The 47,998-nt window shown below is 68.4% G+C and carries 53 protein-coding genes; 14 read left to right on the top strand and 39 right to left on the bottom strand.

Annotated features, from left to right (window positions below; genetic code table 11):
* From E0L93_RS15380 to E0L93_RS15370, 3 genes are all read right to left on the bottom strand, one after another.
* On the bottom strand, positions 1 to 580 hold a 580-nt coding region (locus E0L93_RS15380; RefSeq protein WP_243638270.1), incomplete at its 3' end, for an extracellular solute-binding protein.
* A 64-nt stretch (positions 581 to 644) separates the two neighbouring features.
* Positions 645 to 1,871, bottom strand: coding sequence for an ABC transporter ATP-binding protein (locus tag E0L93_RS15375; protein WP_132692966.1), 1,227 nt, complete (start codon positions 1,869 to 1,871; stop codon positions 645 to 647).
* A 132-nt stretch (positions 1,872 to 2,003) separates the two neighbouring features.
* The gene (locus tag E0L93_RS15370; protein WP_132692965.1) at positions 2,004 to 3,152 is read right to left on the bottom strand and encodes a glycoside hydrolase family 3 protein; all 1,149 of its coding nucleotides are present in this window, start codon (positions 3,150 to 3,152) and stop codon (positions 2,004 to 2,006) included.
* Between the two features lie 92 nt (positions 3,153 to 3,244).
* On the opposite strand from E0L93_RS15370, the gene E0L93_RS15365 reads away from it, so the two are divergent.
* Entirely contained in the window at positions 3,245 to 4,600 is a 1,356-nt protein-coding gene (locus tag E0L93_RS15365; protein WP_165874420.1) for a DEAD/DEAH box helicase, read from the top strand.
* Positions 4,600 to 5,832 carry a DUF790 family protein gene (locus E0L93_RS15360; protein WP_132692963.1) on the top strand — a complete coding sequence of 411 codons (1,233 nt, stop codon included), beginning with the start codon at positions 4,600 to 4,602 and terminating at the stop codon, positions 5,830 to 5,832. Before E0L93_RS15365 ends, E0L93_RS15360 begins: the two co-directional genes overlap by 1 nt.
* Before the next feature lie 13 nt (positions 5,833 to 5,845).
* Here the strand turns inward: E0L93_RS15360 and E0L93_RS15355 are convergent, their stop codons facing one another.
* The 6 genes from E0L93_RS15355 to E0L93_RS15975 all read right to left on the bottom strand — a co-directional run bounded on the left by E0L93_RS15355 (position 5,846) and on the right by E0L93_RS15975 (position 11,002).
* On the bottom strand, positions 5,846 to 6,841 hold the full coding sequence (locus E0L93_RS15355; RefSeq protein WP_132692962.1) for a zinc-dependent alcohol dehydrogenase family protein: 996 nt from the start codon (positions 6,839 to 6,841) through the stop codon (positions 5,846 to 5,848).
* Between the two features lie 106 nt (positions 6,842 to 6,947).
* Positions 6,948 to 8,045 (bottom strand): ABC transporter permease, encoded by a 1,098-nt coding sequence (locus E0L93_RS15350; protein WP_132692961.1) that lies wholly within the window; start codon positions 8,043 to 8,045, stop codon positions 6,948 to 6,950.
* 29 nt (positions 8,046 to 8,074) lie between these two features.
* On the bottom strand, positions 8,075 to 8,923 hold the full coding sequence (locus E0L93_RS15345) for an ABC transporter ATP-binding protein (RefSeq protein WP_207890548.1): 849 nt from the start codon (positions 8,921 to 8,923) through the stop codon (positions 8,075 to 8,077).
* Positions 8,920 to 9,855, bottom strand: a complete 936-nt coding sequence (locus E0L93_RS15340) for an ABC transporter ATP-binding protein (RefSeq protein WP_132692960.1) — start codon at positions 9,853 to 9,855, stop codon at positions 8,920 to 8,922. Before E0L93_RS15340 ends, E0L93_RS15345 begins: the two co-directional genes overlap by 4 nt.
* Positions 9,855 to 10,271, bottom strand: a complete 417-nt coding sequence (locus E0L93_RS15335; RefSeq protein WP_243638269.1) for a GntR family transcriptional regulator — start codon at positions 10,269 to 10,271, stop codon at positions 9,855 to 9,857. Before E0L93_RS15335 ends, E0L93_RS15340 begins: the two co-directional genes overlap by 1 nt.
* Positions 10,268 to 11,002: a hypothetical protein gene (locus E0L93_RS15975; RefSeq protein WP_165874419.1), complete on the bottom strand. Its 735-nt coding sequence runs from the start codon at positions 11,000 to 11,002 to the stop codon at positions 10,268 to 10,270. Before E0L93_RS15975 ends, E0L93_RS15335 begins: the two co-directional genes overlap by 4 nt.
* A 91-nt stretch (positions 11,003 to 11,093) precedes the next feature.
* On the opposite strand from E0L93_RS15975, the gene E0L93_RS15325 reads away from it, so the two are divergent.
* Together E0L93_RS15325 and E0L93_RS15320 are read left to right on the top strand one after the other, a co-directional pair.
* A complete protein-coding gene (locus E0L93_RS15325; RefSeq protein WP_165874418.1) occupies positions 11,094 to 12,200 on the top strand; it encodes an NAD(P)/FAD-dependent oxidoreductase in 1,107 nt (368 codons plus the stop codon).
* Positions 12,197 to 13,324, top strand: a complete 1,128-nt coding sequence (locus tag E0L93_RS15320) for a M20 family metallopeptidase (protein ID WP_132692957.1) — start codon at positions 12,197 to 12,199, stop codon at positions 13,322 to 13,324. Before E0L93_RS15325 ends, E0L93_RS15320 begins: the two co-directional genes overlap by 4 nt.
* Before the next feature lie 24 nt (positions 13,325 to 13,348).
* Here the strand turns inward: E0L93_RS15320 and E0L93_RS15315 are convergent, their stop codons facing one another.
* Entirely contained in the window at positions 13,349 to 14,188 is an 840-nt protein-coding gene (locus E0L93_RS15315) for an IucA/IucC family C-terminal-domain containing protein (protein WP_132692956.1), read from the bottom strand.
* 93 nt (positions 14,189 to 14,281) lie between these two features.
* Complete coding sequence (locus E0L93_RS15310; protein WP_132692955.1) at positions 14,282 to 15,346, bottom strand: iron-siderophore ABC transporter substrate-binding protein; 1,065 nt, start codon at positions 15,344 to 15,346, stop codon at positions 14,282 to 14,284.
* A gap of 91 nt (positions 15,347 to 15,437) precedes the next feature.
* Between E0L93_RS15310 and E0L93_RS15305 the strand changes: the two genes are divergently transcribed.
* Positions 15,438 to 15,998 (top strand): Uma2 family endonuclease, encoded by a 561-nt coding sequence (locus E0L93_RS15305; protein ID WP_132692954.1) that lies wholly within the window; start codon positions 15,438 to 15,440, stop codon positions 15,996 to 15,998.
* A gap of 11 nt (positions 15,999 to 16,009) precedes the next feature.
* On the opposite strand, the gene E0L93_RS16500 is transcribed toward E0L93_RS15305, so the two are convergent.
* The gene (locus E0L93_RS16500; protein ID WP_279387510.1) at positions 16,010 to 16,444 is read right to left on the bottom strand and encodes an ABC transporter substrate-binding protein; all 435 of its coding nucleotides are present in this window, start codon (positions 16,442 to 16,444) and stop codon (positions 16,010 to 16,012) included.
* A complete protein-coding gene (locus tag E0L93_RS15295) occupies positions 16,350 to 17,057 on the bottom strand; it encodes an ABC transporter substrate-binding protein (RefSeq protein WP_132692952.1) in 708 nt (235 codons plus the stop codon). Before E0L93_RS15295 ends, E0L93_RS16500 begins: the two co-directional genes overlap by 95 nt.
* Before the next feature lie 91 nt (positions 17,058 to 17,148).
* Here E0L93_RS15295 and E0L93_RS15970 point away from each other — a divergent pair, with 91 nt between their 5' ends.
* Complete coding sequence (locus E0L93_RS15970; RefSeq protein ID WP_165874416.1) at positions 17,149 to 17,721, top strand: Uma2 family endonuclease; 573 nt, start codon at positions 17,149 to 17,151, stop codon at positions 17,719 to 17,721.
* Between the two features lie 421 nt (positions 17,722 to 18,142).
* Here E0L93_RS15970 and E0L93_RS15285 read toward each other — a convergent pair whose 3' ends face one another.
* The 7 genes from E0L93_RS15285 to E0L93_RS15255 all read right to left on the bottom strand — a co-directional run bounded on the left by E0L93_RS15285 (position 18,143) and on the right by E0L93_RS15255 (position 26,221).
* A complete protein-coding gene (locus E0L93_RS15285) occupies positions 18,143 to 20,053 on the bottom strand; it encodes an IucA/IucC family protein (RefSeq protein WP_132692950.1) in 1,911 nt (636 codons plus the stop codon).
* Complete coding sequence (locus tag E0L93_RS15280; protein WP_132692949.1) at positions 20,050 to 21,981, bottom strand: IucA/IucC family protein; 1,932 nt, start codon at positions 21,979 to 21,981, stop codon at positions 20,050 to 20,052. The genes E0L93_RS15285 and E0L93_RS15280 overlap by 4 nt, the downstream gene beginning before the upstream one ends.
* Positions 21,982 to 21,999: 18 nt before the next feature.
* Positions 22,000 to 22,248, bottom strand: coding sequence for a hypothetical protein (locus tag E0L93_RS15275; RefSeq protein ID WP_132692948.1), 249 nt, complete (start codon positions 22,246 to 22,248; stop codon positions 22,000 to 22,002).
* A gap of 129 nt (positions 22,249 to 22,377) precedes the next feature.
* Positions 22,378 to 23,343, bottom strand: coding sequence for a sucrase ferredoxin (locus tag E0L93_RS15270; protein ID WP_132692947.1), 966 nt, complete (start codon positions 23,341 to 23,343; stop codon positions 22,378 to 22,380).
* A 1-nt stretch (position 23,344) separates the two neighbouring features.
* The gene (locus E0L93_RS15265; RefSeq protein ID WP_132692946.1) at positions 23,345 to 24,151 is read right to left on the bottom strand and encodes an ABC transporter ATP-binding protein; all 807 of its coding nucleotides are present in this window, start codon (positions 24,149 to 24,151) and stop codon (positions 23,345 to 23,347) included.
* A gap of 13 nt (positions 24,152 to 24,164) precedes the next feature.
* Entirely contained in the window at positions 24,165 to 25,211 is a 1,047-nt protein-coding gene (locus E0L93_RS15260; protein ID WP_132692945.1) for a FecCD family ABC transporter permease, read from the bottom strand.
* The gene (locus tag E0L93_RS15255; RefSeq protein WP_165874415.1) at positions 25,208 to 26,221 is read right to left on the bottom strand and encodes a FecCD family ABC transporter permease; all 1,014 of its coding nucleotides are present in this window, start codon (positions 26,219 to 26,221) and stop codon (positions 25,208 to 25,210) included. Before E0L93_RS15255 ends, E0L93_RS15260 begins: the two co-directional genes overlap by 4 nt.
* Positions 26,222 to 26,364: 143 nt before the next feature.
* On the opposite strand from E0L93_RS15255, the gene E0L93_RS15250 reads away from it, so the two are divergent.
* Both E0L93_RS15250 and E0L93_RS15245 read left to right on the top strand, forming a co-directional pair.
* Entirely contained in the window at positions 26,365 to 27,288 is a 924-nt protein-coding gene (locus E0L93_RS15250) for an ABC transporter substrate-binding protein (protein ID WP_132692944.1), read from the top strand.
* Positions 27,278 to 28,345: an iron-siderophore ABC transporter substrate-binding protein gene (locus E0L93_RS15245; protein ID WP_132692943.1), complete on the top strand. Its 1,068-nt coding sequence runs from the start codon at positions 27,278 to 27,280 to the stop codon at positions 28,343 to 28,345. Before E0L93_RS15250 ends, E0L93_RS15245 begins: the two co-directional genes overlap by 11 nt.
* 14 nt (positions 28,346 to 28,359) lie before the next feature.
* On the opposite strand, the gene E0L93_RS15240 is transcribed toward E0L93_RS15245, so the two are convergent.
* From E0L93_RS15240 to E0L93_RS15160, 17 genes are all read right to left on the bottom strand, one after another.
* Positions 28,360 to 29,175, bottom strand: coding sequence for an ABC transporter permease (locus E0L93_RS15240; protein ID WP_243638268.1), 816 nt, complete (start codon positions 29,173 to 29,175; stop codon positions 28,360 to 28,362).
* Between the two features lie 34 nt (positions 29,176 to 29,209).
* Entirely contained in the window at positions 29,210 to 29,995 is a 786-nt protein-coding gene (locus tag E0L93_RS15235) for an ABC transporter ATP-binding protein (RefSeq protein WP_132692941.1), read from the bottom strand.
* Between the two features lie 103 nt (positions 29,996 to 30,098).
* A complete protein-coding gene (locus tag E0L93_RS15230; RefSeq protein WP_132692940.1) occupies positions 30,099 to 30,323 on the bottom strand; it encodes a hypothetical protein in 225 nt (74 codons plus the stop codon).
* A gap of 344 nt (positions 30,324 to 30,667) precedes the next feature.
* On the bottom strand, positions 30,668 to 30,922 hold the full coding sequence (locus E0L93_RS15225; protein ID WP_132692939.1) for an OsmC family protein: 255 nt from the start codon (positions 30,920 to 30,922) through the stop codon (positions 30,668 to 30,670).
* Positions 30,923 to 31,123, bottom strand: coding sequence for a hypothetical protein (locus E0L93_RS15220; RefSeq protein WP_132692938.1), 201 nt, complete (start codon positions 31,121 to 31,123; stop codon positions 30,923 to 30,925).
* A 58-nt stretch (positions 31,124 to 31,181) separates the two neighbouring features.
* Positions 31,182 to 32,306 (bottom strand): N-acetylglucosamine-6-phosphate deacetylase, encoded by a 1,125-nt coding sequence (nagA, locus tag E0L93_RS15215; protein WP_132692937.1) that lies wholly within the window; start codon positions 32,304 to 32,306, stop codon positions 31,182 to 31,184.
* A 111-nt stretch (positions 32,307 to 32,417) separates the two neighbouring features.
* A complete protein-coding gene (locus tag E0L93_RS15210) occupies positions 32,418 to 33,227 on the bottom strand; it encodes a DUF7916 family protein (RefSeq protein ID WP_132692936.1) in 810 nt (269 codons plus the stop codon).
* Positions 33,224 to 33,673, bottom strand: a complete 450-nt coding sequence (locus tag E0L93_RS15205; RefSeq protein ID WP_132692935.1) for a PTS sugar transporter subunit IIA — start codon at positions 33,671 to 33,673, stop codon at positions 33,224 to 33,226. Before E0L93_RS15205 ends, E0L93_RS15210 begins: the two co-directional genes overlap by 4 nt.
* Entirely contained in the window at positions 33,674 to 35,179 is a 1,506-nt protein-coding gene (gene nagE, locus E0L93_RS15200; protein ID WP_207890547.1) for an N-acetylglucosamine-specific PTS transporter subunit IIBC, read from the bottom strand.
* A 91-nt stretch (positions 35,180 to 35,270) separates the two neighbouring features.
* On the bottom strand, positions 35,271 to 35,744 hold the full coding sequence (locus E0L93_RS15195) for a DUF192 domain-containing protein (protein WP_132692934.1): 474 nt from the start codon (positions 35,742 to 35,744) through the stop codon (positions 35,271 to 35,273).
* A complete protein-coding gene (locus E0L93_RS15190; RefSeq protein WP_132692933.1) occupies positions 35,741 to 36,451 on the bottom strand; it encodes an alanyl-tRNA editing protein in 711 nt (236 codons plus the stop codon). Before E0L93_RS15190 ends, E0L93_RS15195 begins: the two co-directional genes overlap by 4 nt.
* Complete coding sequence (locus E0L93_RS15185) at positions 36,448 to 37,206, bottom strand: histidinol-phosphatase HisJ family protein (protein ID WP_132692932.1); 759 nt, start codon at positions 37,204 to 37,206, stop codon at positions 36,448 to 36,450. Before E0L93_RS15185 ends, E0L93_RS15190 begins: the two co-directional genes overlap by 4 nt.
* A gap of 83 nt (positions 37,207 to 37,289) precedes the next feature.
* On the bottom strand, positions 37,290 to 37,604 hold the full coding sequence (locus E0L93_RS15180; RefSeq protein WP_132692931.1) for a hypothetical protein: 315 nt from the start codon (positions 37,602 to 37,604) through the stop codon (positions 37,290 to 37,292).
* A 112-nt stretch (positions 37,605 to 37,716) separates the two neighbouring features.
* Entirely contained in the window at positions 37,717 to 38,877 is a 1,161-nt protein-coding gene (locus E0L93_RS15175; RefSeq protein WP_132692930.1) for a glycosyltransferase family 39 protein, read from the bottom strand.
* Between the two features lie 4 nt (positions 38,878 to 38,881).
* Positions 38,882 to 39,649 (bottom strand): ABC transporter permease, encoded by a 768-nt coding sequence (locus E0L93_RS15170; RefSeq protein WP_132692929.1) that lies wholly within the window; start codon positions 39,647 to 39,649, stop codon positions 38,882 to 38,884.
* Positions 39,633 to 40,394, bottom strand: a complete 762-nt coding sequence (locus E0L93_RS15165; RefSeq protein ID WP_243638266.1) for an ABC transporter ATP-binding protein — start codon at positions 40,392 to 40,394, stop codon at positions 39,633 to 39,635. Before E0L93_RS15165 ends, E0L93_RS15170 begins: the two co-directional genes overlap by 17 nt.
* A complete protein-coding gene (locus E0L93_RS15160) occupies positions 40,391 to 41,638 on the bottom strand; it encodes an NAD(P)/FAD-dependent oxidoreductase (RefSeq protein ID WP_132692928.1) in 1,248 nt (415 codons plus the stop codon). The genes E0L93_RS15165 and E0L93_RS15160 overlap by 4 nt, the downstream gene beginning before the upstream one ends.
* Positions 41,639 to 41,813: 175 nt before the next feature.
* On the opposite strand from E0L93_RS15160, the gene E0L93_RS15155 reads away from it, so the two are divergent.
* Both E0L93_RS15155 and chrA read left to right on the top strand, forming a co-directional pair.
* The gene (locus tag E0L93_RS15155; RefSeq protein WP_132692927.1) at positions 41,814 to 42,158 is read left to right on the top strand and encodes a PadR family transcriptional regulator; all 345 of its coding nucleotides are present in this window, start codon (positions 41,814 to 41,816) and stop codon (positions 42,156 to 42,158) included.
* Entirely contained in the window at positions 42,136 to 43,281 is a 1,146-nt protein-coding gene (chrA, locus tag E0L93_RS15150; protein ID WP_132692926.1) for a chromate efflux transporter, read from the top strand. The genes E0L93_RS15155 and chrA overlap by 23 nt, the downstream gene beginning before the upstream one ends.
* Here chrA and E0L93_RS15145 read toward each other — a convergent pair.
* The gene (locus E0L93_RS15145) at positions 43,271 to 45,382 is read right to left on the bottom strand and encodes a DNA topoisomerase III (RefSeq protein WP_132692925.1); all 2,112 of its coding nucleotides are present in this window, start codon (positions 45,380 to 45,382) and stop codon (positions 43,271 to 43,273) included. The two genes, chrA and E0L93_RS15145, sit on opposite strands and share 11 nt — an antisense overlap.
* A 196-nt stretch (positions 45,383 to 45,578) precedes the next feature.
* On the opposite strand from E0L93_RS15145, the gene E0L93_RS15140 reads away from it, so the two are divergent.
* The 3 genes from E0L93_RS15140 to E0L93_RS15130 all read left to right on the top strand — a co-directional run bounded on the left by E0L93_RS15140 (position 45,579) and on the right by E0L93_RS15130 (position 46,936).
* A complete protein-coding gene (locus E0L93_RS15140; protein WP_165874413.1) occupies positions 45,579 to 46,187 on the top strand; it encodes a class I SAM-dependent methyltransferase in 609 nt (202 codons plus the stop codon).
* 8 nt (positions 46,188 to 46,195) lie between these two features.
* Positions 46,196 to 46,639, top strand: coding sequence for a VOC family protein (locus tag E0L93_RS15135; protein WP_132692923.1), 444 nt, complete (start codon positions 46,196 to 46,198; stop codon positions 46,637 to 46,639).
* Between the two features lie 81 nt (positions 46,640 to 46,720).
* A complete protein-coding gene (locus E0L93_RS15130; RefSeq protein ID WP_132692922.1) occupies positions 46,721 to 46,936 on the top strand; it encodes a dodecin family protein in 216 nt (71 codons plus the stop codon).
* 149 nt (positions 46,937 to 47,085) lie between these two features.
* Here the strand turns inward: E0L93_RS15130 and E0L93_RS15965 are convergent, their stop codons facing one another.
* Entirely contained in the window at positions 47,086 to 47,343 is a 258-nt protein-coding gene (locus E0L93_RS15965) for a hypothetical protein (protein WP_207890545.1), read from the bottom strand.
* Positions 47,344 to 47,403: 60 nt separating this feature from the next.
* Here E0L93_RS15965 and E0L93_RS15960 point away from each other — a divergent pair, with 60 nt between their 5' ends.
* Positions 47,404 to 47,886 carry a M15 family metallopeptidase gene (locus tag E0L93_RS15960; RefSeq protein WP_165874411.1) on the top strand — a complete coding sequence of 161 codons (483 nt, stop codon included), beginning with the start codon at positions 47,404 to 47,406 and terminating at the stop codon, positions 47,884 to 47,886.
* Positions 47,887 to 47,998: the final 112 nt, after the last annotated feature.

Here is a 47,998-nt window from a genome sequence, read left to right as displayed (position 1 = left end):
CGTCCCAGGTTGTGGGCGGCTCCACCCCCGCCTCTTCGAGCAGGTCGGCCCTGTAGTAGAGCATGCCGGCGTCGGTGAACCAGGGCACCCCGTAGATGGCCCCCTCGTAGGTGTTGGACTGGATGGTGCCTTCGAGGAACTCGGCCTGCATCTCCTCGGTGAAGTACTGGGAGAGGTCCAGGATCCAGCCGTTGGCGGCGAACTGCGCGGGCCAGATCACGTCTCCCCCGATCACGTCTATATCGCCGCCGCCGGCCTGGAACTCGGTGCGCAGCTGGTCGAAGTACTGGCCGGTGGCCGCGGACATGGTCCGGAGGTTGACCTGAATCTCACCTTCATACTGCTGGTTGAAGCGGTCGATCAGCTCCTGCATCGTCCCGGACTCGTCCGGACCGAACGAGAAGGTGAGGGTGACGGGCCCCTCGCCGCCGTTACCGCCGCCGTTGCCCGCAGGCGTGCAGGCTGCGCTCCCCACCAGCGCGGCTCCGGCGAGCCCGGCGCCGCCGAGCTTCAGGAAGTCCCGGCGGCTGACTCGCCGGCCGACGGGGGTCATGTGCCTCCTTGCGACCTTTCGCCTCATTCCGCGACTCGCCTCCTTCCAGATAGAGTGTCCCTCACCTTCCGCCCCCGGACCGCTAAAAAACCTAGAATATGGCCTCCTCCGTCTCGGGATCGAAGAGATGAATCTTGGTCGTGTCTATGGCGAGCTGGATCTCCTCGCCCCTGCGGGCCCGGCTCTCGGGCGCCACCCGGGCCACCATCAGCTCCCCGGTATCGGTGGCCGAAGCCTCGTAGGCCGTGCCCTCGCCGTCCTCGCCCGCGGCAGCCCCTTCCTCTTCATGCATCTCATCGATGCTCCGGGTGTGAGCGGCCAGCTCGTGCGGTACCTCGAAGTAGATGTACTTCTCAGATCCCATGCTCTCGATCACCTGCGGCTTGACGGTGATGATGCTGGCGTGTCTCATACCCTCGGTAACCTTCGGGTCCTCTATGTGCTCGGGCCTTATCCCGAGGATCACCGCCCGATCTACGTACTTGTTCAGCTCGTCCCCGGCCTTGCGCCGGAGCTCGTCGGAGATCGGGATCTCCGTAGAGCCGAAGACCGCGACCACATCCCCATCCTTCTTCTTGAGGTTGACGCTGAGGAAGTTCATCGCGGGACTGCCGATGAAGCCGGCGACGAAGATGTTCTGCGGATGATCGTACATCTCCTGCGGGCTTCCCACCTGCTGGACCACCCCGTCCTTCAACACCACGATCCGGTCGGCCATCGTCATCGCCTCGGTCTGGTCGTGGGTGACGTAGATGGTCGTCGTCCCAATGCGGCTGTGCAGCTTGCCGATCTCCGTCCTCATCTGCACCCTGAGCTTGGCGTCCAGATTGGAGAGAGGCTCGTCCATCAGAAACGCCTTGGGCTCCCGCACTATCGCCCGGCCCAGAGCTACGCGCTGCCGCTGCCCGCCCGAAAGGGCCTTGGGCTTCCTGTCCAGAAACTGCTCGATGGAGAGTATCCGGGCCGCCTCCCGGACCCGGCGCTCTATCTCGTCCTTGGGCACCTTCCTGAGCTTGAGCGCGAAACCCATGTTCTCCCGCACGTTCATGTGCGGGTAGAGAGCGTAGTTCTGGAAGACCATGGCTATGTCCCTGTCCCGCGGCGGCAGGTCGTTTACTACCTGATCGCCGATGTAGATCTTGCCGGTCGTGATGTCCTCAAGCCCGGCTATCATGCGCAGCGCCGTGGACTTCCCACATCCAGAAGGTCCGACGAAGACGATGAACTCCCCGTCCTTTATATCCAGATTCATGTCCTTTACGGCATGGACGTCCTCGCCGTAGACCTTGTTGACCTCCTCCAGGACCACACTAGCCATCGATGAACCTCCTTATCCCTCTTGCGCCTGCAGGCTTCCCCCCGGCCCCGCAGCTACTCCAAATGTTAGCATGAGCACAAGATCACCGCTCTTTCCGCTAATGATACTCTAGTTTTTCTGCTTCAAGCAATTTCAGTCGTCGTAGAGCTCGTATCTCTCCTTGAGCCGCATCACGCGCTCCACGGCCTCATCTATGCGCTCGCGCGGGATCTCGCCGGACTCCACCGCCGACACCACGGCCCGGTAGGCTGCGGCCTGCTCTTCGGGGGTAGCGCCCACGATCAGGAGGTCAGCCCCGGCGGAGACGGCTTCGACGGCCGCATCGGCGACCGTTCCGCCGCGCCGGGCGCCGGCCATGTTCAGATCGTCGGTCACGACGACGCCATCGAAGCCGAGCTCGTCGCGCAGCAGTCTGATGGCCTCGGGAGACATGCTGGCCGGAAGGTCCGGGTCTATCGCCGGGTAGAGGAGGTGGCCCACCATCACCATCGGCACCCCGGCCCGGACGGCGGCTCTGAAGGGTGGCAGGTCATGCGCCAGGACCGTCTCCAGGTCGTGGTCGACCACCGGCAGCCCGACGTGCGAGTCCTCGGTAGCCGGGCCGTGGTTGGGGAAGTGCTTGGCAGAGGAGACGATCCCGGCGGCCTCAAAACCCCGCACGGCCGCCGCTCCCATGCGCGCCACCAGCTGCGGATCGGTGCCGAAGGAGCGCTCGCCGATCGCCGCGCCGAACCCCGTGTCCACGACGGGTGCGAGGTTGGTGTTCACACCGGCCTCCCGGAGCTGGCGCCCTATACTCTCCGCAGTGCTGCGGACCCGCTGCGGATCTCCGGACTGCCCGAGGCGCATGGCGGACGGCGCCTCGGAGACCCACGGCGCGTGGGAGACGATGCCGCCCTCGTGGTCCACGGCGACCAGGAGCGGGATTCCGGGCTCGGTACTCACCGAGAGCTCCTGCAGCGAGGAGACGAGAGCGCGCGTCTGCTCCTCGCCGACCATGTTGTGGCCGAAGAGGATCACACCCCCGATATTCCGCTCCCGGACCATCTTCTCTATGTAGTAGTCCGGCTCGGTTCCCCCGATCCCGACCATGAACATCTGCCCGACGGCGTCCCGCAGGCTCATCTTATCTGCGGCCTCCGGCTCCGCAGGGCGGGCCGGCGGGGGTTCGCTCTGCCGCTGCTCCTGCCGGCCGGACTCTCCGGCACACCCGGCGAGGAGCAGCGCCAGCAGCAGAGCGGAAACCAGAATCCGTCCCGCAGAGAATCCGTCCGGGATCATGATCTCTCAACACCCCTCCGTACGCGCCGCGTGCAACTCCCGTAGTTTAACCGCTGAGACGCGGTGTGTTTTCGGGTATCCTCTTCCGTAGCGTGATCCGGCTAGCCTACGAGTCAGGGACGCTGGTCGCCACCGGTCCGGAGAGGCCGCCGGAGCCCTTCGTGTGGGACGAACGCACCGAGCAGTGGCGGGCTCCGGCGAGCGCCTACCGGGAGACGGTCCTGCGCCTGCGCCGCGAGAATATTCCCCACCGGGACGCCGCTGCGGCTTTCGGGAGGCTCCGCCTGGAGTCCCGGATCGCCCTGGAGCCCCGCCCGTACCAGGTGGAGGCTCTGCGGGCCTGGCGGGCGGCGGGGCTGCGAGGCGTGATCGTGCTCCCCACCGGAGCCGGGAAGACGGCCGTCGCGGTGGAGGCGATCGGGCGCGTGGGGCGCAGCGCGCTCGTGGTCGTGCCCACGCTAGCGCTCCTGAAGCAGTGGTACTCGGTGCTGCACGACGCCTTCGGGGAGTCGGTGGAGGTCGGGCTGCTGGGCGGCGGCTACCATCAGGTCACGCCGCTCACCGTGACCACCTACGACTCCGCGTACATCCACGCCGAACGCTACGGCGACCGCTTCGCCTTCGTCGTCTACGACGAGGTGCATCACCTGCCGGCCCCGAAGAACCGCGTGATCTCCCAGATGCTCCTGGCCCCCTACGCGCTGGGCCTCACGGCCACCCCCGAGCGCCCGGACGGCGAGCACCGTCTGCTCCCGGAGCTGGTCGGAGAGGTGGTCTACCGGCGCTCGCCGGAGGAGCTGGCCGGCCGGTATCTGGCCCCTTACGAGCTCGTTCGCATACCCGTGGAGCTCACTGCTGCCGAGCGGGTGGAGTACGCGCAGGCCGACGCCGTCTACCGGGACTTCCTCGCCAAGCACCGCCTCTCCGTCCGCTCCCCGGAGGACTGGCAGCGGTTCATCCTGGTGGCGGCGACCAGCCACTCCGGCGGGCGCGAAGCGCTGCTCGCGGCGCGGCGGCGGCGCGAGATCGTGCAGTCCGCCTACCGCAAGGGGGCCACGCTGGAGACGCTGCTCAAGCGCCACTGGTCCGATCGCACCATCGTCTTCACCAAGAGCGTAGACGAAGTGTACGCGCTCTCGCAGCGCTTCCTCATCCCCGGAATTACCTACGAGACGCTCGCCCGAGAGCGGAAAGACATCCTGGACCGCTTTCGCGAGGGAAGATACCGGGCGATAATAGCCTCCGACGTGCTGAACGAGGGCGTGGACGTGCCGGAGGCCAACGTCGGGATCCTGCTGGCCGGGAGCGCCTCGCCGCGGGAGTACGTGCAGCGGTTGGGCAGGATACTCCGGCCGCGCGAGGGGAAGCGCGCGATCCTGTACGAGCTCGTGACCACCGCGACCGGCGAGGAGTTCACCGCCCGCCGGCGGCGTGAGGTGCGCTTCTAGTGCTGCGCAACGAGCACATCCTCGCCCACGTGAACCGCGGGCGGGTGGTGCCGCACCGCCTCTCTGCGGACGACGGGCGCGTGACGGAGGTGGCCGAACGGCTTATCGCCTGTTACGAGTCCCACCGCGAGGGCCCGCGCTCCCGGCTGGAGCGCGAGCTGGCGCTGCTGGAGGAGGAACTGGGACCGCGGCTGGACGCGCGGCGCGGGTTTAAGGTCGTGCGGGCGCTCGGCAAGCTGCTGCAGGACCGGGCCGAGTGGGCCCCGCCGACTTCCGCCGATCCCTATCACGTGCGGACCAGGCTCTTCGAGCTCGCCGCGCAGATGCCCGAGTTCCCGGCCGAAAAGCCCGACCTCCTGCAGAGCCCGACCCGGGAAGACGTCATCTCCCGGGTCAGCCGGGAAACCGGGCTGGAAGACCCGGTGCAGGTGATGTACGCCGACCGGCAGAAGGCCCAGATCCTGCGCCAGTTCGAGCGCCCCACACCTGAGGAGCTGATCTCCCGCTACAACCTGGCACAGGTGCAGGGGGTACTCTACTCGGCCCGCGAGCTTGTAGTGGATCTCGGCCGGGAGGCCGACGCCGAGCTTATCTTCCGCTACGCGAAGCTGATGGAGCTCATATACCGGATAGAGCTGACCGGCTCCGGCTACCGGCTCTGCCTCGACGGCCCGCTCTCGCTCTTCGGACCGGTCCGCAAGTACGGCCTCAGGATCGCCAAGTTCGTCCCCGGCCTGATGCTCACGCAGCCGTGGAGCTTATCTGCCGGCGTGCTCTGGCGCGGCCGGGAGGCGGTCCTGGAGCTGGATTCGGAGACATCCGGACTCACAAGCCACTACCGGCGGCCGGGGGACGAACCCGGAGACGAGGTGCGCCGCGCCTTCAGGAAAGCCTGGGAGCGGAGCAGGGACACCGGCGGGTGGGAGCTGGAGAGCGGCGCCGGGATAATCCCCCTGCCGGGCCTCAGAACGGCCCTCGTCCCGGACTTCTCCCTTCTGAACCGGGAGACCGGCGAGCTGGCGCACCTGGAGATCCTGGGCTTCTGGACCGAGCGGCACCTCATAGACCGGGCGGCTCAGATCCGGGAGGCGGGAGAGCGGGGAGCCCGTGTCCTGGTAGCCGCCCCGGAGGGCCTGGGAGCGACACCCGAAGCGCTGGATGCCGCGCTGGGCAAGGAGGTGATCTGGTACAAGACCCGCCTCGACCCGCGGGCGGTACTGGAAAACCTCTAACCCCGGCGGTTCTCTACGGAATCAGGACCGCCGCGCCGTTGATCTCCCCGGCCTTCAACCTCCGGAGAGCTCCGTTGGCCTCCTCCAGCGCAAAGGTCTCGACGTCGACCCGGATGGGGATCTCCGCCGCCGCCTCCAGGAACTCCCGCGCGTCCCGGCGCGTCAGGTTGGTCACGCTGCGCACCGCACGCTCACCGTAGATCAGCTCGTAGCGCATCTCCGGGATGGGAGACATGTGGATGGCGTTGATCGCCAGCGTGCCGCCCTTCCTCAGCTTCCCGAGCGCAGCCGGCACCAGCCACCCCGCCGGAGCGAAGGTCACCGCAGCGTCCAGCTCCTCCGGCGGCTCGTCCTCCGCACCCCCTACCCATGCCGCACCGAGCTCGCGCGCCAGCCGCCGGTGCCCCTCGCCCCGCGTGAACACGTACACCTCGCACCCCCGGTGCCGGGCGATCTGGATCGCCAGGTGCGCCGAGGCCCCGAAGCCGAAGAGCCCGAGACGGCCCCCGGGCCGGATCCCCGAGAGCCGCAGCGACCGGTACCCGATGATGCCGGCGCAGAGCAGCGGGGCCGCCCGCTGTTCAGGGAAGGAGTCGGGAACCCGGACCACGAAGTCCGCGTTTGCGACGGCCATCTCCGCGTAGCCGCCGGCCAGATGGTAGCCGGTGAAACGGGCCCGGTCGCACAGGTTCTCCAGCCCCTCCCGGCAGTAGCCGCAGCTCCCGCAGGCCCACCCGAGCCAGGTAACGCCCACCCGCTGCCCGGGCCCCACACCCTCCACGTCCGGCCCCGACTCCTCCACGATGCCCACGATCTGGTGCCCGGGGACGAGCGGCCGTCTCACCGGCTCCAGCTCCCCCTCCGCCACGTGCAGATCCGTGTGGCACACCCCGCAGGCAAGAACCCGCAGCAGCACCTCTCCCCGTCCGGGCCGCGGGTCCGGAAGTTCCCGCAGAGCGAGAGGTCCCTCCCCAACCGGCCGGGGACCGTCCAGCACCATCGCTCTCATATTCCGGGATTTTACAAGCCCCGGGCCACCGGCGAAGGGGCGCGGGTGCCCTCTCAGCCCGGTGCGTCTGGCCCGGAAGCGGTCCTGCCGGCGAACATCGCGAGCCCTAGCTCCGGCCCTGCCGGTAGCGGAGGTTCAGCAGGAGCGCCCCGAAACCGGCGGCGCACCAGGCGGCCATCACCAGGAACGAGAGCGCCGGGTCGGAGAAGACCTCCTCGCCGCTCATGCCGTTGACCGCGAGCCGCATCCCCTGCCCCGTCGGGGTGGCGGCGACGAGGGCTCCCATCCAGCCCGCCGGCTCGAAACCGGCGGCAAGGGCCGGGGCCACGACCGGGATGAGCAGGAACCCGCCCCAGGTGTTGAGCTGGTTCGCGTTGCGGAAGAACCCGCCGAAGAGCAGCCCGAACCCGACGAGCGCGAGGCTCATGAGCACCACCGTCCCCGCGAAGAGCGGCAGGTTCTCCGGCCGGAGCTGCGTCATCCCGAGCAGCAGCGTCACGGAGATGACCGTGTAGAGCACCCCGACCAGGGTCTTGGCCCCGATCACCTCGGGGTAGGAGGAGATCATTACCAGCGCGTCCAGCGTCTTTTTCTCAGTCTCTTCGGCCAGCAGGATGGGAACCACGAATACGGCGATCATGCCGACCAGGAAGACCACCGACGCCAGGACCATGTAGGTGTCGAACCCGAGCACCGCGAGGGCGTCTGCGGAGTCCTCGCCGCCGACGGGCACCGGCTCCACCTGCACGGCCGCCGGAGCGGGCTGACCGGCCAGCGCCCGCAGCGCCGGATCTATTGCGGAGGCCACGAGCTCTCCGCCCGCGCCCCCGCCCTCCGGCAGGAGCACCCGGACCTCGGGCCTCCCGCCCCCCTCCAGAGCCGGCAAGAGGTCGTCCGCCGCGATTATCCCCACGTCGGCCTCCCCTTGCTCGACCAGCGCCCGGACCTCTCCGGCTCCCGCCTCCTTGAAGCCGGCGTCTACCGCACCTCCCAGGGACTCCCGCAGGGCCTCGGCCAGCGCGGCGCTCTGCGCCGTGTAGGCCACGTCGGCCGTGGGTGTGAGGTCCTCAGGGTCACCGTCCGCCGTGGCGTTGTAGAAGAGCCCGATAGCCAGCGGGACGGCTATCGCTACCAGCACCCGGCCGTCGCGGATGGCGTCCCGGGCGTCCTTGTAGAATATCGTCAGCATTCGTCTGAGGTTCATGGCGTTCCTCCCGGATGTGGGGGTTGTAGCTAGAGCGGTCTTCCGGCGAGCTCGACGAACACGTCCTCGAGCGTCCCTTCGCGGGAGTGGATGGCGACGATATCGCCTTTGACCATCCACCCCTGAAGCCGGGTGGCGTCGGCCGGGTCGTCGAGCCGGATCGTCTTCTCCTCGCGGCTCCGGAGGATGACGGTGGCGGCGCGCTCGCCGCGCTTGAGCTTCAGCTCGCGCGGGGTGTCGAGGGCGACGATCCTGCCGGCGCTGAGGAAGGCCACCCGGTCGCAGAGCTCGTCGGCCTCCTCCATGTAGTGGGTTGTCAGGAGGACGGTGGTCCCCCGGCGGCTGAGGTCGGCTATGAGGTTGCGCAGCTCCCGCGCGGAGGTGGGGTCCAGGCCGCGCGTGGGCTCGTCCAGGAAGAGGATGCGGGGTCTGTTTATGAGGGCGCGGGCTATCAGCAGCCGCTGCTTCATGCCGGTGGAGTAGGTCTTCACCTTGCGCCCGGCGGCCCCGGTGAGCCCGACCAGCTCCAGCAGCTCGTCCACCCTCGACGCGGGGGCCTCGTAGAGGCGCGCGAAGAAGGCCAGGTTGTCGCGGCCGCTGAACCGCTCGTAAAGGTTCTGGTCCTCGAAGACGAGGTTGATGAGCGGCTTTATCTCCTCCGGCTCGGAGACCACGTCGTGGCCCGCGATCCGCGCGGAGCCGCCGGTGGGCCGGGAGCGGCCGGTGAGCATCCGGATGGTGGTGGACTTCCCGGCCCCGTTGTGGCCGAGCAACCCGAAGACCTCTCCCGCCCCTACGGAGAAGCTGATGCCGTCCACCGCCCGCACCGGCCCGTAGTGCTTGCGCAGGCCCTCCACCTCGACCATGGCCCGGCTCACACCCGGCTCCCGGCTCCCCGGCGCTCCCGCAGGAGCAGCTCCAGGATCTCCTCCAGTTGCAGCGCCTCGCTGCGGAAGAGCTCTATCCGCGCCTCCTCCAGCGCAGCGCGGGTCTCCTCCGGCGACCGGGTGACGATCCGGACCGGGCCAGCCTCCTCCACGCTCACGACGCCGGGGACGGCCCGATCCGGCGGGCTCTCCACCCAGAAGGCCCGCCACTCCTCAAGCAGCGCGTCCTTCTCGTAGAACCCCAGGAACTCCCCGGCGCTCAGTAAAACCACGTAGTCCGCCAGGCGGCTCACCTCCTCCATGACGTGCGTGGCGAAGAGCACGGTGCGCTCTCCGGACTGCATGAAGGCCGAGATCTCGTCCACCATCGCGCGGCGGGCGAACGGGTCCACGCCATCGGTCGGCTCGTCCAGCAGCATCAGCTCCGGCTCGCAGGAGCGGGCCAGCGCGAACGAGAGCCGGCGCTGCAAACCCTTGGAGAGCCGCTTGAAGCGGCGGCCGTGCGGGATCTCGAACCGCTCCAGCAGCTCCCGGTACAGCGGACCGTTCCAGCGCGGGTACCAGCGAGCATAGAAGCGCCCCAGCTCGCGGGCCGTCCAGTCGTCGTGCCCGACGGCCCGCTCGGGGACGTAGCCTATCTTTTGCTTGATCTCCACCTCGCTCCCCGGGTAGTCGCCACCCGGGTAGTAACCGCCGAGCACCCGGACCTCTCCACCATCCGGCCGGGCGAGGTTCATCATCAGGCGAAAGAGGGTGCTCTTGCCGCTCCCGTTCGGACCCACGACCGCCGTTACGTAGCCGGGCTCAAGCTTGAAGCTCACCGGCCCGAGCCGGAAACCGGGGTAGGCCTTGATCACTCCTTCCAGCTCGACGGCCGGGCGCTCCTGCGCAAGGTGCATGATCCCGCTCCTCTCGGATAGCATTACTCTTTCCTCTCCAGCTCGCTCAACGTCTCCTCGAACATCCGGCGCAGCTCCTCCGCGCTCAAGCCCCTCTGCCGGCCGGCCTCCACCGCCGCCCGGAGAGCTTCCAGCACGGCCTCGCGCCGGTAGCGCTCCCTCTCTTCCTCCCCCACATCCGCCACCGTCGCCCGCATCCCCTGCCGGGTGCGGATGAACCCGGCGCTCTCCAGGTCCTGGTAGGCCCGGCGGGTGGTTATCACGCTGCAGGAGAGCTCCCGTGCTAGCGCCCGGATGGAGGGCAGCGGAGTCCCCGGCCGGAGCCGCCCGCTGAGAATGAGGCCCTTTAGTTGCTCCTCGATCTGGCGGTACATCGGCTCCTCGTCGTCCATCGAGAGCCTGATGGGCAAACGCACCTCCCGCCCGGCCCCCTCGCTCATGCGCTCAGATCCCTCCGCGCCAGCCGCCGCCCGGTAACCCGCGCCCCGACCCAGAAACCGGCCGCGCCGAGCAGCAGGGAAGCGGCCGGCAATGCCGGACCGTAAGCCCGCACGAGGTCCATGACACTGGTGGCCAGAGGCACCTGATACCCCGCGTAGAGCACGAACAACGCCGCGAAGACCCCGGCCACGAAGACACACTGCACCGCGAACATGCTCCTGCCCGATATCGTCAGCTCGACGCAGAGGTGCGCACCTCCGGCCAGCAGCGCGTACCCGATCCAGAACAACACGAACCCCAGGTAGTCCGACACCGCAACCTCCGCCCGGAGACTGCCGGAGACCAGGTACGCCGGAGCGAAGAACACCGGAGCCGCAAACGCCAGGGTGACCAGCATCGTCATCGCCCGGCTCCGCACGAGATCCCGGACCGGAATCGGCATGCTCCGGTAGAACGCCATCTGCTGCGTGAAGAAATCCCGCCACGGAGACATGTACGCCCCCAGAAACCAGTTGAGCAGCAGGTTCGGAACTAAAACGAGCAGCAGAAGAGAGAGCCCGAAGTCCGAAGGATGCTCCCCCCGCGCGACGTTCGAGTACACACCCTCGAAGATAAAAGCCAGGATCAAACCAAACAAAAACGTAGCCCCCCCGGTGGCCAGCAGCACCGGTAACGTCCGCCTCAACTCGTCCCGAGCTAACCACACCGCATCCCGAAAACTCGCCGCCATCCAAACCTCCTCTCATATACATCAACTACTGTACATATACAATATACACAGTAGGACCCCCTGTCAACCGGATCGTGGTAGAAAGTGTGGCATGAAGGTGGCCGTGATCGGGGCCGGTATCTTAGGAGCATCGGTGGCGTACCGGCTGGCGGAGGGCGGGGCGCGGGTCACGCTGGTGGAGCGCGGGGAGCCCGGTGGCGGGGCGAGCGCGGCGAGCTTCGCGTGGGTCAACGCCAACGAGAAGAAGCCGCGCGCGTACTTCGGCCTGAACTACGCCGGGTTGCGGGAGCACTACCGGCTGCGGGAGGAGTTCGGCGGGGCTCCGTGGCTGCATCCCGGGGGAAACCTGGTGTGGAGCGCGGATGCTCGCGGGCTGCGGGAGCGGGTGGAGCGGCTGCGGGGGTGGGGCTACGCGGCGGAGACGGTCGGAGAGGAGCGGGCGCGCGAGCTGGAGCCGGAGGTCCGGTCACCGGGCGTGGCCGCCGCCTACTTCCCGGAAGAAGCGTGGGTGGACGTGCCGCGGCTGGTGCGGGAGCTGGTGGAGCGGGCCCGGGCTGCGGGAGCTGAGGTGAGGACCGGGAGTCCGGTGGTGGGGATCGAGGCCGAAGTCTCCGCCGTTCGGCTTGCGGGCGGCGAGCGGGTCGCGGTAGATGCGGTGGTCAACGCGGCGGGGCCGGATGCGGACCGGGTGGCCGGGATGGCGGGCTCCCCCCTCCCGCTCGCGCCGCGGCGCGGGCTGCTGGTGCGGCTGGAGGTGAGGGGGGCTCCACTGCGGCGGGTGCTCCACGCGCCGGAGGTGAATCTCCGGCCGGACGGAGCCGGGTATCTCATCGCGCACCACGAGTCGGTGGACCGGCGGCTGGGCGGCAAAGACGAGCGCCGGCTCGCGGTAGAGCTGCTGGAGCGGGCTCGGGGAATACTACCCGTGCCGGAGGCCCGGGTGTCGGGGGTGCGGGTCGGGACGCGCCCGGTACCGGCGGACGGTTACCCGAGCGTGGGTGCGGCACCCGGGATTCCCGGCTACTACGAAGCGGTCACCCACAGCGGCGTCACGCTCGGGCCGCTGCTCGGGCGTTTGCTGGCCTGTGAGATCCTCGGCGGGGAGGTACACCCGCTCGCCGCACCCTACCGGCCGGGCCGGCTACGAGAGCAAAGAATGACGGAGCATCCGATCCGTAACGCGAAGGAGGGCGGATGAGCGAGCTGCTGCGCTATCTAAACGTACACCACCGGGAGATGCTGCGGGATCTGGAAGAGTTCGTGACGCGCGAAACTCCGACAACCGACAAAGAGCTCACCGATGCCTTCGCCCGGTTCCTGGCAGACTACGCGCAGGCGATGGGCGGGCGGGCCGAGATCGTACCCGTCAGAGAGCGCGGCGACCATCTGCGCGTGAGCTGGGGCGACGAGGAGAGCGGCAAACCGGTCCTGCTCCTCGGACACTTCGACACCGTCTGGGATGCGGGGACGCTGGAGCGGATGCCGTTTTGCATCGAGGGTCACACTGCGCGCGGCCCCGGCGTCTTCGACATGAAGGGCGGGCTGGTGCAGGGCTTCTGGGCCGTGCGGGCGCTGCGCGAGGTTTCGGGAGTAGACCGGCCCATCGTGTTTCTCTGCAACTCGGACGAGGAGATGCACAGCCTCTACTCCCGCGAGCTTATCGAGCGGGAGGCGAAGAACGCCGCCGCGGTCCTGGTGCTGGAGTCCAGCACGGACGGCCGCCTGACGACGGCCCGCAAGGGGGTGGGGTCCTTCCGGGTTGAGGTAATCGGGCGCGAGGCGCACGCGGGCTCCAACCCGTTCGGCGGCGTGAGCGCCATAGACGAGCTCGCCCGCCTCACGCTGGAGCTGCACGGCCACACCGACCGTGAGACGGGCACGACCGTGAACGTCGGCGTGGTCGAGGGCGGCACGCGCGTCAACGTCGTGGCCGGCCGGGCCTCGGCGAAGGTGAACCTGCGCGTCGTGACCGAGGAGGAGGCCGGGCGCATGACGGACCTCATCCGCAACCTGAAGCCGCACAACGATGAGGCCCGGGTGGAGGTCAGCGGCGGGATGGTGCGCCCGCCGATGGAGCGCACCGAGAGCACGGCCCGGTTCTTCGAGCACGCCCGCCGGCTCGCGGCCGGGCTCGGCTTCGAGCTTGAAGAGCAGATGAGCGGCGGCGGCAGCGACGGGAACTTCTGCGCGGCGCTGGGCGTCCCGACCCTGGACGGTCTGGGAGCGGTAGGAGGCGGCGCTCACGCCGCGCACGAGCACATGAGAGTAGACGTCATGCCGCAGCGCGCGGCGCTCGTCGCCCGCCTGCTGGAGACGCTCTAACCGGGTCTGTGATCCGCCCGGAACTCACCCCGGATCAGTACCCCGGGCCAGCTCCTCCCGCGCCCGGCGCTCGCGCTCCCTCTGAGATAGGACGGGACAGGAATCGCAGTAGCCGTACCCGGCGCTCCTGTAGGCCTGACAGCAGACGCTGCGGGTCATGAACACCCGCCCCCGGCCCGCGTGCTCGACCGTGAAGAAGGCGTTGTTGGCGCGCAGTGGCGAGCCCGGGGTCTTCACGAGCGTCTCGACCCGCACTCCGCAGCGCAGGGGATCTTCGGCCTCTCCGGCCATCAGGAGGAAGGCGTGCGCCACCATATCCGAGGCCCGGTTCCAGAGCGTGCGCGCCCTGGCCCCGGTCCGCTCCTGCAGCACGGCGGCGAGCGGCTCGAGCCCGGCCTCCAGCCGCTCGCGCAGCCAGCCCAGCTGTGCCTCTTCGTCGGGCAGGACGGTGGCGTGCGGGCTCTCGCGGTCCGGGTCGTCGGGCAGGCAGGCGAAGTTTCCCCCGATCAGCGCAACACCGCTCACAAGACCGTGGTCATCGAGGGGGAAGGCCAGGTTCCCGGGTGACACATCCGGGACCCGGCCGCCGAGGACGTAACAGGCGGAGGCGAGGCCGCTCACCTGCCACGCGTAGGAGCCCATAAGGTAGGCCCCGGCCTTCTGCCGGGTGAGGTTCCACCTCTCCATCGCGCGCTCGGATTGCACCTCGGCGAGCGCAGCGTCGCCCGTAAGCGCGGCGGCGCCGATCCATCCCCCTGCGGGGAGACCGAGGCGCGCCCTGAAGGGGCGCTCTCCGGAATCGAGCATTTCCAGCGTGGAGCGCAGCGGGGACTCGGGCCTCACCGGGTTCCCGTCCGGTCTCAAAACCACTCCGGTCCGGGAGGGGCCGGCCCTCCGATCGCTTCACGGTCCGCCCCGGCCATTCTCCACGCCTCGTACGGAATACCTGGGGTTCTCTTAACCGTTTGCGGCACGGCCGTTACTCCGGGCTCTCCGGACGATCTGCGCCAGACGCGGAGCGAAGTTCTCCAGCAGATAGGGATGGCTTAGGACGGTGTTGAACGAAAGCGCGCCCTTGAGCGGGTCGTCGTTCTCGGTCAGGTAGACGACGCGGTCCTCCCGCACGGCATCGAGACGTCGGAAGAGCTCGTGCGACCGGATCTCCTCCTCGTCTGCCGGGCTCGCGGAGAAGCAGATGATGACGTCGGCCTCGGCGAGGCCGAACTGCTCCTCGCTTATCTCCACGTAGTAGTCGTCCTCGGTGGCCACCTCCGCGGCCCTCCCGGGCAGCCGGAGCCCGAGATCGGTAAAGAAACGGACGCTCCGGTCCGCCTCCGAGTAGAGGTAGAAGAACCCGCCGCCGGCTCCGATCACGGTGACCGTCGCCCCCTCGAACTCTGGGTACTCCTCCCACGCCTGCTCAAACCGCCGCTCCAGATCGGAGACGAGCTCTCCCGCCCGCTCCTCCCGGCCCAGAGCACGCCCGATAATGCGCGTCTGTTCCTGCCACGGGACGCCGTAGTCCACCCACTCGCCTGACTGGGGCAGGGTAGGCGCGAACTCCGAAAGGGTGTCGTAGTCGTTCCGCGTCATTCCCGAAGAGATACCAACGATGAGGTCCGGTTCCAGTGCCGCGACCTGCTCGTAGTTTATTGCGTCGGCGGGCAGAAGTTCGGGCTTGGCATCCCCGAGCTCGCCCTGCGCCCACGGCCAGACGCCGTTCGGCGGATCGCCAAACCACCTGCGAATACCGACCGGCCGGACCCCGAGCGCGAGTAGGGGGTCCTGATCGGTGTACCCCACGGAGACGACCCGCTCCGGAACGCCCTCGACGACCGTCTCGCCGTACTTGTGCTCGATGGTGCGGGCATCGGCTCCGCCTCCGCCGACGGCCCCTCTGCTGCATCCGGCCGGGAGCAGGAGCAGCCCGGCGGCCCCGATCAGGAACTCCCTCCGCGTCACGTCGTCTATCTCCGGCAGCGACGGGAATGTCCGCACGCGTTCTGCAGCCTCCTTCGTCATGCCCTTCTCCTCTCGTTCGCTGGCGGGCTTTCATATCTGGTGGCGCGGTTCTCCGGGGTGGGGCACGGGTCCGGTGAGCTATACTGGGCACATGGCGGAGAAGGCCACACCGCACCGGCCCCTGAGCGTCGAGGAGTACCTGGCCCTCGAAGAGTCGGCGAGCGTCCGCCACGAGTACGTGGCTGGCGAGACCTACGCGCTCGCCGGGGCCACAGACCGGCACAACAGGATCTCGCTGAACATCGCCTCGCGGCTGCTGGCCGCCGCCCGCGGCACTCCTTGCCGGGTCTACATGAGCGACATGAAGCTCAGGGCTTCTGAGAGCGTCTTCTACTACCCGGACGTGATGGTCGTGTGCGGGCCGCCGGAGCCGGGCAACCCCGACTTCCAGAGAGACCCCTGCCTGGTGGTCGAGGTGCTCTCCCCGAGCACCGAGCAGATCGACCGCCGCGAGAAGCTGCTCGTCTACGAGAACATCCCGAGCGTCGGGGCATACCTCGTTGTCAGCCAGGACATCCGCCGGGTCGAGCGGCACTTCCGGGGCGAGGACGGCCTCTGGCGCAAGGCCGATCTTGTGGACGTGGGGCGTTTCCCCGTACCCTGCCCGCCGGACACGGAGCTTACGCTCGACGAGGTCTACGAGGGTCTGTAGGCTCGCGTAGATCAAGACCTCTCTTCGAACAGGTACTTCTCAAGGTCGTCAAGGACTGCGTTCGCCGCGACCAGCCCGAAGCCGTACCAGTGCTCGCCGACGACGTAGGCTCGATCCTCTCTCACCGCAGGGTTGCGCTGCCAAAGAGGCTCGGATAGGAGCGTATCCAAAACCTCGTCGGCATCCTCTTCTTCGGAGACGGCAGCGTGGACGAAGATGTGGTCGGCGTCTATGTCGGGAATCAATTCCAGAGAGATCTCATAATCCGGTATGTTCTGCGCCGGAGCGAAGCCGATCTCGTCCACGATCGCGCCCGCGAAAGAATCCGCGCCGCTGTAGTTGGCTACGTACTCAGAACTCACCTGCAACACGGCGACCCCGGTCTCCTCCGGGGATTGCGGCAGGTCTTCCCGCAACCGGACCACCCGCTCCTCGTAGTCCGAGATCAGGACCTCCGCCTCTTCCAGGCGGCCCAGGGCGTCGGCGCAGAAGCTCCGAGATCAGGACCTCCGCCTCTTCCAGGCGGCCCAGGGCGTCGGCGCAGAAGCGGAAGTGGGGTTTCCATTCCCCGTCGGAGGTCCAGTCGAAGACGGCGGTGGGCGCGATCTCGGAGAGCTTCTCGTAGTCTCCAAAGAACAGCTCCCCCTCGAACCCCAGCGTTAGCATCAGGTCGGGCTCGACCCTGGCGAGGGCCTCCAGGTTCGGCTCCTGGTTAGGGAACTTCACCTCGGCGTCTTCGAGTGCGCCGGCATAGAGTTCGCTGTAGCCGGTAACGCCCGCTACCGGCTCGATGCCGAGCGCGACCACCGCGTCCAGCGCGTGCGCGGTGAGGACGGCCACCCGCTTGGGACTCACGGGGATCTCGATCTCGCCGAAGGCGTGCTCGAACGTGCGGGTCTCGCCGGATGGTTCGCTGCCTCCCCTCTCTCCGTCGCTCCCGCACCCGGCTGGGAGCAGGAGCAGCCCGGCGGCCCCGATCAGGAACTCCCTCCGCGTCGCGTCGTCTATCTCCGGCAGCGGCGGTAAGGTCCGCACGCGTTCTGCAGCCTCCTTCGTCATGCCCTTCTCCTCTCGTTCGCTGGCGGGCTTTCATATCCGGTGGTGCGGTTCTCCGGGGTGGGGCACGGGTCTGGTGAGCTATACTGGGCACATGGCGGAGAAGGCCACACCGCACGGGCCGCTGAGCATCGAGGAGTACCGCAAGCTCGAGGAGAGCGCCACGGTGCGCCACGAGTACGTGGCGGGTGAGATCTACGCTATGGTCGGGGCTACCCGGCGCCACCACCGCATCTGCGGCAACATCTTTCGCAGGCTTGCCGACGCGGCCGCCGGAGGCCCTTGCCGGGTCTCGATGGAGACGGTGAGGTTGGAGGTCGCCGGCGATGTCATCCCCGGAGGCATCGCCTACTACCCGGATGTGATGGTCGTCTGCGGGAGAGAGCCCGAAGACCCCTACATCGAGGACGCCCCGTGCCTGGTGGTCGAGGTCGTCTCTCCGAACACCGCCTCCACGGACCGTCGCGAGAAGCTGATGGTATACCGCCAGATCCCGAGCGTAGAGGCGTACCTGATCATCGAGCAGGATCGCAAGCGAGTCGAGCGGCACTTCCGGGGCGAGGACGGCCTCTGGCGCAAGGCCGATCTTGTGGACGTGGGGCGTTTCCCCGTACCCTGCCCGCCGGACACGGAGCTTACGCTCGACGAGGTCTACGAGGGTCTGTAGGCTCGTGTAGATCAAGCCCCCTCCTGACAGGTACCTCTTGAGGCGGGGCGGCGGTGACAGGCAGAAAGAGGGCCCCGACCGGGTTCAGGTCCGCAAGGTCTCTTTGCGCGATGCCCCGGTCTATGGCCTGCCCGAGCGTCCGGCGGCGGAGCAGCGCGAGCACGCGGGCGCTCAAGAATCCCTCTTTCGCCGGGACGGTCAACGGGATTTGCTGAAGTAGGCGATAAGCCGGTCGAGCGTCTCCAACTGGCCCCGAGGGTTGCCGGTGAGAGCCTGGAGGCGGTCCACCACGACGACGCGCTCCCGCCGCACCCGGCCGGGAGCAAGAGCAACCCGGTGGCCCCGATCAGGAACTCGCGGCGCGTGACGTTGTCTATCTCGGGCAAGGGCGGTAAGATTTGCGCCCGTTCGGTGGTTCTCGTCATGATCCTCCTCGCTTTTCTTGTTGGCCGGCCTTGCACAAAGGGTTGGGCACACTCACATAGATGTCTCCTTTTCCGGGGTCGAGGCGCATGCGGGTGAGCGCCTTGTGCGGGATTTCGGGGGCGTAGAGCACTCTCCTGTCGGAGAGGGTGTTCGGGGCGCTCCCCGGGCGGGACGCCAGGATCTGGAAGACCTCCTCGCACGCCCGGCGGACCTCGCGCCACAGCTCGCGCTCCGGGACGCCGAAGCCTTTTGACGCCTGCAGGACGACCTCTCCGAGGTGGTTCTGGAAGACGGTGTAGAGGACCTTGCGGCGCATCTCGCCCACGCTGTCGGCGAGGGTGAGAGAGCCGGGCGCGAGATTGGCCTCTATCCCGCTCCGCTCTAGCCGGCCGGCGTGGATCCTCGCCCCGCCCCAGTCGCGGAAGAGCAGCTTCGCCGGACGGCCCTGCCGGAAGACGGGGACGCAGTTCTGCAAATGCCCTTCGAGGCCGACGCCGTAGACGCTCATGAGGGTGAGGAAGCCGGGGACGGCGATGCCGGCGTACTCGCCGACGAAGGAGACGGCTGCCTCTTGGAGGGACGCCGAGCCGGTGGCGCAGGCGTGCGCCTCGACCAGCTCGGCGAGGACCGTCTTCCCCGTCACGGGAGACTCCGCGTAGAGGGCGCATCCGGCGACGGGGAGGTCCCCGGGCTCGAGGTGGCTATCCACACCCTCCCGCAGCACCGCGGAGAGAGAGCGGCGCTTCTCTCCGGTATCCCCGGCGAAGTGGACTCCGGCGAGCTCGCTTACCGGGACGAAGGTCCGCGCGAGGTCCGGCTCGCGGGCCATTATCTCCCGGAGGATGCGGGTGATCTCCGGGGCATTGAGAGCGGTCTGGGGGGAGATCGAGCGCACCGTAGAGGTCATCTGGCTGCTGACGGCGACCTTGACGGCGAGCCTCGCGCCCTCCGGCACGACCGTCCTGAACGAGGCCGTCGCACGGGCGGGCACGCAGACCCCCCGCACCGGCACTACCTCCTGCCGGGCGACCTCCCCGGCATAGACCTCAGGCAGCACCCGCTCGTACTGCCAGGGATGCACCGGGACGAGCGCGTAGTCCTCTGCCCGCAGCCCGGCCTCAGCGAGCTCCGCCGCCGCCCGCTCCCGCACGCCCGGAAGCCGCGCGCCCAGCACCTCCTCGAAGCCCTCGCCGCTCACGCTCGCCGAGCGGAGGCGGTCGCGGTGGACGGCTACGAAGCGCAGCGGAGCCTCGCCGTCCAACTCCGGGGAGTGGCGGAGTACGGCGCGGGGCTCCATCCCGAGCTTCGTCTTCGCGGACGGGTGGAGGTTGTGGCCTTCCGCGCCCAGCCGCTCGAAGAAGAGCCCGGCGGGCAGCTCCTCCAGCGCTGCGAGCTCCAGGGAGTCCCCGGCCCCCAGCCCCGCCGCCCGCTCGCGCAAACGTTCGCCCACCTGCCCGGCGTAGGCGCGGGCGAGGGCGAGGTTGGCGGCGGCGTTGGAAAGCTCCCGCTCCAGGCCGTCCCACGCCAGAGACGCTTCTCCCGCTTCCCTGAGAGCGGAGATGAGCTCCGTAGCGGATCCGGCCGGCCGCGCGGCCTCTCCCGCGACGAGCCACACCTCCCCGACCTCGAAGCGCCGGAAGGCGCGGACCGTTTTTACGCCGAACACGAGCCGTTCTGCCGGGAGCGACACCGACGCCAGCTCCCCGTCCAACCGGAGCCGGGAATGAAGCCCGCAGAGGTCCTCGCGCAGGGCGGACTCCAGGAGGCGCCGCATTACGGCCCGCCGCGCTCCGCCGAGGGCCTCCCGGAACGCTCCCGCGAGCTCCGGCCGCTCCTCCTCCAGGAAGCGCAGCACCCGGGCTTCCGGGGTCTCCCGCAGGCGGCTGCCGGCGACCGGAGGGCTCATCTCCTCCCTTCCACGATTGCCAGGGGGTTGGGGACCTCCGCGTAGACGTAGTCCGTCACGTTCCCGAGGAGGCGCATGGTGGCGAGGGCCTTGAGGGGCATCTTCGGGGCGAAGAGCGCGCGCTCGTCCGCCCGAGCTGCCGGATCCCGCCGCAACCCGGCGTAGACCTCGCGGCAGACTCTGGCGGCCACGCTCCAGTAGCGAGCCTCGCCGGCGTCGAGGGTGCGGGAGAGGCCGGCGGCGAGCTCTCCGAGGTGGTTCAGGAAGAGCGGGTAGAAGACCTTGGCCCGCAGGTCTCTCTCGTCCCGGGCCGCCACGTCGGAGCCGGGGTAGAGGCTCGCGCCGAGCCCCCGCGCCCGGAGCCGGCCGCGCAACACCCGCACGCCGCCGAAGTCGCGGACGAGCATCCGGACGGGGACGCCCTCGCGGAAGACGGGGAGGCAGTTCTGCAGGTGGCCCTCCAGCCCGATCCCGTACCGGCTCATGAGCGTGAGGAAGCCGGGCAGAGCAACCGCGCAGTAGCGCCGGAAGAAGCGCTCGGCTGCCTCCTCTATACAACGGAGCCCCATCGTGTGGGCGAACTCCTCTACGACCTCGGCGAGCACGGGGCCTCCGGCCGGGGACTCGGCGAGCAGGGCCGCCGCGGGCATCGCGAGCTCGCCGGAGCGCAGGCGGGACCAGGGGTCTTCGCGCAGGATCGCCGCGAGGTTCTTCGCCAGCAACGGCCGGTCCTCGTTCGTCTCCGCCGGGGGGTCGTAGTACGCTCCGGCCCGCTCCTCCAGGACGGCGAAGCGCTCCCCGAACCCCTCCCGCCGCCGCACCTCGCGCAGCACCCGCGTCAGCTCCGCGGCGTTCTCCACCGAGCCCCGCGAGACGGTGCGGACGGCGTTCGTCAGCCGGAGGTCCACGGCGGTCTTTACGTGGTGCCCGCCGCCGGCCGGAGCCAGGGAGCGGAAGGACATCAGGGGCCGGGCCGGGATGCGGGCCTCCGGGACCGGCACGACCTCCCCGCGCGCTTGTGCCCCAGAGTAGAGGCGGGGCAGGGTGTTCTCCAGCTGCCAGGGATGGAGGGGGATCGGGACGTAGCGGGCGGGGTCCAGGCCACGCTCCCGCAGCGCCGCTTCGAAGGCGCGCCCGGCTCCCGGGTGCTCCCCCAAGAGTATCTCCCGCAAGCTCCCATCGCAGGAGACCTCCCGGCAGACGTCTTCGCGCACCGCCGCGAGCGCGAGGTCCACGACAACGCCCCACTCCGGCGAGTAGCGGACGGCCTCCGCCGCTGCGAGGCCGGCCTTGAGCTTCGCGCAGGGGTGCAGCGGGTGCCCCTCCGAGACGAGCTGCTCGAAGAAGGCCAGCGGGCTGAAGCCCTCGATCTCTCCGGCGAGAGCTCGTGCCAGCGCGAGCGAGGAGCCGGCCCCGAGACCCCTCGCCGTTGCCGCTAGCTCGCGCTGCCGCCTCCGGGCTCCGACCAGGGAGAGCGCGTGGTTGGCGACGCCGTTCTCCAGCTCGGAGCGGAAGCGGGTGGGGTCGGCGCCCTCCGGCAGCAACGCCTCCTCCGCGAAGACCTCCAGCAGGCGCGAAGGACTCTCGACGCGCTCTACGCCACCGGCTCCTGCGAGCAGGGCCTCGCCTCCGGCCGGGTCGAAGCGCCCGGAGAGGTAGCGCCGCGAGCAGGGGTGGCGGAGGGTCCTGCCGCCAGGAAGGGGGAGAATCATTTCGCCGTCCCGCCACGAACCCCCTTCGGCCACGCCGCCGATGTTCTCCATCAGGAAGCCCTGGAGCAGGCGGTGGAGCGCGGCCCGTCGGGCCCGCGGGAGGTTCGCGAGCCAGGGCTCGGCGAGGTCCGGGCGGGAGGAGCGCAGTCCGTTGAGGAAACGGGTCTCTGCGGCGGAGAGCCGGACGGGCGGGGCTGTTTCGGGCTCCTGAAGCATCTCGGGCTCTCCCGGAGCTCACCCTTCTCGGGTGAGGTGTTCCTCGATAACGTCGAGGGCGAGGTGGGCGGAGCGCAGGCCACCGGAATTCATCCACTGCGCCACGCCGGCCCGGTGCGCCTCGCCGTTGCGGAGGGCGGGGATCTGCCGCAACAGGGGGTTATCCGGCACGCTCTCGGCGGCTGCGACCGGGAACTCCCGGCGCGGCGCGCCGTCCACTTCCGGTAGGGACGGGAAACCCGGCGGCTCGTCTATAGTCTGCGTCACGGCGTGAATCCTTTCCCGAAGAGGTTCGCCGGTCTCTTGCTGGATCGCCCCTGGGGAGGCGATCCAGCTCCCTCCGGCCATTGTGGTCGTGCTGGGCACCGTTGCTCCCGTCTCCGGCGAGCGCCCTCTCTAGGAGATCTTCTCCAGGCGTTCGACCCGGTATTGGGTCACCTCGTCCAGCGGCCCGGCCCCGGAGCTGGCGAGGGTCAGGACGCTGCCGGCGGCTCGTATGTCAGCTTCGTAGGCGCCGGGCTCGCCGGTGGCGGCGGTGAAGTCTATGCGCACGGTCGCGGCGGTCTCCTCGTCGTCTACCTCCAGGAGCTTCCCGCGCTTGGCGTATCGCGTCCACCGCCAGCCTTCGCGGATCAGGATCTCGCGCTCGGCGATCTGCTCGAACTTGCTCCCGAGCCCGGCCCAGCCGCGGTAGAAGCGCCCGGCCTCCGCGAACTCGCCGGTGCGCCGGACTATGTTCTCCAGCGCGTCTTCCTCGACGTGACCCCAGTAGCGGCCTTCCGGGAAGTCCATGAGCGTCGGGGCGAAGCGGTGGCCGCCGAGGTGGCTGGAGCGCCAGACCCGCAGCTCGTCCGAGGCGTAGCCGCGCTTCAGCTCCCGGTAGACGGGATAGCCGAACCTGCCGCAGCAGACGTCCCGGCTGCCGTGGGTACAGACGACGAGGTCCCGGACGCTGGCGGTGTCCCGCCGGTACTCCTCGAAGCGGGCCAGCTCTCCGGGCCGCTCGAAGTACGACTTCAGGAAGGGGACCAGCTCTGCCGCCGGCACCACGAACTCTTCCTTCTCGTACGCGGCGAAAGCCTCGGCTGGCCGCCGCCAGTAGAAGACGCGGGTGTGGTCCGGGACGGAGTGCTCCTCGTCGGGCAGGAGTGCGGCGAACTTCCCGAGGTGTCCCGCGTCCCAGACGCGCCGCACCACGTCCCACAGGCCCGCCGGGAAGTGCTTCGAGTCGGCCACGTCCTCTCGCCAGGGCGGCGGGACCTCGACCATCAGGCAGCCGTCGAACGGGGTGGCCGAGCCGATGGGATCGTCGCCGTTGTTGCGCGAGATCACGGAGCAGAGCTGGTTCTTCGGGTAAGCCACCCTAGCCTACCTTCTGGGGAGCGGCGGAACTGAGGCCGTGCGGGATGCAGAGTGGAGCACCGGTGCGCGGGTCGGGGACTATGTCCGCCTCCACGTTGAAGACCTCGCGCAGCACGTCGGGCGTAACCACCGCGGCCGGGGAGCCGGAGGTGAAGACCCGGCCGGCCGCGATGGCGACGATGTGGTGCGCGTAGCGCGCGGCGTGGTTGAGGTCGTGGACGACCATGAGGATGGTCCGGTCCTCCTCGGCGTTCAGGCGTTCGAGCAGGTGCAGGACCTCCAGCTGGTGCGCCATGTCCAGGAAGGTGGTCGGCTCGTCCAGCAGCAAGATCTCGGTATCCTGGGCGAGGGCCATCGCGATCCAGGCCCGCTGCCGCTGCCCGCCGGAGAGGGTATCCAGAGGCCGGTCGGCGAAGGCGGTCATGCCCGTGATCTTTAGGGCCCTGGCCGAGATGCGCTCGTCCTCCCTGCTCCACTGCTGGAACCAGCTCTGGTGCGGGTAGCGCCCCTGGGCGACGAGCTCGCGCACGGTCAGGCCCTCCGGGGCGACCGGCCCCTGCGAGAGGATGCCGAGCCTCTTTGCAACCTCTTTGGTGGGCATCTTCGCTATGGCCTCCCCGTCGAGGTAGACCGAGCCGCCCTTGGGTTTGAGCAGCCGGGCCATGCCCTTGAGCAGGGTGGACTTGCCGCACCCGTTCGGGCCGACGATAGCCGTGATCCTGCCGGGCGGGATCTCGAGCGAGAGCTCCCTTATGACCCTCTCGCCGTCGTAGGAGAGGCTGAGATCTTCCGTCTTGAGCGTCGCCAAGGATAGAACCTCCTTACAGGTTGCGGCTCCGGTAGAGCAGGTAGAGAAAGTACGGCGCACCTATCGCCGAGGTGATGAGGCCGCAGGGTATCTCGATCGGGGAGAAGGCCGCCCGGCCGACGAGGTCCGCCAGTACCACCAGCATCCCGCCCGTCATCGCGGCGACCGGGATCAGGCCCTCGTGCGAGGGACCGACCAGCCGCCGGGCGATGTGCGGGGCCATAAGGCCCACGAAGCCTATGGCCCCGGCCGTGGCGACCGCGGCTCCGGCCAGCGCCACGCAGACGACGATGAGGGAGAGCCGCTGGAGCTCCACCCGGCCGCCCAGGCTCCGGGCCACGTCGTCGCCCAGGTTGAGCGCGTTCAGCTGCCGGGCGCCGGCGAAGGCCAGCGGCAGGAAGAGCGCGAGCCAGGGCAGCAGCGCGAACAGCTCCGCCCACCCCCGGGCGTAGACGCTGCCGGAGAGCCAGACCAGCGCCTGCTGGACGGCGTAGATCTCCCCGAAGGTGATCATGATCGTCGTCAGCGCCGTGGCCATAGCCGCAAACCCTATCCCCACCAGGATCAGCCGTATCGGCGACGCCCCGCCGCCCTTCCAGGAGATGAGATACACCAGGGTAGCGACCACCAGCGCCCCCCCGAACGCTGCGAACGGCAGGTAGGCCACCGAGACCGCCGGCAGCGCCACGATGAGCGTCACCGCAGCGAGCCCCGCCCCGGCGTTGACGCCCACGATCTCCGGCGCGGCGAGCGGGTTGCGCGTTATCCCCTGCAGGATGGCTCCCGCCACCGCCAGCGCCACCCCGACCGCAAACGCAACCAGCACCCTTGGCAGCCTCAAAGTGTTCACGATGAAGCCGTAGTTGCCGTCCCCGGCCTCTATGCCCAGGACCGTGCGCACCACGTCCGGCGGCGAGATGGGATACTCGCCGTACCCCACGTTCAGGACCATCCCGGCCAGCGTGACCAGCGTGAGCGCCAGCAGCACCGCCGGCACCCGGGCCCCCAGCCGGAAGGAGACGGGTAGCCCCGGCGGCCGCACGACGATCCAGCGCCTCACCGCTTCACCTTCCAGCGCGCCAGGTAGATAAAGAACGGGGCCCCGAGCAGCGCGATCATCACCCCTACCGGCAGCTCCTGCGGCCGCAGCACGAGCCGGGCGGCCACGTCGGAGAGAACGAGCAGCATCGCCCCGCAGATCGCCGAGTAAGGCAGTATCCACCGGTAGTCTGCCCCCGCGAAGAAGCGCACGACGTGCGGGATCACGAGCCCTACGAAACCTATGGGACCGGCGGCCGCAACCGCCCCGCCCGCCAGCAGCACCACCGCCAGCGCGGCCAGGGCCTTGACCCAACCCGTCCGCTGCCCGAGCCCCCGCGCTATGTCCTCGCCGAGGTTGAGCGTCGTGATCTGGCGCCCCAGCGAGAGCGCCACCACCAGCCCCACCCCCATGTACGGCAGGAGCCGCAGGAAGAGCTCCAGATCCCGCCCGGCCACCGATCCGGCGAGCCAGAAGCGTACCTCCTCCAGCGTCCGCTCGTTGAGGATGAGTATCGCGGTGGTCAGCGACGAGAACAACGCCGTCAGCGCCGCCCCGGCCACCGTGAGCTTGAGCGGCGTCATCCCTCCGCGCCCGAGCGATCCAAGCCCGTACACCACCACCGCCGTGACGGCGGCGCCAAGAAACGCGAACAGCGCGTACACGCCGATCGAACCGATCCCGAACAGGAACACCCCGGCCACCACCGCCAGCGCCGCCCCGGCGTTTATCCCCAGTATCCCAGGATCGGCCAGCGGATTGCGCGTCAACCCCTGCATGATCGCCCCCGCTACCGCCAGCGCCGCCCCCACACACGCCGCTATCAGTGCCCGCGGTACCCGGATGGTCTGTACTATGAGGTGGCCGGTGGACCGGTCGTCGAAGTCCGTGAACGCCCTGATCACCTCCGCCGTGGAGATCTCCGCCGCCCCGAACCGCACACTCAACACCAGACACCCCCCCAGAGCCACAACCCCCACCGGCAGCCCCAGCAACCTCCCGTAACCCGAGCGCCACACCCTCACACCCAAACCCCCAGCCGCCCCTTGACGGCTCCCGCTCGAACCGTTATCTTGCCTCTCGCGCTGATAATGGTTGTCAATAGCCGGATCACCGTTGTAAAGATAGCATGATCCTGCGGGCCGGCTCAATCGTTCTAGAGAGGCGGAGGGAGATGAGGAGAAGGATCTTCGTGGTTCTGCTGGCGGCGGCGCTACTAGCTGCCTGTGGCGGGGCCGGGGATACGGGTGGAGGCGGTTCCGGGGAAGCCCGCACCGTTCAGCACGCGATGGGCGAGACCGAGGTTCCGGAGCGGCCGGAGCGGGTAGTGGTGTTGGACACGGGTGAGCTGGACAGTGCGATCACGCTCGGCGTAACGCCGGTCGGGGCCGTCGAGGCGGTCGAGGGGCTTGGCTATCCGTCTTATCTGGATGAGCACACGCAAGGTGTGGAGAACGTGGGCACCATCGAGGAGCCCAACTTGGAGCGGATAGCTGCGCTGGAGCCCGACCTTATACTCTCCAGTAAGCTGCGGCATGAGGCGATCTACGACGAACTCTCGCAGATAGCGCCCACCGTCTTCACCGAGACCACCGGCGTGACCTGGAAGGAGAACTTCGAGGTGCACGCCGAGGCTCTGGGCCGGGAGGAGGAAGCGGAACGGGTTGTATCGGAGTATGAGGCGCGCATGCGGGAGTTCCGGGAAGCTCTCGGCGAAGACCCGCCCGAGGTCTCGGTCGTCCGCTTCCTGCCGGGAGACACCCGCATCTACCAGAAGGAGTCCTTCATCGGCACGGTGCTCGAAGACGCCGGGCTGCCGCGTCCTGAGGCGCAGGACGTCGAGGACTTCGCGATGCTCAACGTCAGCCGCGAGGCGATCCCGGAGATGGGCGGGGACGTGATCTTCTACACCGTCTACGGCCCCGAGGACGAGACCACACTCGACGAAATCACCTCCGATCCGCTCTGGCGGCAGCTCGAAGCCGTGCGGGAGGGCCGGGCCTACCGGGTCTCCGACGACCTCTGGATGCTCGGCATCGGCTACACCGCTGCCAACGGCGTCATAGACGACCTGGAGAGGTACATCCTTGAGGGTTAGAACTTCCGGCCTGGGAGGAAGCAGGAGCTCGAAGCTGCGTCCGAGCCGGCGGGAATTTCTCATCGGAGCCGGCAGCCTGCTGCTGATAGGTACCGCCGGATGCGGTGTCACCGGCCGGGATACCGGCGACACCGCATCCGGCACCCGCACCGTCGAACACAAGTACGGCGCGACCGAGGTTCCCGCCGAGCCCCGGCGCGTGCTCTCTTTAGGCTACCAGGAGCACGACGCCATCTTCGCGCTCGGGGTCGAACCCATTGCGGTCCGCTACTGGTTCGGCGATGAGGACGACGTCATCTTCCCCTGGGCCGAGGACGAGGCGGGGGACGCCGATCCCGAGATCCTCAACATGCCCTTCGGGGAGCTGAACTTCGAGCGGATCGCCGCGCTGGAACCCGATCTCATACTGGGCATCTACTCGGGGATAACCGAAGACGAGTACGAGACGCTCTCCGAGATAGCACCCACCGTGGCCCAGCCCGGGGATTACATAGACTTCGGGGTGCCGTGGCGGGAGCACACGCTCCTCGTCGGGCGCGCGCTCGGCCGCGAGGAACGCGCCGCGGAGCTGGTAGAAGAGGTCGAGCGGCGCTTTCAGGCCGTCAGGGAGGAGCATCCGGAGTTCGAGGGAGCAACCGTCGCGGTTGCAACCTACGCGGGCGGCGGCGAGATCAGCTTCTTCGCCTCCCAGGATATCCGGGCGCGTTTCTTCACCGACCTCGGCTTCACGATCCCCGGGGAACTGGACGAGATAGCCGGGGATCAGTTCTTCGGGACGATCAGCGGCGAGCGGCTGGACCTGCTCGACCGCGACGTGCTGGTCTGGAACCAGCTCTCGCTAACCGAAGGGGGCCGGGAGGCGATAGAGTCCGACCCGCTCATCCGGCGGCTCACTGCCGCTCGGGAGGGGCGCATGGTCTTCGTCGAAGGCGTGCTCGACGACGCGCTGCAGTTCAACACCGTGCTCAGCCTCCCGTTCCTGCTGGAGAGGATAACGCCGATGCTCGCCGCCGCAATAGACGGCGATCCCGAAACGGAAGTGCCGCCGGCCTCGTGACTCCATACCGGTGATTAACCGCTCCGCTTGAGCTTGCCGGTGCGCTTAGCGTAGCGCTCGCCGAGGTGGAAGACCCACAAGCCGAGCGGCACGAAGACCGCGCCCATGAGAAGCAGCGGCCAGATGGCGTCCCGGAGGCTGCCGAGCGGCGCGCCGTCGAGCAGCGCGGACCGGATGCCGTCCAGAGCGTAGGTGACGGGCGAGAACTGCGCCATCCACTGCATCCAGCCCGGCAGCACCGAGACGTCGTAGTAGACGCCGGAGATCAGGAGCAGGATGGCGGAGATGATGTAGGTGACCTGCTGGCCTTTCTCCGGGGAGAGCAGCGGCATGACGGCGGCCACGATCCCGAAGCCCACGAGCGAGACGCTGCATATGGCGAGCACAACGAGCGCGCTCAGGTAGTTGGCGTTCGAGAGTTCGAGGTCGAAGAAGAGCATCGCGACCCCGAGCACCACCGCCGTGCGCAGGATGCCGTAGACGATGGCGTAGACCCCCATCCCCAGCAGGTGGGTGGCGCGGCTGGCCGGGCTCATGAAGGTGTACTCCATCGTCCCCTCCCAGCGCTCCCAGCTCACCGTCTCCGAGATGACGTCGAAGATCATGGACAGGTAGCTCCAGATGAGTGCCCCGATGAGCAGGAACGTCATCAGGCGGGCGGTATCTATGCCCCCGCCGCCCTCCAGCGTCTCCACCCCCGCGCCGATGAAGGTGATCGCCAGAGCGTTCATCAGGGTGTAGACGAGCCACACCAGCTCCCACATCCAGTAGCGCCGGGTCAGGTAGTAGTTGCGCTGCACGTAGCCCCAGACGGCGATAAGCTCCGTCATCCACCGGGGTCTTCTCGACAGGGCCGGCTGCATCTCATTCCTCCTCTGCTGCGGCTTCTTCGACCGAGTAGCCGGTTGCGGCCATGAAAACCTCTTCGAGATCCGGGATGCGCCCGTCGGCCGCGTAGCGCTCCTTGAGCGCCCGCGGCTCGTCCAGCGCGAGTATCCGGCCATCCACCATGATCCCGACCCGGTCGCACAGCTCCTCGGCCTCACGCATGTCATGGGTGCACAGGAGGATCGAAGCGTCATGCCGCTCGCGGATCCGGCGGATGAAAGCCTGCACCTCGCGCTTGCTGCGCGGGTCGAGCCCCGTGGTCGGCTCGTCCAGGAGCATGAGCATTGGGCTGGTCAGAAGCGCCCGGGCCAGCGCTACCTTCTGCTGCATGCCCCGCGAGAGGTGTTCCATGGGCTCCTGAGCCCGCTTGTAGTCGAAGCCGATGTGCTCCAGGATCTCCCGGATGCGCTCCCGCGCCTCCCGGTCGGTGACGCCGTAGAGCTTGGCTCCATAGAGCAGGTTCTCCAGCGCCGAGAGCTTCTTGAAGAAGCTGGCCTCCACGCTGACCCGGTTCATGTTGCGCTGCACCACCTTGGGGTGCGCAACGGCGTCCACCCCGAAGACATGCACCTCTCCGGAGTCGGGGATAACCAGCGTGGAGATCACGCGCACCAGCGTGCTCTTCCCGCTCCCGTTCGGTCCCAGGATGCCGACCACCTCGCCCCGCCGGATGGTGAGCGAGATGTCGTCGAGCGCGTCCACCCATACCCCGCGGCGCTTCTTGAAGCGTTTGCGCACGTTTCTGAGTTCCAGAGCATTCATCTTAAGACCTCCTCTACTCCGGAGCGGCGCTCCCGCAACCCCGGTGCGGGAGTGCCACCCCGACAACACGGACGATCGTCCGGTCTTCGCTCCGGGCCGGAGCTCAACGGCGGGCACCCTCCCCGCGCATCATCCGCTCCCAGACGGCGCGCCAGGCTTCGTCCGGCTCGACGGCGAACGCCATGTCGAAGAACCTGCGCGCCGCCCGGGCGCGCCACGATGGCCTGCGTTTGGCCCGGCGCGCCATCCGGCACTGCTCGGCGAATCGCTGCCGCTCGGCCATGTACTGCCGGGCGAACTCGTGCATAAAATCGTCTCTGAACATCATCGCGGCTTCCCTTTCTTACAGGTTCGTGCAAATCCGGAACGGTGCCCCGGGAAGCCGGGCGGGAGAGCCCTGGTCTGGGCGCACAGAGCTCCGGCCCCCGGACCCGACGTCCGGGAGCCTCCTCAGGATCTGGATCAGACGCTACTCAACGGGGAGGCTTCGAGGACATCGGGACGCACTCCGCCCCGAGCGCAGGCGCAGTGCCCGCTCGCGGCGTGGCGAGAAAGACGCGGATCTTATTCATCTGTCGCGCCTCCCTTCTGTCCTCGAACTACGTACGGTTCTCACACTACTCCCACACGGAGCGCGTGTCAACACATTTCTTACGAATTTTTGAAGTTTTGTTAACCAGCCAGCTCGCTCGTGATCTCGATGCTGCCTCTTACCGACCGGGCTACCGGGCACGAGTCGGCGTAGACCCGCAGTACGCGCTCTATCCTTTCGCGGTCTTCTTCGGCGGCGGTGAGGTGGAAGGTCTGCTTTATTCGCTTGAGGACCAGAACCTTCCCCTCTTCCTCCACCTCGCCCACCGTGTCGGCGTAGAGGCCGGTAAAAGAAATCTGGCGCGCTGCCAGCGCGCCCGCGAAGGTGCCGAGCAGTCAGCCGCCGGCGGCGGCCACCACGTAGTCCAGCGTCGTGGCGTGCGGCTCTTCGGCATCCGGCGAGACGCCGTAGTGCTCGGCCACCGCCCCGTGAACTCCGAAGAGCACCGGCTCGGGCTCGGCGGGGAGGTGGGCCTGCCGGAGCTTGCCTTTCACCCGCTCCACCCTCACCCGCGACACGTACGCCACCTCGCCCATGCGGAATCCCTCCTTCTCCGGTTGTTGCCGGACCAGTATAGCGCACCGGACTACTGAGCTATCTGACCCGCTCGCCCCTTACCCAGGCCGCCTCGACGTCCATTCCCGGCGAGAGCGCGACCACGTCGGCGTCGTAACCGGGGGCCAGGCGCCCCTTGCGCTCGCCCTCCCCGATGAGGCGGGCGGGGGTAGCCGCGGCCATGCGCGCGGCCTCGGGCACCGTGCAGCCGGTGAAGGCGAGCGTGTTCTTCAGGGCCTCGTTCATGGTGAGGACGCTGCCGGCGATCTCGCCGCTCTTCAGCCGCGGGACGCCCCCTTCGAGATAGACCCGCTGACCGGCCAGCGCGTACTCGCCCGGCCCCATCCCGGCCGCGGCTATGGCGTCGGTGGTGAGGTAGATGCGGTCCGGCCCCAGGAGCCTGAAGGCGAGGCTCACCACCTCGGGGTGCACGTGCCGGCCATCGGAGATCAGACCGCATACCGCCCGCGGGTGAGCGAATGCCGCTCCCGGAACGCCCGGCTCCCGGTGATGCAGCGGGCTCATGGCGTTGAAGAGGTGCGTAACCCCGGAGACCCCGAAATCCAGCGAGCGGTAGGCGACCTCGAAGCCCGCGGCCGTATGACCGGCGGAGACGACAACACCCCGCCGTCCGGCGGCGGCTACGAGCTCGAACGCACCCTCCAGCTCCGGAGCCAGGGTGAGCATGCGCACGGGAGCCATCTGCAGCAGCTCCTCCAGCAGTCCCGGGTCCGGGCGGACTATGTTCTCCGGGGGGTGTGCCCCGCGCTTTTCGGGGTTCAGGAAAGGCCCCTCCAGGTGCAACCCGAGTACCTCCGCCCCTTCACGGAACCGCTCATCCAGAGCGGGGAGGAGGCCGGAGTACCCGTCGCGGCCCATGGAGATCACGGTCGGCAGGTACGAGGTGATGCCGGTAGCCGTCAGCCGCTGGCCGAGCTCGGGAAGCAGCTCCGGCTGCGTGGCCACGTCCACTCCGAAGGAGCCGTTGACCTGTAGATCCACGAACCCCGGCATCAGATAGCTGCGGTGGAACTCGTGCACCTCGTCCGCCTCCACCGGCTCCCGGAAGACGCCCGAGATCGCAGCCCCCTCGATGAGGACCGAGCCCCCCTCCCAGATCTCGTAGTCGGTCACGACGTTTCCCACGAGGGCAACGGTGCTCACCGCGCCTCCCCGGTATCGGGATGATGCTGCACCATAGAAGCGGGCACCTCCTCCGTCAACGCTCCGTTTACACGATCCATATTCTCTTACCCCCGGAGTGCGCGTGCAGCCTCACCGCAGCGCCATGCGGCGGAAGGTGTGGCGGCGGCCCCGAATCGCCAGCGAGGCGGCAAGTATGTTCAGCGGATCCGCGATGCCGGAGACACCGGCGTCTCCCAGATGCAGCACATCCGCCCCGCAGCGCTTGGCAGCGAGGGCCAGCTGCCGGACCGTCTCCGCATCGGCCCCCTCCTGAGAGGTCCCGACGGCAGCGACGGCGAGCGCGCCCATCCCGTGAGCCGCGTCCACGAGCCCGGCGATGCGCGCCTCCAGACTGCCGGGCACGGTGCCGGGGGCCGGGAGGAGAACGGCGTCTGCAAGAGCGGCGATCTGCTCAACCTCTTCCGGGTCCGGCAGCCCGCGGCCGCCGCTGCCGTGCATCCTGCCCGCGAAGACGGGTGTGCCTGGGACCTCCGCCCGGACCGTCTCGACCGCCGCCGCGATCTCCCGGGCTCCCACCCGGGCGTCCGGGTTGGCGGTGACGCAGAAGAAGTCCGCATCTGCCAGCCGCCGGAGGTTCTCCCGGCTCGCCCGGCGATGCTCCGGCACGGAGTCCGAGGGCTCCACGTTCACCCCCACCGGACGGCCGAGCCGCCGCCGGTGCTCTGTGATCCCGTCTCCGGCATACATGTTCAGCAGGACGAGGTCGGCCCCGAAGGCCGCTGCGACCTCCGTGTTGGAGACGCCGTCCGCGAGCGGGGCCGCCGGAGACAGGACCTCGCAGAGGATCGTGCGCCCCTCGGCCCTGCGGATGGACTCGAGCAGCTCCTCCCCGCTCATGCGCTCGAAGTCGCGCCGGCCGCAGTCCAGGATGCGCTTCAACTCTTTACGCGAAAGAGCGTGTCGCCCGCGCTTACCTTGCCGTCTGCCGGAGCGCTCACCGGGAACTCGTCGGAGTTGCTGACCACGACCGGCGTCACGACCTCGTATCCGGCATCTCTTATCGTGTCGAGATCGAAGCGCACGATGGGCTGCCCGGCCCGCACCCGGTCGCCCTCGGCGGCGATCCTCTCGAACCCCTTGCCGCGCAGCTCGATGGTGTCGAGGCCGAGGTGCACGATCAGCTCCACCCCCTCGTCGGAGACGATGCCGAAGGCGTGCCCGCCTTCGAACAGCTTGACCAGCTCCCCGGAGACCGGGGCCACCGCCTCTCCGCCCGCTTCGGGCACTATCGCGACGCCGTCCCCGGCCATGCCCCCGGCGAAGACCTCGTCCGAAACCTCGCTCAAGGGGACCACCCGGCCCGAGATGGGAGCCTTTACCTCCACCTACCCACCGCCTTTCAGCATCCTGTTCATGCGGGCCGCGATCCGGTCGGACTGCGTGCCCATCACCACCTGTACGATCTTGCCGCGCCGGATCACCCCGGAGGCGCCGAGCTCCTTGAGGCGCGGCTCGTCTATCCTGCCGGAGTCCCCGACGAAGAGCCGCAGGCGCGTTATGCAACCCTCGACGCTCTCGATGTTCTCCCGGCCGCCCAGCGCCTGGATCACGTTCTCGGCCAGCACGTCGTCTTTGTCGCGCCCGGCGGGGGCAGGCTCCGCCTCCCGCTGCCCCGGAGCGGGACCGCGCTGGGACTCCGGCAGGATCCAGTCCGCCCCCAGCCCGGTAGAGCCCTTGCCGCGGCCCGGAGTGGCCAGGTCGAACCGCTTGATGAAGAAGCTGAAGATCGCGTAGTAGAGCACGAAGTACACCGCACCCATCACCGGTACCAGCAGCGGATTCTGGGTATTCGGAGCCCGGAAGTTCAGTACGTAGTCTATGGCCCCGGCCGAGAACCCGAAGCCGATGTGGATCTCCAGCAGCGTGGCTATCGCCAGCGAGGTGCCGGTCAGCACCGCGTGCACCAGGTAGAGCAGGGGCGCAACAAAGAGGAAGGCGAACTCTATGGGCTCGGTGATCCCGGTCAGAAACGAGGCGAAGGCCGCCGAGCCCAGGATGCCGAACGCCACCTTCGGGTACTCGGCGTGCCGGATCATGGCCACACACGCCCCCACCAGCCCGAACATCATGATCGGGAAGAACCCGGCCATGAAGATGCCGGCGGTCGGGTCCCCGGCGAAGTACCGGGTGAGGTCGCCGTGCACGACCCCCTCCGGACCCTCGTAGGTCCCGAGCTGGAACCATACGTAGCTGTTCAGGACGTGGTGCAGCCCCACCGGGATCAGAAGCCGGTTGAAGAACCCGTAGAGCCCGGTCCCCAGAGCGCCGAGCCCCACGATGGCCTCGCCCATCGCGTTGACGCCGACCTGGATGGTCGGCCAAACCAGCCCGAAGAAGCCGCCGAGTATGAGAGCGGCGAACGCCGTGATAATCGGGACGAACCGCCGCCCGCCGAAGAACGCCAGATAGTCCGGCAGCCGGATGTCCTGGTAGCGCCGGTAGAGCCCGGCCGCCACGAGCCCGATGATGATGCCCGAGAGCACCCCCATGTCTATGGTCGGGTCGGGCTCACCGTCTACCTGCGGGATCAGGGTGTTGAACACTTGGTCGAAGACCAGGAACCCCACCAGCCCCGCAAGCCCCGCTGCCCCCGCGCCACCGGTAAGACCGACCGCGATGCCGAGCGCGAAGAGCAGCGCCAGATTGGCGAAGAGCGCATCGCCCGCCGCCGCCATCCACGGCAGATCCAGCAGCTCCGGCTGCCCCAGCCGCAACAACAAGGCCGCCGCCGGCAGCACCGCGATGGGAAGCATCAGCGCCCGGCCGATGCTCTGCAGCGGCCCGAGGATCCTGCTCCAGATCCCGCCGGAATCAGTGGTGGCACCCGCCATGGAAAGACCCCTTTCTCCCCGTATTCCTGCCCGAGAGAATCCTCCCGGCTCTCTGGTATAGACATTATATAGTATCTGCGCCGTGTGGGGTTCAGAGGGCTTCTTCGGGCAGTTTCACTGCATCTCCCACCTTCACCCCCCGCTCTTCGAAGAAGCCCTGGTTGACCTCCAGGGCGTACCGTGCGGGCCGGGCGGACCGGTGGGGGGTCTCGTCCAGCGGCTGCATGTCCTGGATGTCCACTATCTCTCCTTCGGCGGAGATGAAGGCTATGGAGAGCGGGATGAGGGTGTCCTTCATCCAGAACGAGAGGGTCTGCTCCCGCTCGAAGACGAAGAGCATGCCGGCATCTTCGGCCAGCGCGGTGCGTCCCATGAGCCCCCGGGACCTTTCTGCGGGGGTGGAGGCTATCTCCACCCTGACGGCTACCTCGCCGCCTCCGGAGGCGTCTATCGTGAGGGTGGGGAGTTCGTTCTCTGGGGTGGCGGGCGGTTCGGGCGCGGGTTCGTTTGCGGAGCATCCGGTGAGCAGGAGAACGCAGACGAGGGCCGCTACTGCGAGCCTCATTCGAGGACGAACTCCACGCGCTTGTTCTGGCGGCCCTTGCTCTTGTGGTCCGTGATGCGCAGGCGTCCCACCTCGCGGGTGTTGGCGACGTGGGTGCCGCCGTCGGCCTGGGCGTCTATGCCCTCGATCTCCACGATGCGGACCCTTCGCACGTGCTCCGGGATCAGGTTCACCCGGGTGCGGATCAGGTCCGGGTCCTCCAGCGCTTCCTCGCGCGGCAGCTCGTAGATCCGCACGGGGCGCTCCTGCGCGAGGGCCTCGTTCGTCAGGCGCTCTATCTCGCTCACCACCTCCACCGTCCACTCGCCGGGGAACGAGAAGTCCATGCGGGCGCGCCCGCTCCGCATCCGGCCGCCGGTCACCTTCGCGCCGAAGTTCTGCCAGATCACGCCGGAGAGCACGTGCAGCGCGGTGTGGTAGCGCATGTGGGCGTAGCGCCGCTCCCAGTCCAGCTCGCCCCGCAGCTCGCGCACGGTCTCCGGGATGGGGTCGTCCAGGACGTGGACGATCTCCCCGCCGGCGCGCCGGACGTCCACCACGTTCGCGCGGACCGGCCCGACGCCGGCCCGGCCCTTGTCCGGCGGCTGGCCCCCGCCGCCGGGGTAGAAGGCCGTCCGGTCCAGGACGAGCTCGCGCCCGCTCAGCTCCACAACCCGGGCCTCGAACTCCTTCAGGTACGAGTCTTGCAGGAAGAGTTCTTCGGTCACAGCGGCAGGGTCCCCCGCTCGCGGGCCTTGAAGGTCGTGACCTCCGTGTATCCGACCTCCCGGACCAGCGGGATGCTCACCTCGTAGCCGGCGCCCACCTCGTGAGCGGCATGAGCGTCGGAGGAGAGGATCACGGGCACCCCCCGGCGATGGAACATCTCGAGAAGCCTGCGGGAGGGATAGACCTCCCCGACCGGCTTGCGGAGGCCCGCGGAGTTCACGTCCACCACGATGCCGGAGGCAGCAACCGCGTCGGCCGTCTCCTCCAGGATGGGCGTTATGTCCCGCTCCGGACGGTGGCGGAAGATCTTGATCAGGTCCGGGTGCCCCAGCACGTCGAACAGGCCCGAAAGCGCGGCCCGCCGGACGTTGGCGAAGTACGCTTCGTAGAGCTCGTAGGTCTCGTAGTCCTCGTAGATGGACCGGTCGGTCGCGCGATCCACCTCCCGGCCGTCCACCCGGTGGACGCTCCCGATCACGTAGTCGTAGGGGAGCTCGGTGGCGTAGTACTCCATCCGCTCATCGTCGCCGGGCACGTAGTCTATCTCTATGCCCAGCCGCAGCTCCACATCTTCAGAGCGCTCCTGCGCCTCCTCGTAGGCCGCCAGGTCTATCTCCTCCAGGTAGCGGTCGTGCTCGGTTATCCCCAGCTGCCGGATGCCCCGCTCCCTTGCGACCTCGCAGTAGGCCAGGATGTTCTCCACCGTCATCGGCCGCTCCCCGTGGGCCACGACGTGGAGGTGGTAGTCGATCACAGATAAGGTCTCCCGGTCTCGCACGTTCTCACGACCCCTCTATTGTAGAGGGATCGCCGGAGAACTCTACCGCCGGAAGCCCCCTAGGACAGGTCGCCGGGGAGGGCCGTGTCGGTCGGCTCGATGCCGGGCACCATCCCCTGACTCATCGCGATCCCGAAGAGGATGGCCCCCATCGTGAGGTATACGGCCCAGCCGCCCAGCCGAGAGCCCAGATAGTAGCCGATGATCCCAAGCGTAATCGCGATGGTCCCCAGCGAAGCCACGGCCTCCAGGAAGAGCGTGGAGCCCAGCGCCGGGAAGAAGGCCACCGGAACCCCCATCATCAGCGCGAGCACGGAGATGACGTGCCCCACGAATACCTTGGTCTGGCCATCGTTCTGCTTCGCGCGCTCCATCTGCCAGGTCACCCCTTCCTCTCTTTCTGACCGCCCGTGGATTTAATGCGGGATCGCGGACGCCCCCCGCATTATCTCATACGTTCGACGGCCCCCCGGGTTTCGCGGACCGCTAGGCGACCCAGCGCCAGCTCGCGAAGAGCGCCGCCAGCAGCACCCCCGCCGCCGAGCTCGCAGCCAGCCACGCCGCGAGCAGCCACCGGCTGCGGGCGAGCAGGACCCCCAGCACCAGGAAGAGCGGGAACGCCCCGAGCATGAACCTCGGCAGGCTCATGAGCGGGAAGAGCGGGCCGGGCACAAGCAGCGGCGGGACGGTGAGCGCGAGGGCGTAGAGCGAGAGCCCCGGCGGCAGCAGGAGGAGTGCGGCTGCGAGCAGCGCCGCAAGCAGCCCGAAGAAGGCGAGGTTCAGAGCGTTGGAGGCCGCGAGCGCCGGAGCGGCGGAGGGATCCAGGAAGAGCGCCCCCGGGTCCATCAGGTACGGAAGGCCCTCTCCGGCCGCCTGCCACGCCGCGCGCAGGGTCTCCGGAGGGGCGGTGAACTCCCGGCCCCAGTACTCCTCCTGCTGGCGTGCGAAGAGCAGCGGGTCGCCGAAGCGCTGCCGAAGATACGCCATGTACGCCGCGAGCCCGAGCGGCGGCAGCGCGAGCGCGGCGGCTCCCCGCCACCCGAAGCTATCCCGGCCCCTGTACCACTCGTACAGGAGCGGGATGACGACGAGGACCCCCGCGTTGCGGGTCAGAGCCGCCAAAGACCCCAGCACACCGGCCAGCAGCATATCCCTTCGGACCCGCACCGCCCAGACGGCTCCGGTGGTCAGCGCCAGAAAGAGCGCCTCGGTGTAGGCGGCGTTCAGGAAGAAGGCGGTGGGGAAGAAGGCGAGCGCGAGCGTGGCGGCCCGGGCGGCCTCTCCGCTCCACAGCGTCTCCGCGAGGCGGTAGAGGAAGTAGAGGGCGAGGAGGGTGAAGACCAAGGAGAAGAACACGCCCCAGAGCGCGGGCCCGCCGCCCAGAGCCGCTCCGGCGCGGACGAGCATCGGGTAGAGCGGGAAGAAAGCGGTGGACTCCGGGGCACGGACCTCGTAGCCCTCCAGGGCTATCTCAGAGTACCAGGCCCCATCCCAGTGCGCCCAGTAGCTCAGGATACCCGGCGTCTCCAGCGGCTCCCCGCCAGGCTCGGACCGGGGCAGGAGGGCCGCTGCGAGCGCTCCGGCGGCGAGGAAGAGGGCGCGGGAGGCGAGAAACGCTCCGAGGACGAACCTGAAGCCCCCGTTCAAGAGATCAGTAGCGCAGCCGCTTGCTCCGGCTCACCACCCACCAGGCCGCACCGAAAGCCGCCAGCGCCAGGAAGAAGACGGCGGCGAAGGTGGGGTAGGGAACGAGGTCCGAGACCTGGAGGGTAGCGTAGCGGGTCGCGTCCACCATGTGGAAGATGGGGTTGAAGAGCGTTCCGACCCTCAGAGCCTCCGGCAGCATCTCTACCGAGTAGAAGACCCCGCCCAGGAAGGTGAGGGGCTGCAGGATCACGTTCATCAGGAACGAGATATGCTCTATGCGCGTAGCTAGCACCCCCACCAGGACTCCCAGCGCCGCGAAGGTGAACGAGACGCAGAGCCCGGCGAAGAGGAGCAGGAGCGGATGCGCCACCTCCACTCCAGCGAACGGCGCTCCGAGCACGAGGACCCCAGCGCCCACGATTATGCCGCGCAGCGTACCGCCTAAAGTGTAGGCGAGCGTGATCTGGAAGTCGCTCATCGGGCTGATAAGCACCTCGTCTATGTACCGCTCGCGCTTGGCGTCGAAGACCGACCACGAGGAGTTCATATATGCACCGGTGATGAGCGTCATCATCGCTATCCCCGGCAGGATGAACTCCAGGTACGGAACCCCGTTCACCTCCCGGATGCGGCTGCCCAGCGCCAGCCCGAAGACGATCACGTAAAGCAGCGAGGTCAGCAGCGAAGGGACTATAGTCTGCATCCACACCCGCGTGAAGCGCAGGATCTCGCGCGAGAGCAGGGTGCGGAAGGGTCTATCGAACAAGGTCATTGCCGACCACCTTCAGGTAGACCTCCTCCAGCGTCCGCGCTCCGTAGCGCTCCTTGAGCTCCCCATTGGCCCCCCGGGCCGCGATCTCGCCGCCGGAGATGATGGCGACCTCCTCGCACAGCTCCTCGGCCTCCTCGAGGTAGTGCGTGGTGAGCAGGATGGTCAGCCCGCCCCGGTTCAGCTCCCGGATGTAGCCCCACAGCCGGTAGCGCAGCTCGATGTCTACCCCGGCCGTCGGCTCGTCCAGGAAAAGGATCTCCGGGTCGTGCATGAGCGCCTGCGCAAAGAGCACCCGCCGCTTCATGCCGCCGGAGAGGGTGTTTACCCGCTGCCGGCGCTTCTCTTGCAGCGCGAAGCGGTCCAGCAGCTCCTCGGCCCGCTCCCGGGCCTTGTCCCTGGGAACACCGAAATACCCGGCGTGGTAGAGCAGGACCTCCTCGACGGTGAGGAACTTATCCAGGTTCACCTCCTGCGCCGAGACCCCGATCATGCGCCGCGCGTAGCGGTAGTCCCGGTGCGCATCCCGGCCGAAGACCTTCACCTCTCCCGAGTCCGGCCGGGCAAGCCCCACGATGCTGTTGATGAGGGTCGTCTTCCCGGCCCCGTTCGGCCCCAGCAGCCCGAAGAACCTGCCGGCCGGAATCTCCAGCGACACGTCGTTGAGCGCCACAACCCCGTTCGCGTAGGTCTTGGTCAGGTTCTTCACCTGCAGCGCCGGGACGCCGTTCCGCTCGCCATTGATCACCCGGCCAGCACCTCCCGGGCGGCGCGCTCCCCGGCGAGCATCGCCCCGTTGATGGACGAATCAACGGTGTACTCCCCGGCCAGGAAGAGCCCGGGCGTCCGGGTGCGCGTCTTCGGCAGCGCCGTGCGGAAGCCGGGCGGCTGGGCAAACTGGCAGTACGGGATGCGGTACAAGGTTAGCGGCTCCAGACGCGCCTCGGGAAACCAGCGGCTGATCTCCTCTATCCCCCGGCGGTAGATCTCCTCGTCCGAGAGGCCGTCGTGGACGCCGGGCGCTACGGCGCTCAGCAAGTGCCGCCCCCGGGGCGCATACTCTTCGGAGACCTTGCTCATCTCCGCAGCGTTGTTTATGAAGGCGCCCTCGGAGGCGTTGAGCAGGATCTTCTTCCCGGCCCCGAGCCCATTCGTGGCGTAGTAGACGCACACCTCCCCGACCGCCCCTCCGGGAACCTTGACCCCAACCAGCCTCCCGGCAGCGGGCGCGTCGGTGGCGAGCACCACGGCATCGGCCTCACGCTCCCGCCCGTTCACCCTCACGCCGCGAATCCTCCCACCGTCCTCCAACAGCCCCTCCACCGGGCTCATCAGGTGAATCGTACCCTCAGGCAACCGGGCGGCGAGCTGCTGCGGGATCCGGCCCATCCCACGCGCCGGCACAGCAGCCCTCCCCGCAGCGAGCATCCGGAAGGTGAACCGGAAGACGCGCGCACTGGTCGAGAGCGACCGGTCGAGGAAGATCCCGCCGTAAAACGGCCGGAAGAAGGAGCCGATGTACCGCTCGGAGAAGCCTAGGCGCCGCAGATACTCCCGCGTGGTCGTGTCCAGCCCGCCGTCCTCCTCCCCGGCAGCCACAGCACCCCCCCTCAACTCCCTCGCAGCCAGCCCGAGCGTGCTCAGCTTGTCCCGCAACGTGGCCGCAGTGGAGAGCGCCGAGGGCAAGAACGACACCGGGTCCCGGAAGGGGTCCGCGAGAACGCTCTTCTCCCGGCCCCGGCAGATGATAGCCCCGGGATCGAACACCCGCAGCTCCAGCCCCCGCAGGTCCAGGTGCCTCCGGACCAGCGGGTAGGCCGTGAAGAGCACCTGAAAGCCCCGGTCCAGCAGAAAACCCTCCCGCTCGTCCGTCCGGACCCGCCCCCCGACGCCGTCCGACGCCTCGAAGACCTCAACCTCTAAACCCTGCTCCGTTAAAACCTTCGCGCAGGTAAGCCCGGAGACCCCCGCGCCGATAACGAAAATTTTCATGCTGCCGCAAAGTTTACCCCCGAGCGGTGGTCATGACCACCCGGGATGCCGTAGCATAACCTCCACCACGCCGGAAGGTGCGTAACCATCCCCAAACCAAGCCCGTCAGAGCACCGCCCGCGCCTCTCCCCTGATATCGTTTACCGATATCCGTATCCGTTATACTGTATCGGCAATGAGGGATTTTGAGAGAGGAAGTCCGGTGCTGAGGGATCTGGAGCTGGGAGCGGTGCGGGTGCACATCCTGCACCACGCTGCGCGAGCGCCGGTGTACGGTTCGTGGATGTTCGAGGAGCTGCGGCGGCACGGCTACGAGCTCAGCTACGGCACGCTCTACCCGGCGCTGCACAGGATGGAGGAGCAGGGATTGTTAAAGCGGGAGGACCGGGTGGAGGGTGGGAGGGTACGCAAGTACTACACGGCGACGGAGAGGGGGCGGGCGGAGCTGGAGCGGGCGCGGCGTGTGATCCGGGAGTTGCACCGGGAGGTGGTAGAGGGTGAAGGACCGGACCCCGGGTAGCCGGAGGGAAGAGCTGTGGGAGCTCTTCCGGCTGTTCACCAAGCTGGGGTTCATCGCCTTCGGCGGTCCGGCGGCGCACATCGCGATGATGCGCGACGAGGTCGTGGTACGCCGCCGGTGGATGAGCGAGCAGGAGTTCCTGGACCTGGTAGGGGTCACGAACCTCATCCCGGGACCGAACTCGACCCAGATGGGCATCCATGTAGGGAGGATCCGGGCCGGGTGGCGGGGTTTGATCCTGGCCGGGGTCTGCTTCATCACGCCGGCGGCGCTCATCACGCTGGCGCTGGCCGTTCTGTACGTGCAGTACGGCGAGACGCCGCAGGGCGAGAGCCTGATGTACGGGATAGCGCCCGTGATCATAGCCATCGTCGCCCAGGCGCTGTGGGGGTTCTCGAAGACGGCGGTAAAGGACTGGCTGACCGCCCTGGTCGGAGCGGCGGCCTTCCTGCTCTACTTCCTGCTGCGGGTGCCGGAGATACCGCTGCTAGCGGGCGGGGCGCTGGTGGTCTTCCTGGCGCGCACGCCGGGCCGCGGCGAGCATGCCGCCCTTCTGCCGATCGGAGCGCCGGTGGGGCTGGCGAGCGCGCTCCCCGCCGTACCTCCGGTGGCCTCCATCTTCCTCACCTTCCTGAAGATAGGCTCGGTACTCTTCGGCAGCGGTTACGTGCTGCTGGCGTTCCTGCGCTCCAACTTCGTCGAGCCGGGGCTCCTGACCGAGCAGCAGATCATAGACGCCGTGGCGGTCGGGCAGTTTACCCCGGGGCCGGTCTTCACCACCGCCACCTTCGTCGGCTACCTGCTGGAGGGCCTCCCCGGAGCCGTAGCCGCAACCTTCGGCATCTTCATCCCGGCGTTCGTCTTCGTGGCGCTCATCAGCCCGTTCATCCCCCGGCTGAGGAGCTCCCCCGTGGCGGCCGACCTCCTGGACGGCGTGAACGTGGTCGCCCTGGCGCTCATGGCCGCGGTGACGATTCAGCTCGGCCTGGCGGCCATCGTGGACCCGCTCACGGCCGCACTCGCGCTCGCGGCGCTCTTCGTGCTCTTCCGCTTCCGGGTGAACTCGGCCTGGCTCGTGCTCGGCGGCGGGGTGGCCGGTCTGCTCCACGGCTTTATTCTCTAGTGCCTGCGCGATCCTCGAACTCGAACGTCACCCTGTGCTCCCCGTCCAGCTTCAGCACGGCGGAGAACGGCTTTCCGGACCGGCTCTTGAAGCCCTTGAGCCGGGCGGTCCTGCCCTCCTTCAGGAGCTGCCGCGCCTGGTTTGCGGTGACGCGCTTGCCCGCGACGGTCTTCCAGATGACGAACCTGCAGCCCCGCTTCCACGCCGAGCAGCCGTAGGACTTCTTGGTCTCCACGACCGGCGCGCCGCACTTCGGGCACTCGCCCAGAACGTCCTTCTGCGGCGGGGCGAGCCGCTCGCCCTCCAGGTTGCGGACGTGCTCCACGACCCTCGTTGCGAACTCGCGCACATCGCCCATGAACGCCTCCCGGCTCTCCTCGCCGCGCTCCATCTTAGCCAGCCGCTCCTCCCAACGGGCGGTGAGCTCCGGAAGCGTGAGCGTGCTCTCGCCGAGCAAGGAGATGAGCTCCTTACCCTTCACGGTCGGGACGAGCGTCTTCCCCCGGCGCTCGGCGTAGCCCACCTGTATCAGGCGCTCGAGGATCGCAGCCCGCGTGGCCGGCGTCCCGAGCCCGGAGTCCTTCATCTGTTGCCGCAGCTCCTCATCCTCTACGAACCTCCCGGCCGTCTCCATAGCGCCCAAGATCGCCGCCTCCGAGTAACGCGGCGGCGGCTTGGTCTCGCCCTCCTTCACGGCGACCTTCGCCACCTCCCACTCCTGCCCCTTCTCCACGGGCGGCAGCACCGGGGGTTCCTTCTCCCGCTTGCCGCCCACGCCGTCGAGGTAGAGCGCGCGCCAGCCCGCCTCCAGCACCACCCGGCCCTTCGAGAGAAACGTCTCGCCCGCCACCCCGGTGACGACGGTGGTGTTCTCGAACCGGGCCGCCGGGAAGAAGACCGCCAGAAAACGCCGGACGATGAGGTCGTAGATCTTCGCCTCGTCCGGGGGCAGCTCGCCGGAGAGCCTCTTGCCCGTAGGGACGATGGCGTGGTGGTCGGTCACCTTGCCGTCGTCCACGATGCGCTTGTTGACCGGCAGCTTCGGGAGCGCCAGCAGCTCCTCTGCGAACCTCGCCAGCTCCGGCAGAGCGGCCGCAGCCTCGATGCGCCGCTTGAAAGAGGGGACCATATCCTGCGAGAGGTAGCGGCTGGAGGTGCGCGGGTAGGTGATGAGCTTGCGCTCCTCGTAGAGCCGCTGGGCGGCCTTCAGCGTCCTTTCGGCGGTGAAGTTGTACTTCGCGTTAGCGTTGCGCTGCAGCTCGGTCAGGTCGTAGAGGAGCGGCGGCCGCTCGGTCTTCTCCCGCCGCTCGGCCTTCTGCACGGTCCCGGTCTTCCTCCGGACCTTCTCCGCTATCTCTTGGGCAGCTTCGCGCTCCTTGAGGCGGTTCTGCCTGCCCCTGAACCAGACGCCGTCGTAAGAGTCCTTCCCGCGGCAGAACCGGGCGTGGACGGTCCAGAACTTCTCGGGTTTGAAGTTCTCTATCTCGCGCTCGCGGTCCACGAGCAGCTTGAGGGTCGGGGTCTGGACACGGCCGACGGAGAGCACGTTGCCGGGCCGCCCGAACCTCACGGAGTAGGCGCGGGTAGCGTTCATGCCCACGATCCAGTCCGCCTCCGAGCGGCTGCGGGCGGCGTGCTCCAGCGGGAGCATCTGCCGCCCGGCGCGCAGATTACCGAACCCCTCCCGGATGGCTTCGGGGGTGAGGGAAGAGATCCAGAGCCGCTTCACGGGCTTGTCACAGCCGGCGAGCTGGTAGAGGTAGGCGAAGATCAGCTCCCCCTCCCGCCCCGCGTCGCAGGCGTTGACTATCTCCGTGACGGCGGGGTCCCGCATGAGCCGCTTGACGAGGGAGTATTGCTCGCGCGTCTTTGGGTTCACCTTCATCTTGAAGCGCCCGGGGAGTATGGGGAGGGTCTCGAGCCGCCAGCGCCTGTACTCCTCCCCGTAGGCGTCGGGAGGCGCCAGCTCCACCAGGTGCCCGAGTGCCCAGGTGACGGTCCAGCCATCGCCCCGGAGCGCGCCCTTCTCGCGGCGGTGCTTGCCCAAAGAGCCGGCTATGTCCCGCGCGACGGACGGCTTCTCGGTGACTATGAGGCGCATAGCGGGAGTATACGGGACCGGGGAGCGGCCATCAGCGGTGAAGGCTGCTATCATCGGGAGCCGGGATGGCGCCGCTCGACGAACAGTTCTGCTATCTGAGGGCTACAGGAAGGGTCTCAGGCCGGCCGCACACTCACGAGCCGGCAGCGCCTGCTGCCGGTCGCTGGGGACCCGGAGCAGGAGAGGATCTGAACCCGTGAAGCGCCTGCTCACGGCGGCGGTCCTGGCGGGGGTCGCGGGTGTCTTGTGGCTGCGGCGCAACCCGGTCCCCTGCCCGGTCTGGCTGGCCTTCGTGCTGGAGAACCCCTACGTGGAGCGCGTGGCGGGCGGGGCGGCGCTGCTGGACCGCGCCGGGGTCCGGACCGGGATGCGGGTGCTGGACGTGGGCTGCGGTACGGGAAGGGTCACCGTCCCCGCCGCCCGGCGGGTGGGACCGGCGGGCGAGGTCGTGGGCCTGGACCTCCAGCCGGAGATGTTGCGCCGCGCGCGGCGGAAGGCGCGCGGCCTCTCCAACGTCCGCTTCGTAGCCGGAGACGTGGTGGAAACCCCCCTCGAAGAGGGGTACTTCGACCTGGCGCTGGTGGTCGGGGTCCTGGGGGAGCTGCGGGACCGCGAGGGAGCGCTGCGCGCCGTGCACCGCGCGCTCCGGCCCGGCGGGCTGCTGTCTATTACCGAGGTCTTCGGCGACCCGGACTACAGGGGTCGACGGGCGGTGCGGGAGCTGGGCGAGAGCGCCGGGTTCCGCTATGCCGGCGAGGCGGGCAGCTTCCTCTCGTTCACCGTCAACTTCAAAAAACCAATATAATCTGCGTTATGAGCGGGAAGGCGTGCCTGATCGGCTTCAACCACGTCGCCGTCGAGGTGGGGAGCGTGGAGGAGGCACTGGAGTTCTTCGGCAGCATCCTGGACTTCGAGCTGCGCGGCCGCGCGCCCGGCATGGCGTTCATAGACGCCGGAGACCAGTTCCTCGCCATCTCCGAAGGCCGCACCCAACCCCCGGACGAGCACCGCCACATCGGCCTCGTAGTAGACGACCGGGAGGCCCTGCGGCGGGCGCTGGCGGAGACGGACGCGGAGATTTTGCCCGGCCGCGGCCTGGACTTCCTGGACCCCTGGGGCAACCGCTGGCAGGTGGTCGAATACCGCGACATCCAGTTCACCAAGGCCCCGGAGGTACTGAGGGGCATGGGGCTCGGCCACCTGAAGAAGACCGGGGAGGCGTTGGGACAGCTGCGGGAGAAGGGGCTGGCGGAGTAGAGCCGCTCTGGGCGGTTTAACCGTCCGGTAACCGGGTATACAAGGGGTGCAGGAGAACAGGCGAGAGCGAGGAGGCACCGCATGGCTGTCGCTAGAGTAACCGAGATAAGCTCTACCTCTCCCGAGAGCTTCGAGGACGCTATTGAGCGCGGCATCGCCCGCGCGACCAAGACTCTGCGCCACGTCCAGAGCGCCTGGATCAAGGAGCAGGAGGTCAGCGTCGGTGAGGACGGGAAGGTGAAAGAGTATAAGGTGAATATGCTGGTCACCTTCCTGCTGGAGGACACCACCTCGTAGAGAGAAAAGAAGCGCTTCCCGATCGGGCCGGGGCCTCCGCTCCGGCTCTTCTTGCGGCCTCATTTACCTTATCCCCCGTCCGTGCTACAAAGTGAGGTGCAGGACAGCTCGCGGAGGGGGACTCGATCCGGCCGCACCCCGGATACAGGCTATGGCGAACCGGCCGCCCGCAGCCGCGCTTCGGCAGACACCGGCGCCGCCGGCGGGCGGCTGCCCTGATCCTGCTGGCAGCGGTCTTCGGCCTCTCGTTCGCCTTCCTGGGCTCCCCGGACGGCGAGGACCCGGCCCCTCCGGCAGCCGGAACAGAACGGGAAGAAGCCCCGCCGGCCCAGGAGACCGGACCGCAAGAGGAGCGTCCCACCTCCGGCGCCTGCGGCGACCTGCTCGCGCTGGTGGACCACGACCACGGCCTCCCGCCGCACTACGAACCGGAAGATCTAGTCCCCCTCTCGGCCCACGGAATACCCGTGCTGAACGGGGAGCAGTTCCTGCGCCGGGAGGCCGCAGATCGACTCGCCGAACTCCTCGCCGACGCCGCAGCAGCCGGAGAAGAGCTGGTGGTAGCCTCCGGCTACCGCTCCTTCGGCGAACAGCAGCGGACTCACGCCCGCTGGACAGCGCTCTACGGCGAGGGCGCCGGCGGGATGAGCGCCGTCCCCGGTCACAGCGAACACCAGCTCGGTACCGCCGTGGACTTCACCAACGCCGCCGCAGGCTACGAACTCTGGTGGCCCTTCGGCGACACCACGGCCAGCGCCTGGCTGGAGGAGAACGCTCACCGATACGGCTTCATACTCTCCTATCCCCGGGGCCGGGAAGAGGAGACCGGATACAACTGGGAGCCCTGGCACTACCGATATATCGGGGTAGAGAACGCCCGGGAGCTCCGGGAGAGCGGCCTCAGCCTCCAAGCCTTCCTGCAGCAGAACGGCGTGATACCCCACTGCTAAAACCACCCGGCTCAAAAATTTATCAAATTTTCTGTTTCAAGCCCTTTACAAAGTGTGACTAGAGGTGTATATTAACGGCGTCGGTTGGTGCGAAACCTAATCGACAACAACA

It is taken from the genome of Rubrobacter taiwanensis, from assembly GCF_004337705.1.
Taxonomy (GTDB): Bacteria; Actinomycetota; Rubrobacteria; order Rubrobacterales; family Rubrobacteraceae; genus Rubrobacter_C; species Rubrobacter_C taiwanensis.
This window is presented reverse-complemented; position numbering and strand designations above follow the sequence as displayed.

Coding starts and splice junctions, on each gene's coding strand:
- E0L93_RS15375 (WP_132692966.1), bottom strand. CDS start 1,871: ATGGCTAGTGTGGTCCTGGAGGAGGTCAACAAGGTCTACGGCGAGGAC.
- E0L93_RS15370 (WP_132692965.1), bottom strand. CDS start 3,152: ATGATCCCGGACGGATTCTCTGCGGGACGGATTCTGGTTTCCGCTCTG.
- E0L93_RS15355 (WP_132692962.1), bottom strand. CDS start 6,841: ATGAGAGCGATGGTGCTGGACGGTCCCCGGCCGGTTGGGGAGGGACCT.
- E0L93_RS15350 (WP_132692961.1), bottom strand. CDS start 8,045: ATGAACCTCAGACGAATGCTGACGATATTCTACAAGGACGCCCGGGAC.
- E0L93_RS15340 (WP_132692960.1), bottom strand. CDS start 9,855: ATGCTATCCGAGAGGAGCGGGATCATGCACCTTGCGCAGGAGCGCCCG.
- E0L93_RS15335 (WP_243638269.1), bottom strand. CDS start 10,271: ATGAGCGAGGGGGCCGGGCGGGAGGTGCGTTTGCCCATCAGGCTCTCG.
- E0L93_RS15975 (WP_165874419.1), bottom strand. CDS start 11,002: ATGGCGGCGAGTTTTCGGGATGCGGTGTGGTTAGCTCGGGACGAGTTG.
- E0L93_RS15325 (WP_165874418.1), top strand. CDS start 11,094: ATGAAGGTGGCCGTGATCGGGGCCGGTATCTTAGGAGCATCGGTGGCG.
- E0L93_RS15320 (WP_132692957.1), top strand. CDS start 12,197: ATGAGCGAGCTGCTGCGCTATCTAAACGTACACCACCGGGAGATGCTG.
- E0L93_RS15310 (WP_132692955.1), bottom strand. CDS start 15,346: ATGACGAAGGAGGCTGCAGAACGCGTGCGGACATTCCCGTCGCTGCCG.
- E0L93_RS15305 (WP_132692954.1), top strand. CDS start 15,438: ATGGCGGAGAAGGCCACACCGCACCGGCCCCTGAGCGTCGAGGAGTAC.
- E0L93_RS15295 (WP_132692952.1), bottom strand. CDS start 17,057: ATGACGAAGGAGGCTGCAGAACGCGTGCGGACCTTACCGCCGCTGCCG.
- E0L93_RS15970 (WP_165874416.1), top strand. CDS start 17,149: ATGGCGGAGAAGGCCACACCGCACGGGCCGCTGAGCATCGAGGAGTAC.
- E0L93_RS15285 (WP_132692950.1), bottom strand. CDS start 20,053: ATGAGCCCTCCGGTCGCCGGCAGCCGCCTGCGGGAGACCCCGGAAGCC.
- E0L93_RS15280 (WP_132692949.1), bottom strand. CDS start 21,981: ATGCTTCAGGAGCCCGAAACAGCCCCGCCCGTCCGGCTCTCCGCCGCA.
- E0L93_RS15250 (WP_132692944.1), top strand. CDS start 26,365: ATGAGGAGAAGGATCTTCGTGGTTCTGCTGGCGGCGGCGCTACTAGCT.
- E0L93_RS15240 (WP_243638268.1), bottom strand. CDS start 29,175: ATGACGGAGCTTATCGCCGTCTGGGGCTACGTGCAGCGCAACTACTAC.
- E0L93_RS15235 (WP_132692941.1), bottom strand. CDS start 29,995: ATGAATGCTCTGGAACTCAGAAACGTGCGCAAACGCTTCAAGAAGCGC.
- E0L93_RS15230 (WP_132692940.1), bottom strand. CDS start 30,323: ATGATGTTCAGAGACGATTTTATGCACGAGTTCGCCCGGCAGTACATG.
- E0L93_RS15220 (WP_132692938.1), bottom strand. CDS start 31,123: ATGGGCGAGGTGGCGTACGTGTCGCGGGTGAGGGTGGAGCGGGTGAAA.
- nagE (WP_207890547.1), bottom strand. CDS start 35,179: ATGGCGGGTGCCACCACTGATTCCGGCGGGATCTGGAGCAGGATCCTC.
- E0L93_RS15195 (WP_132692934.1), bottom strand. CDS start 35,744: ATGAGGCTCGCAGTAGCGGCCCTCGTCTGCGTTCTCCTGCTCACCGGA.
- E0L93_RS15180 (WP_132692931.1), bottom strand. CDS start 37,604: ATGGAGCGCGCGAAGCAGAACGATGGCCAGACCAAGGTATTCGTGGGG.
- E0L93_RS15170 (WP_132692929.1), bottom strand. CDS start 39,649: ATGACCTTGTTCGATAGACCCTTCCGCACCCTGCTCTCGCGCGAGATC.
- E0L93_RS15160 (WP_132692928.1), bottom strand. CDS start 41,638: ATGAAAATTTTCGTTATCGGCGCGGGGGTCTCCGGGCTTACCTGCGCG.
- E0L93_RS15155 (WP_132692927.1), top strand. CDS start 41,814: ATGAGGGATTTTGAGAGAGGAAGTCCGGTGCTGAGGGATCTGGAGCTG.
- E0L93_RS15145 (WP_132692925.1), bottom strand. CDS start 45,382: ATGCGCCTCATAGTCACCGAGAAGCCGTCCGTCGCGCGGGACATAGCC.
- E0L93_RS15135 (WP_132692923.1), top strand. CDS start 46,196: ATGAGCGGGAAGGCGTGCCTGATCGGCTTCAACCACGTCGCCGTCGAG.
- E0L93_RS15130 (WP_132692922.1), top strand. CDS start 46,721: ATGGCTGTCGCTAGAGTAACCGAGATAAGCTCTACCTCTCCCGAGAGC.